We start from the raw sequence: 54152 nt of genomic DNA, 5'->3' as shown, positions 1-54152 counted from the left end.
GAGCCGCAAGTGCTGGAACGCCAGGTGACCGCGAATTTCGACGATGTCGCTGGGATGGACAGGCCGCTGACCGTATTGCGCGGCGGCTTCATGGTCGATGGCAAGGCGCCTTTGCCGACCAAGCCGCCACCGGCGCTCGGCGCGCATATGGACGAGGTTTTTGCCGACTTGCCGTCGCGCGCCAAGGCAAAGGCACGGGCATGAGCGACGTGGAGAAGAAGTCAGGCCGTGAGCGCGGCGAGGAATGGTGGCAGACCGGCATCATCGAGATGAGCCCCGGCGTCATCCGGCTGCGCGGCTATGAAATCCAGGACCTGATCGGCCGCGTCAGCTTCCCGGCTGTCATCTGGCTGATGCTGCGTGGCGAATTGCCCAGCGAAGACCAGGCGGCACTGCTCGGCATTGCGCTGGGCGCGGCGGTCGACCATGGGCCGCAGGCGCCGTCGATCGCCATCGCCCGCATGGCGGCAACCTGTGGTGTCGGCATCAACAGCGCCATGGCCTCGGCCATCAATGTGCTCGGCGACGTGCATGGCGGCGCCGGCGAACAGGCGCTGTCCTTCTACGGGGATATCGCCTTGGCGATCGATGGCGGGACGGCGCTGGGGGAGGCGGTCTCGGCCCGGCTCGACCGGTTCTTCGCTGGGGAAAAGGGTTATGTGCCGGGGCTCGGCCACCGCTTTCACCCGGTCGATCCGCGCGCACCGCGCCTGCTGGAACTGACCCGCGAATTTGCCGCGCGTGGCGTCATCAATGGACGGTTCGCCGACATTGCCGAGGCGATCGAGGCGGAGGTCGCACGCCGCAAGGGGAAAAGGATACCGCTCAACATCGATGGCGCCACGGCCGTCATCTATGGCGAACTCGGCTTCCCACCGCCGCTGACGCGCGGGCTCTTCGTGCTGTCACGCTCCGTCGGCATCCTGGCGCATGCCTGGGAGCAGTCGCAGCAGAGCGAGCGCAACAAGGGACCGCTGCCACGTGAATGGTTGTGGGCCCATACCGGCACGCCGCCGCGGCCGTTTCCGGGGGAAGGCGAGGCTGGTGAGTGAGCCTATGCCTCGCCAGGCGGCATAGGCCCGGGAAGCGTCAAGGTCTTCACCAGCGTCGAAAGATCCGGTTCGTCGATCAACATCGCCGCGTCGGCCGGCGTCAGCCATGCCCGCTGTCGCCGCTTGGCCTCCTGCCAGTTGGCCAGCTCCTCGGTCACCTCAAGCAGGTAGACGATGACATCGACATGGACAAAGCGGTTGGCCAGCCGCTTCCAGTAGGAATAGGTGCCAGCCGGCTGCTTCAGGGTCTTGCCGAGCACGCCGGCTTCTTCCATCGCCTCGATGGTGGCTGCCTTGCGTCCGTTCTTGCCTTTCATCGGCCATCCCTTGGGGACGATGAAGCGCTTGGTCGTTCTCGACGTGACCAGCATCACCTCGATGTCGCCATGCTCGTTCAGCCGAAAGGGTATTGCCGCCACCTGGCGGATTCTTTCCCCTTTCTTGGCCCGGCGCACGGCCTTTTTCTTCGTGGCTGTCATCTGCAATAGTCCAGTCGGTCAGTGCCCATAGCGTGACGCGGCGCCTTTGCAAACCCAAACTGCCGCAGGGGCACCCTCAAGGTTCCCCTATCATGTAAGTCGGCTAAATAAAAGAAGCCCCGCCTGTCAGCGGCAGGTGCTCACGGCGGTTGTGCCGATGATCTGCGTCTGGCAGCCCGGCCTGACCTGCGGCACGACCGGTGGTGGCTGCTGGACGATTACGCGGTCCTGGTCGCGGTACTGCTGTTGCTGCTGCTGGAATTGCTGCCGCTGAATGCGACTCTGCAAGGCCTGCAGATCGTTTTGCTGGATCAGCGTGTTGCTGTTGATCGCAGGATTGGCCACCTGGGCGGAAGCGGGCAGCGCAAAGCCGGCCACAAAAGTCGCGGCCAGCATCGCCGATGCAAGTCTCACCAATAGCCGACGCGCCGACATTGGCGCATTCCCGCGAAAAATCCTGCTCATTCCCGCAATATAGGGTGTTTGTCCGGCGATGCCATGGTTGGTCCATGGGCCGCCTTGAATTCTATCGCGACTCCGCCCTGTCCCGGGCATCCGGCCTGCGGCTGCGGAATCATGGAAAGGCCGGGGTGGGGTTCTCCAGCAAGGAGCGGGAGCTCGAAGGCGGGCAGAGAATCTACCCGGCAACCTCGCATTGCACTTGACGGAAGCGATCGATTCGCCGCTCTATCGGGTCGGCGCTGGCCTGGGGCTGAATGGTGTCAATGGCGTCGGCATGTCCTTCAGGCATAACGGCGCCTTCGGGGAAACGGTCAAACAGAATGCAGTCAGCGCGTCTCTCACAGCCAGTTTCCAGGCTGGCTCGAGACGGAGCCGGGCGGGAGAGGTCTTGATGAGGAAATACGCGTATTTGGTTGCAATGCTGGGTGTGGCCTGCATCGCCGGTATGCCGGCGTTGGCCGCGCAGACCAAGGGCGACAAGGTGGCGGCGCCGCCCGCCGCGGCCGATGCGCCGCAACTGCCGGGTGGGGCATCGGCCTTGTCCGAAACCCATGGCGACTGGACGGTCAATTGCCAGATATCGGGCACGAACAAGGTCTGCAGCCTGTCGCACCAGCAGTTCAACAAGCAAAGCAACCAGCGGCTGCTGGCGATCGAGCTTTCGAGCAAGACCGGCGAAGACGCGACCGGAACTCTAGCCCTGCCGTTTGGGCTGGCGCTCGCCAAGGGCGTCACCTTGAGCATCGACGACCAGAAGCTGGACGGCAGCCTGGCATTCAACACTTGCCAGGTCGTCGGCTGCCTGGTGCCGGTGGCGTTCGACGCCAATGTCACACCACTGCTCAAGAACGGCACCACGCTGAAGATCGACGCCTTCGCGGCGGATACGGGACAAGCGGTGAGTTTTTCCATTCCGCTCAACGGTTTCGGCGGCGCGCTCGCTCGTACGGCGGAGCTTTTGTCGAACTGACGCCGAAGTCGGGGATCTGATGCGCGGCGCCTAACTGGCGCCGCATATCCAATGCGGGTCAAACGACTGTTGTTTTCAGCCGCTCGGCAATGAGGGTGGCGAGCCGCGCGGCCACCTCGTCCTTGGTCATCTCGGGCCATTCCTCAACGCCGGCCTTCGACACGATCCGCACCTTGTTGCGGTCACCACCCATGACGCCTGAAGGGCCGATGCCGCTTTCGTGCGACACATCGTTGGCGACGATCAGATCGGCGCCTTTCTTCGCGAGCTTGGCCTCGGCGTTGCGCAAAAGATCCTGCGTCTCGGCGGCGAAGCCGACGACGAGGCCTGGTCGCTGGCTGTGATGGCCGACGCCGGCAAGGATGTCGGGGTTCTCCACCATGCGCAGCACCGGTGGTCCTTCGCCCGCCACCTTCTTGATCTTTTCGCCGGCCGAATTCTCGGTGCGCCAGTCGGCGACGGCGGCGACGAACACCGCGGCGTCGGCGGGCAGAAGCTGTTCAACCGCATCGCGCATCTCTTGCGCGCGCTCGACATGGATGGTCTTCACACCGGCCGGATCGGCAATGTTTACGGGACCGGAGACAAGGCGCACATCGGCGCCAAGCCTTGCCAATGCGGCGGCGATGGCGTGGCCCTGCTTGCCGGAGGAGCGGTTGGCGATATAGCGCACCGGGTCGATCGGTTCGTGCGTCGGGCCGGAGGTGACGATGATCTTGCGCCCTGCCAGCGGCTTGGGACCTGCATCGAGCAGCGCCTCGACGGCGGCGGCGATCTCCAGCGGCTCGGCCATGCGGCCTTCGCCGGCCTCATTGCTTTCGGCCATCTCGCCCCTCGCCGGGCCGACGAAAGTGACGCCGTCCTTCCCCAAGGTCGCACGATTGCGACGGGTGGCCGGATGCGCCCACATTCTGGGGTTCATCGCCGGCGCCATCAGCACCGGCTTGTCGGTGGCCAGCAGTACAGTGGAAGCCAGATCGTTGGCGTGGCCGTTGGCAAGCTTGGCCATCAAATCGGCGGTGGCGGGCGCGACCACCAGAAGGTCTGCCTCGCGCGACAGCCTGATATGGCCGACATCGTGCTCGTCATTGCGGTCGAACAATTCGGTGAAAACATGGTCGGCCGACAGCGCGCCAACCGACAGAGTGGTGACGAATTCCTGTGCGGCCGCTGTCATCACCACCCGTATTGCCGCACCACGCTCACGCAGCCGGCGGATCAGGTCCAGCGCCTTGTAGGCGGCGATGCCGCCGCCGATGATGAGCAGGATGCGCCTGCCGGAAAGGGTGCCCTGCGGCAGGGTCTTGCCTGCTGGAGAGGCAACCGGCGTGGCCGCGACGTGCATGCTGGTCAGGTCGCGCAAAGTCTTTTCGATCTGGTCGATGCGGCCCGACCCGATCCGACCGTCGACTGCGGCGCGGATCATCACCCTAGCCTGTTCCTCCATGGAGCGGTTGTTTTCCGCCGCCAATCGGCGCAGCAGCTCCTTGACCTCATCGTCAAGGTTGCGGATCGTGATGCTTGCCATGTGATTGCACTTTGCTCATCTTGTCCGATGGCAATGATAGCAATGCAATCATTTTGCCGCAAGTTGCGGGCTCGAGCTTCGATTTCGGGCCTAAAGAATCTTCCAGGCGATATAGACCAGCGTCAGCGCAATCACCCATAGCGCGACGCGACCGGAGCGGCCATAGCGCGCCTCGGCCTTGCCGATGGCACGCGCCGTGGTCTCGTCGAAGCGCAGGCCGTGCTCGGCCATCAGGTCGATCTCGCGCGACAGCCGGTCGGTGCGGGCGGCAAGCTCCGGCGCCTGGCGGGCGAGCGTCAGCAACGCCTTGGCGCCGTCGCGCGCGTCGATCATCATGCCGCGCGGGCCAAGGTTTCCGGCGATCCAGCCGCCGACCACCGGCTCGGCGGTCTTCCACATGTTGAAGGCCGGATCGAGCGTGCGCGCCACGCCCTCGACCACCACCATGGTCTTCTGCAGCAGGATCAGTTCGGGCCTTGTCGCCATGTCGAAGAGTTCCGTCACCTCGAACAGCAGCGTCAGGAGCTTGGCCATGGAAATGGTCTCGGCCGGCTGGCCGTGGATCGGCTCGCCGATGGCGCGGATCGCTTGCGCGAAGGCCGCGACATTGTGCTGGCGCGGCACGTAGCCGGCCTCGAAATGCACTTCGGCGACGCGCAGATAGTCGCGCGTGATGAAGCCGTAGAGGATTTCGGCGAGGAAGCGGCGCTCTTTCTTGCCAAGACGTCCGGCTATGCCGAGATCGACGGCGACGATGGTGCCGTTGGCCTCGACGAACAGGTTTCCCGGATGCATGTCGGCGTGGAAGAAGCCGTCGCGCAGCGTGTGGCGCAGGAACGACTGGATGAGATTGGCGGCGATCGCCTTCAGATCGTGGCCGGCCTCCTCCAGGCCTGCGATGTTGTTCATCTTGACGCCGTCGACCCATTCCATGGTCAGCACGTCACGGCCGGTGCGTTCCCAGTCGACGGATGGCACGCGAAAGCCCGGATCGTCCTTGGTGTTCTCCCCAAGTTCGGAGAGTGCCGCCGCCTCGAGGCGCAAATCCATCTCGATCTTGGTGGTCTGCGCCAGCGTCTCGGTCACCTCGACAGGCCGCAGCCGGCGCGAGGAGGGGATATATTTCTCCTGCAGGTGGGCGGCGAGGAAATAACTCTCGAGATCCTGGAAGAAGCGGCGGCGCACGCCGGGCCGGATGACCTTCACCGCGACCTTGGTGGCAGCGCCGTTATGAATGGCTTCGGCGGCATGGACCTGGGCGATCGAAGCGGCGGCGACGGGGTCGCCGAACTCGGCGTAGAGATCGCCCACCTTGCGCCCAAGCGAGGCTTCGATGGCCGCGACCGCCTCGGCCTTCGGAAAGGTGTGCATCTTGTCCTGCAACATTGCGAGATCGAGCGCCATGTCGTTGCCGACGACGTCGGGCCGCGTCGCCAGGAACTGGCCGAGCTTGACATAGGACGGGCCGAGCCGGACCACCGCCTTGGCCAGCCGGTCGCTGCGCTCATAGGCGAGCGCGCGGCGGCGGGTGAACAGCCGCGCCAGCCGCCACCCGAGTTTCGGTAGGCCGGAGAGTTCCTCGCCCGGCAGGGCGGCGATGACGCCCTCGCGCACCAGCACCCAGCCGGCCCGCGCGAGCCTGAAACCGGCGCCGACGCTGCTCATGGCCGCACCCGGGCCGGTCCTTGCGACCGGCATGAGCCATATCGGGGATGAGAAATGCGGGCCAGAATCAAAGCTTCCAGCCCGAATGAAGCGCGGCAATACCGCCGGAATAATTGCGGAAGGAAACGCGGTCGAAACCGGCGCGGGAAATCATTGCCGCAAAATTCTGCTGGTTGGGGAATTTCGCGATCGATTCAACCAGATAGGAATAGGGCTCGCCGTCGCCGGTGACCATCTTGCCGATCTTGGGGATGGCGTTGAACGACCAGGCTTCATAGGCCTTGTCGAGCAGCGGCATCTCGACCTCGGAAAATTCCAGGCACAGGAACCGGCCGCCGGGCTTCAGCACGCGGAACGCTTCTGCGAGCGCGACATCGATGCGCGGCACGTTGCGGATGCCGAATGCGATGGTGTAGGCGTCGAAGGTGGCGTCAGTGAAGGGCAGTTCCTCGGCATTGGCCTCGACGAAATCGGTGTTGCCGGACAGGCCCTTCTTTTCGGCGCGGTCGCGGCCGACACCGAGCATCGAGCCGTTGATGTCGAGCACGGTGGCGTGGGCGTTGCCATGGCTGGCATCGACGATCCGGAAGGCGATGTCGCCAGTGCCGCCGGCCACGTCCAGGACCTTCCAGCCCTGCCGCTTCGGCGGATTGAGCCAGGTGACCATGGCATCCTTCCACAGCCGGTGCAGGCCGGCCGACATCAGGTCGTTCATCAGGTCGTAGCGATTGGCGACCTTGTGGAAAACATCGTTGACCAAGGACTGCTTTTCGCCTTCCCCCACACGCTTGAAACCATAGGAGGTTTCCATGCCGCCCGCGGCCGTGGTTCTCTCAACTGACATTTTTTTGATCCGTCATAAAACCGGCGGGACCATAGCCGATCGATGCTGTGGGCGCTATTGTTTAAGGCGCGGTGTTCAGCCGCGCTTCCAGGTGGTGGGTTTTCAAGACCTGGACTGACCGACGGGATGTTTGAATGCCTTTGAAAGCGGAACTACACTGCCACATTGAAGGGGCAGCGGCGCCAGAACTCGTCATCCGCCAGGCGCAGAAATACGGCAAGGATACCGCGCCCTATATCCAGAACGGCTCCTTCGTCTGGCACGATTTTACGTCGTTTCTCGCGGCTTACGACTTTTCCGCCGATCTGTTCCGCACCGAAGAGGATTACGCCCGGCTGGCCGACCACTATCTGACCAGCCTTGCACGCGATGGCGCCATCTATTCTGAAGTCTTCACCTCGCCGGACCATGCGACGAAAGCCGGGCTCTCGCCCAAGGCCTATACCGACGCGCTGGGCGAAGGCATGCTGCGCGCCAAGGCCAAGACCGGCATAGAGGGCCGCATGATCGTCACCGGCGTGCGCCATGTCGGCGTGGAATCGATCGAACGGGCGGCACGCTTCGCGGCGCGCTGCGGGAATCCGCTGGTCACCGGCTTCGGCGTTGCCGGCGACGAGCGCATGGGCGAGATGGAGGACTATGTCCGGGCTTTCGAGATCGCCCGCGAGGCCGGGCTCGGCATCACCATCCATGCCGGCGAACTGACAGGCTGGGAGACGGTCCAGGCGGCGCTTGACCATATCCGCCCCTCGCGCATCGGCCACGGCGTGCGCGCTATCGAGAACCCGGACCTTGTCCGCCGCATCGCCGATGAAGGCATCGTTCTGGAGTGCTGCCCCGGCTCCAACATCGCGCTCAAAGTGTTCGACAGTTTTGCCGACCATCCGTTTCCCGCCTTGCAGGCCGCCGGCTGCAAGGTGACGCTCAACTCCGACGACCCGCCCTATTTCTGGACGTCGCTGAAGCGCGAGTATGATCTCGCGGCGGAGCATTTTGCGATGAACGAAAAGGCGCTGGCCGCCGTCACCAAAACCGCCATCGAAGCCGCCTTTGTCGACAGGAAGACCAAGGCGGCACTTCTTGCCCGGCTGAACGGAGCGGCGCGCTGATTTTCTTCCGACAAAGCTGTGGTCGATGGCGGCCAAGCGGTTCCTTGGCCGGTCCATAGTCGCTAGGGTCGTTCCAGCTGCCTGAAGCGCGTCCGCGCGCCGGGCGACACGCATCAGGAGAACATCATGAAGGGCGTCACCGTCGTCGACCACCCGCTTGTCCAGCACAAGCTGACCATCATGCGTAAGAAGGAGACGTCCACGGCCGGTTTCAGGCGGCTGTTGCGCGAGATATCGCTGCTGCTCGGCTACGAGGTCACGCGCAATCTCGAACTGACGACGACAACCATCGAAACGCCGATCGAGACCATGGAAGCGCCGACACTGGAGGGCAAGAAGCTGGTGTTCGCTTCGGTGCTGCGCGCCGGCAACGGTCTGCTGGAAGGCCTGCTCGACCTGGTGCCCGCGGCGCGCGTCGCCCATATCGGCCTCTATCGCGACCACGAGACGCTGGAGGCGGTCGAATATTTCTTCAAGGCGCCAAGCGATCTCGCCGACCGGCTGGTGATTGTCGTCGACCCGATGCTGGCGACCGCCAATTCGGCGATCGCGGCGATCGACAAACTGAAAGGGCGCGGCGCCACAAATATCCGCTTCCTCTGCCTTTTGGCGGCGCCCGAGGGCATCGAGCGCTTCACCAAGGCGCATCCGGACGTTCCAGTCTTCACCGCGTCCATCGACCGCCAGCTCAACGAGAAGGGCTACATCATGCCCGGCCTGGGCGACGCCGGCGACCGCATGTACGGGACGAAGTAGTATCAGGCAAAGTTGCCTGGTACGATTTACCAAGCGTTTACGCAAAGACATGGTTTCGGCGCCCGTTAAAGCGGCGAACACCATCCGGCGATAATGAATCGGCTCTCACAAAGGCCGATCCATGCTGCGCAAGCTTCTCATCCTCAGCGTCTTTGCCGGGACATCGGCATCGATCCCGGTCATCTATCAGTCGAATCCGCAGATATTCGAAAACCTGCTGAAATCGACGGTGACGGCCAGGCCCGAGGTCGAGGCACAACCGCAGGTCAGCCTGGCGTCGGTTCCCGACAAGCCGGCCGCGCCGCTGCCGACCGGCCGCAAGGTCGCCGTCACAGCGGACGGGCGCGGACATTTCTCGACCACCTTCAAACTCAACGGCCGTCAGGTCGACGGCATGATCGACACCGGCGCGACGCTGGTCGCGGTCAATACGTCGACGGCGCGCAGGATCGGGCTGTCGCTCAATCCGTCCGATTTCAGCCATGAGGTCAACACCGCCAACGGTTCGATCAAGGCGGCCGTGGTGATGATCGACCGGCTGCAGATCGGCAGCATCAGCGTCGAAGATGTGCAGGCCATCGTGCTCGACGACCGGGCGCTCAGCACCAACCTGATCGGCATGAGCTTCCTCAACCGGCTCGGCAAATATCAGGCCGAAAACGGTACGTTGCTGCTTGTCCAGTAGTCAACCGCGCGGCAGGATCCGCCGCATGACGGTTTTGTCCGCCGGTGGTTTCGAGGCGCCGATCGCATAAGCCGAAAGCACAGTCGCGGCCGCCGCCTCGGCATCGGAGGGCAAGCGGGCGTGGATCAGTGCCAGTGCGTCTCCGGCACGGACTTCAGCGCCTATGGGCAGCAGCCTGGTGATACCGACGCTGGGATCGATCTTGTCGTCGGGCGTCGTGCGCCCGCCGCCCAGGCCAACCACCGCAAGGCCGATGTCGCGCGTGGCGATGCCGGAGACGAAGCCGTCCGTCGTCGCCCTCACCACCAATTCCGTTGGCGCCACGGCCAGATATTTCTCCGGCTTCTCGATGAAATCCGCCGGGCCGCCGAGCACCGCCACCATGCGCGCGAAGGTGGCGGCGGCGCGGCCGCTGGTGAGCGTCTCTGTGGCGCGCCGCAAGCCGTCCTGGTTGGACGACACCAGTCCCGCCGACTGCAGCATTTCGGCGGCCAGCGCCAGCGTCACATCTTCCAGCCGCCGGTCGCGCAGGCGGCCGGTGAGGAAATCGACGGCGTTGCGCACCTCGACGGCATTGCCGGCGGCCGAGGCCAGCGGCTCGTTCATGCCGGTGATCAGTGCCGAGACCTTCAGTCCGGCGCCGCTGGCGACCTCGACCAGGCTGTTGGCGAGCGCGGTTGCGTCGCGCGACTTCTCCATGAAGGCGCCATTGCCGATCTTGACGTCGAGCACCAGCGAGCCCAGGCCGGCGGCCAGCTTCTTCGACAGGATCGAGGCGGTGATCAGCGGCACCGATTCCACGGTGCCGGTGACGTCACGGATGGCATAGAGCCGGCGGTCGGCCGGCGCCAGATCGGCGGTCTGGCCGATGATGGCGCAGCCGGTTTCCAGCACCGCCTGACGAAACAACGCGATATCGGGCTGGCTGATGTAGCCGGGGATCGCATCCATCTTGTCCAGCGTGCCGCCGGTATGGCCGAGGCCACGGCCCGAAATCATCGGCACATAGGCGCCGCAGGCGGCGACGATCGGCGCCAGCATCAGCGAGACATTGTCGCCGACACCGCCGGTCGAATGCTTGTCGGTCACCGGGCCGGGCAGGTCCGACCAGTCGAGGACATCGCCGGAATCGCGCATGGCCAGCGTCAAGGCCACGGCCTCGTCGCGGTTCATGCCGTTGAAGAACACCGCCATGGCGAAAGCCGCGGCCTGGCCATCGGTGACGGCGCCCGAGGTAACGCCGCCGATGAAGGCAGCGATTTCGCTGGCCGAGAGCCTGTGGCCGTCTCGCTTGTGGCGGATGATTTCCTGCGGAAGCATCAGCTCTCCAGCAGTCCGTCGCGGAACACTCTGTGCAGGACCGTTGCCAGCCGCGACCCGCCGACTGGCGCCATGTCCTTGGTCTCCTGATGCGAAAGCTCGGCCCCGGTCATGCCGGCCGCCAGATTGGTGATGACCGAGCAGGCGGCGACGCGCAGGCCGAGGAAACGGGCGAGAATGACTTCCGGCACGGTCGACATGCCGACGGCGTTGGCGCCCATGATGCGCGCCATGCGGATTTCGGCCGGCGTTTCGAAACACGGGCCGGAAAACCACATATAGACGCCCTTGTGCAGCGCGGTACCGGTCGCCTTGGCGGCGTGCTCGATCGCCTTGCGGATGCCCGCATCGTAGGCTTCGGTCAGGCCGACGAAGCGGCGGTCGCTGGGCTCGCCGATCAGCGGATTGCTGCCGGAGAAATTGATATGGTCGGTGAGCATCATCACCGAGCCCGGCGGCATGTCCGGGTCGACCGAACCGGCGGCGTTGGTGAGGATCAGTTTGGTGATGCCGATGCCGGCGAGCACTTCCAGCACCGGGCGCATCGCTGCCGCGTTGCCATGCTCATAGTAATGGGCGCGGCCGGACAGCATCAGCACCGGCGTGCCGGCAAACAGGCCCGCCACCACTTCGCCGGCATGGCCGCTGACGCCGCTCCTGGGGAAACCGGGCAGGTCGGCATAGGGGACGCGGATCGGGTGCTCGATCCGGTCGACAAGGACGCCGAGGCCAGATCCCAGCACCAGCGCCGTCGACGGCGCCAGGCCGTCCAGCCTTTCGATCAGATGGTCCACGGCCTTTTCGGTCATTGCAGCCCGCTCTTCATTTGAGCCAATTCCTCATTTCAGGATGTCGCCGCGGAAACCATAGGGCAGCATGTCGCCCATGGTCACGGTCTCGGCCACGCCCGTATTGTCGCAGAGGTAGAGTTTCGTGTCCGGTTGGCAGAATTCGGCCAGCCGCTGGCGGCAGCCACCGCAAGGCGAGCATTTGGCCATGCGTTCGGCAAGGACAGCGATTTCGACGATCTTGCCACCGCCGCCCATGATGTAGTGGCCAAGCGCGGTGGTCTCGGCGCACCAGCCCTCGGGATAGGAAGCGACTTCGATGTTGGCGCCGGTGAAGACGCGTCCGTCCTCGGTGCGCAAGGCGGCGCCCACCGGAAATTTCGAGTAGGGCGCATAGGCCTTGGCCATGGCGGTCCTGGCCGCTTCGAACAGATCATGCGACATTTCAGTTGTTCTCTCCGATGATCGTGTCCAAAACCCGGCGCGAGGCACACGCCGGGCCGTCAAACCTTAAAGCGCGTCGCGTCGAAACGGATTCAGGCGACGCGCTTTAACTCTTTGTTTTATGCATGTCGTTCTCCCAAAACCGAGGTCACTTTTGGGCGACATGCATCAGCGTTCCTTGACGTAGGGCACGCCGCCGGCGCGCGGCGGGATGGCCTTGCCGATGAAGCCGGCGAGCAGGATGACGGTGAGGATATAGGGCAGCGCCTGCATGAACTGCACCGGCACCTTGCCGATGATCGGCAGCGGTGATCCCTGCAGGCGGATCGCCGCCGCGTCGAGGAAGCCGAACAGCAGGCAGGCGAACATGGCGTTGACCGGCTTCCATTTGGCGAAGATCAGTGCCGCCAGCGCGATATAGCCCTTGCCGGCGGTCATGTCCTTCACGAAGCCGCCATTCTGCACCATCGACAGATAGGCGCCGGCGACGCCGGTGAGAATGCCGGTGCAGATCAGGGCCCGGTAGCGCAGCCAGGCGACCGAAATGCCCGCGGTGTCGACAGCGGCCGGGTTCTCGCCGACGGCGCGCAATCTGAGGCCAAAGCGGGTGCGGAACAGCACCCACCACGTGAACGGCACCATCAGGAAGGCGAGGTAGACCAGCAGCGAATGGCCCGATATCAGTTCCGCATAGATCGGCCCGATGATCGGCACGTCCCTGACCGCCTCGGCGCCGGGCCAGACAATCGCGTCGAACCGCTCGCCCGGCTGGAGCGCCGGCGTGCGCCCGCCCTGCTGGAACCAGGCCTGACCGAGGATGATGGTCGATCCGGCGGCGATGAAATTGATCGCCACGCCGGAAACGATCTGGTTGCCGCGGTGGGTGATCGAGGCAAAGCCGTGCACCATGGCGAAGGCGACCGAAATCAGGATCGCCATGCCGAGGCCGATAAAGGCCGAATGGAACACGGAAGCAGCGGCGGCGCCGGCGAAGGCGCCGACCAGCATCTTGCCTTCCAGCCCGATGTCGAAGATGCCGGAACGCTCGGAAAAGAGGCCGGCGAGGCAGGCGAGCAACAATGGCACCGACAGGCGGATGGTCGAGTCCAGTATCTGCACGATGGCGATAAAGACATCCATCTCAGGCGCCCTTTCCCTTGACCGCTTCCATGCCCACCGACCTCGGACTGAACGAGGCGAACAGCGCCTGGATGTAAGGCCTGAACATGTGTTCGAGCGCGCCGGCGAACAGGATCACCAGGCCCTGGATGATGACGATCATGTCGCGGCTGATCGCCGGCATTTCGAAGGCAAGTTCGGCGCCGCCCTGATAGAGCATGCCGAACAGGACCGCCGCCAGCACGATGCCGACCGGATGCAGGCGCCCCATCAGCGCCACGGCGATGCCGACGAAGCCGGCGCCGGAGACGAAGTCGATCGCGACATTGTGCTGGTCGCCCATCACCGGATTGAGCGCCATCATGCCGGCCAGCGCGCCCGAGATCATCATCGCGGTGATGATGATGCGGGTTTCCGAAATGCCGGCATAGCGCGCCGCCTTGGGGCTATGGCCATAGGTGCGCATCTCATAGCCGAGCTTGGTGCGCCAGATCAGCAGCCAGACCAGGAAGGCCATGAGCAGCGCCAGCAGGAAGGTGACGTTGAGCGGCGCCGAGCGGATCTTGGCGCCGAACAGTTCGATGATCCAGTTGAGTTTCGGCAGCTCGGCGCCGGCAAGGAAGTTGCGGGTCTGCGGTGCCTGCGACCCCGCCGGCTTCAGCGGTCCGACCAGCAGATAGACCATGATCGAGGCGGCGATGAAGTTAAACATGATGGTGGTGATGACGATGTGCGAGCCGCGCTTGGCCTGCAGATAGGCGGGGATCAGCGCCCACAAAGCACCCACAAGCGCCGAAGCGACGATGGCCATCGGAAATGTCAGCCACCAGGGCAGCACGCTGTCGAACGACAGGCAGACGATGGCGATGCCCAAGCCCGCAATATAGGCCTGTCCCTCGGTACCGATGTTGAACAGGCCGCAATGCGCCGCCACCGCCACCGAAAGCCCGGTGAAGATGAAGGTGGTGGCATAGAAGAGGGTGAAGGCGATGCCGGTCCCCTTGCCGAAGGCGCCCTCGACCAGGATGACGGCGGCGCGGAACGGGTTCTCGCCGACCAGGAGCACGACGAAGCCGGCGACGATGAAGGCCACTGCCAGGTTGATCAGCGGGATCAGCCCATAGTCGGCCCAGGCCGGCAGTTTGGCGTATGGCGTGCTCAAAGTGCTGCCTCCTGGCGCTCGACGCCCGCCATCAGCAGGCCAAGCTCGCCCTCGGTCGCTTCCGGACCGCGCTCCCCGACGATGCGGCCGGCAAACATCACCAGGATGCGGTCGGAGAGCGAGCGGATCTCGTCGAGCTCGACCGAGACCACCAGCACGGCCTTGCCCTGGTCGCGCATGGCGATCAGGCGCTTGTGGATGAATTCGATGGCGCCGACATCGACGCCGCGCGTCGGCTGGCCGACGATCAGCACGCCTGGATCCTGCTCCATCTCCCGCGCCAGAACGATCTTCTGCTGGTTGCCGCCGGAGAAGTTCGCCGTCTTCAGGCGCGGATTGCCGGGCCGGATATCGTATTTCTCGATCTTGTCCTTGGCGTCGGCCATGATGGCATCGACGTTGAGGAATGGCCCTTTGAGATAGCGGGGGTCGTCGTGATAGCCGAGGATGGAATTCTCGTTCTCCTCGAAGGCCAGCACCAGCCCGACATGGTGCCGGTCCTCCGGCACGTGCGCCAGCCCTCGGTCGCGCAATTCGCCGGGATCGGCGGCACCCGTCAGGTCGATCGGCTTGCCGTCGAGCATGACCGAGCCTGAAACGGCATGCCTGATGCCGGAAATCGCCTCGAGAAGTTCGGATTGGCCGTTGCCGGCGACGCCAGCAATGCCGACGATCTCGCCGGCGCGCAGGTCGAAAGAGATGTCGTCGACCATGGTGACGCCGCGCGAATCCTTCACCGTCAGGTTCTTGACCGCGAGCTTGACGGCGCCGGCTTCCGCTTCGCCCTTTTCGACCCTCAGAAGCACCCGGCGCCCGACCATCAGTTCGGCCAGTTCGCCCACCGTCGTCTTGCTGGTTTCGCGCGTCGCCACCATCGTGCCCTGGCGCATGACCGAGACATTGTCGGTGATGGCCATGATCTCGCGCAGCTTGTGGGTGATCAGCACCACCGTCTTACCCTGTTCCTTCAATTGCTTGAGGATGCGGAAGAGGTGGTCGGCCTCGGCCGGCGTCAAGACGCCCGTCGGCTCGTCGAGAATGAGGATCTCGGCGCCGCGATAGAGCGCCTTGAGGATTTCGACGCGCTGCTGCAGGCCGACCGGCAGTTCCTCGATGATGGCGTCGGGGTCGACTTCGAGCCCATACTCCCTTTCGAGGCGGTCGAGTTCGGAGCGTGCCTTGGCGATGCTGCTTTTCAAGAGCGCATCGCTTTCGGCGCCGAGAATGATGTTTTCCAGCACCGAGAAATTGTCGACCAGCATGAAATGCTGGTGCACCATGCCGATGCCGAGCGCGATCGCGTCATTGGGGGTCTTGATCGATGCCGGCTTGCCGCCGACGCGGATTTCGCCGCTGTCGGCCTGGTAGAAGCCGTAGAGGATCGACATCAGCGTCGACTTGCCGGCGCCGTTCTCGCCGACGATACCGTGGATGGTGCCGCGCGCGATCTCCAGATTGATGTCGCGGTTTGCGCGCACGGCGCCAAAACTCTTGTTGATGCCGATCAGTTCGATTGCGGCTTGCGCCATGCAGCCAGTCCCACTCTTATTTTTTTATCGCTTGGTCAAAATGCCTAGCATGACGCCCCGTCCGTGCCAATTGGCCGGAGCAGTATCCACTCTCGGCAAATCCCGGTGCGCTTGTCAATTTCCAACGTGTCCGCAGGCTTCATATTCGCTAATATGGCGACGTCGAAATCGCATCACGACGCAAGGCATTGTGGTGCAAGTTCAGGGACTGCGAATGATCATGCCCGCCGACCGGCTGACGACGCTGGAAATCCGCGCCGCCGAGCAGGAAAGGACCATCGAGGAACTGTCGGGACAGATCGCCGAGCAGTGGACGGTGATCGAGCGCATGCAGCGCAAGCTCGACGCGCTGACCGATCGCTTCCTGGCGCTGGAGGAGCAGGCGGCGCCCGACGTGCCGGTGACCAAGCCGCCGCATTGGTGAGGACGAGGGGAGGGTACAAGCCATGGTCGGTGAAAGGGATCGTATCGCGCGAGCCGGCGACTACGTGCTCGGCCTGATGAACGATACCGATCGCGAACGGGCCGAGCGCGATCTGGAGATAGACCCTGCCTTCCGTGACGCGGTGCTGCAGCTTGCCGAACGCATGCATATTTTCGACCGCGCCGAGAAACCTGCCTTGCCTGCCAATCATTGGGCGCTGGTTACGCAACGCCTCGCCGAATTGCCACAGATGCGCAGCGTTGGGCTCGGCAATGATGCCAAACCGCGAACCGTGATCCGAAGCCTGTCCCGGTCACCATACGGCGTTGGCGTGCATTCACTTGGCGGCCGGCGCGGCGCCGTCATCGCTATCGTGCTGATCGCGGTGTTCGCGCTCGGCTATTTCGTCGGAAAACTATAGGCCAACGCAAAACCGCCGGGTTTTCACCCGGCGGTTCGCAAATCGGTGTCTGCCGATCAATAGGGGCAGGCGTTGTCGGTCGTGTAGTCGTGCACCTGGATCTTGCCGGCGATGATGTCGGCCTTGGCCTTTTCCACGGCAGCCTTCATCTCGTCGGTCACCAGCGCCTTGTTGTTGTCGTCCATGGCGTAGTCGACGCCGCCTTCCTTGAGGCCGAGATTCTCGACGCCACCCTTGAAGGTGCCGTTCTTTCCATCCATGAAGGCGGTGTAGACGGCAACGTCGACGCGCTTCATCATCGAGGTCAGCACCTTGCCGGGCTGCAGGCCGTTCTGGTTGGAATCGACGCCGATGCCGAGCTTGCCGGCATCAGCCGCCGCCTGCAGCACGCCGACGCCGGTGCCGCCGGCCGCGGCGTAGACCACGTCGGAGCCCTGGTCGATCTGCGTCTTGGCGATTTCGCCGCCCTTGGCCGGATCGTTCCAGGCAGCCGGCGTGTCGCCGGTCATGTTCTGGATGACGTCGGTCGCGCCGGCCGACTTGGCACCGCCGACATAGCCGCATTCGAACTTGCGGATGAGCGGGATGTCCATGCCGCCGATGAAGGAGACCTTCTTCGACTTCGATGCCATCGCGGCCATGATGCCGACGAGGTAGGAGCCTTCATTCTCCTTGAACACCAGCGAGCGGACATTGGGCAGGTCGACGGCGTCGTCGATGATGGCGAAGTTGAGATCGGGATATTCGGCCGCGACCTTCTTCAGCGCATCCTCCCAGGCGAAGCCGGCCATGACGATCGGGTTGTGGCCGTCCTCGGCGAAGCGGCGCAGCGCCTGCTCGCGCTGCGAGGCGTTGGACACTTCGAACTCGACATAGGGCGTGCCGGTCTCGGTCTTGAACTTCTCGGCGCCATGGAAGGCAGCCTCGTTGAAGGATTTGTCGAACTTGCCGCCCAGATCATAGAGGATGGCCGGCTGGACATCCGCGGCGAAAGCCGGAAGAACCATTGCGGTTGCGGCCAGGAGGCCGAGAACGATACGTTTCATGTGATCCACACCCTGTCGGTTATTTTTTCCGTTACGCCCCGCCTGCCTGCCCGGTTCTGCGGCAGGCATGCGACGTCAGCCAGGAGTGTATTCCCCTCCCGCTCGGCGGCAATCTGGCACGGCCCGAAACAAAATTCACGCGGAATTTTGACCTTTTGGAAAAGCGTGCCAGGGGCAGCCCGCGCCGCAGCTCGATCTTTGCCGAGCGGCCTTTGCCGATCAGTTGGCGGCGAATTGGCCGGTGCGCCGCTGGCGCCTGTAGCCGATGGCGTAGAGCAGGAAGGCCAGCACCGCGAACACGGCAAATCCCGGCTGGTCGAGCACCCGAGCGATGACGCCATCCCACAAAAGCGGACTGGCCTTGGCGCGGACAAAGGTTTCGAAGGCCGCCCGCGTGTCCGGCGAGACCGCCAGCCAGCTGGCGTTGAGCGGGGTCAGCACAAGCGCCGAAGCCGCCACCGTGCGCGTCGTGTCGATCACCGCCATGATGACGGAGACCGACAGCGCGACCATCGCGGCAAGGCGGAAAATGAAGCGAAACATCCAGGTTCTCCCCCGGCCGATCCTGGTGCTTTCCCAAGGAATCTCCGGCACGTGTCCCGAAACGAGAAATAGAATTTGTCTGGCCCGCCCGCAACCGCGATACGCGAATTTGAAGGCCCGCGCTTCTCCGTCCCTATGCCACAGGCTTGCGCCTGCGCCGATGGACGAGCCAGATGGCGAGAATGCCGCCGGCAATGGCGCCGACCACCAGCCCGGCCAGGCCGATGAAGGCGGCGAAATAGCCGCAGCCGCCCTCGAAGCAGCTCACCTCGGCGACATCGGCGATCACCGAGCCGGCGAAGAAGCCGACCAGGGCACCGATGATGGCGCCGAGAATGATGCCGAGCAAGGCGGCAATGATGGAAACGAAGACCGGCGGCGCTTCGGTTTGCTGCCTGGCGTAGGCGGTCCCGGCGCCGGAACCGGGGCGCAGCAGGTAGATGCAAAGCAGGCCGATGCCGATCTCGATGGCGGTGATGCCGAGGCTCCTGGCGGAGAAGACGAATTCCGGCACGGTCAGCACATAGGCCTGTCTCGCCAGCACCCAGACGATGGTGGCGATCTGCCAGATGGTGAAATGGTGGGGGAAACGCACTGAACGGCCAAAGGCGAGGCCGAGCAGATAAAGCCCCCACAGGATGGTGATGACATTGGCGACGAGCCCGCCAACGAGGAAATAGAAGATCTTGTCGGGCAGGCCGGAATTGCCGACCAGCCACCATGCCGACGCCAGGCCATAGACCGACCACACCATGACGAAGATGAGCCAGCCCACCGGGACGTAAAAAAGGTCGCCGCCCGGGCGGCCCGCCGGCGCCTGCCCTTTGTCCGGTTGTTCGCTGCTCGATGTCATGTCCGGACTATGCCCCCGCAAAGCCTCTGCCTCACTCGACAGGCGGCCGGCGGCGAAGTCAAGCGCGGCGGCTCTTGCGGCCTTGCCTGTGCACATCATTCGGCGCCGGCGCCCCCGGAAACCGGTGCGGCGACCGCATCGCGAACCGCCATGTGGCCGGCAAAGCGAATAGAGTGCCGTTATGGCTTGGCATTCGGCGCGGGATCGACTAGATGAGCCCCGCGCCTGTTGCTTCGACGGCTCAGGTGCCGGGGAAGGATGTCCGCTGGTTGGGCGGCGTCCATGGCGCGGACACTCCGCGCCGCGCCCCCAAGGAGATGCATCTCCCCAACCCGCGCGGCGAAACCGGCTGGCGCGAAGGCAAGGACGGAGAGGTGGCCGAGTGGTTGAAGGCGCACGCCTGGAAAGTGTGTTTACGGGAGACCGTAACGCGGGTTCGAATCCCGCTCTCTCCGCCAGCGTTCCAATCGCTGATTGATCTCGGTGTCAGCCACAAGCGATCCAAGGGTCTGCGACCTAGAGGGTACCCCCAAGGCCTTAAGGGGAACGATCCGCTACGTTATGAGTTAGCACTTCATGATGTACACCCTGGAGCATAACGGGCGCGGTGCGATGGCCGATCTCATGATCTTGGAACTGGCCAAGGCCAGACAGCGAGTCAAGCGGGCGGAGGTCACCCTCAGGCGCGCCAAGGAAATGCTGGACGAAGATTGCGGGGTGGGAATCAATATTGCGCTCTGCGGCAGGATAAGAGCCGCTCAGCGGCGTGTCATCGAGGCCAGAGAGCGCCTGACGAAGATCGATCCACTCGCGAACTCCAATTCTACATGATTTGGTCTACATGATTTGGGATTCGTTCGGCTCAGGAGTAGCGCCGTGTGCGCCACGGTCGGCGCAGTCACTGAGATTGTGATCTTCTCCATACTGGTTGTCGTCACCGTCTTCCGCCTCCACAATTCCCGCTCCAGCACCGCAGTAACCATGCCGAAGTAAGCGCGGCGACCAGTAAGCGCTGCGCATTGTGCACGGCCTTTTGCTCGACAAGTCTTCGCAGGGCCAATGATTGTTCGGTTGGCGGATGGTGGCGAGCGCTTGTGCCGGCTCCGGGCAAGGTTGCATAGTCCAACAACGCGACTCAGCGCGCTGTGCGCATCGGCTCGGAGCAATCGTGGTTGGACTTTATGACATCTGGCCCGCTTTTGTGGTCGTCGCGCTGCTTTGGCCGCTTGCGGGCATGCCGCTGTTTCAGCGGGTAGGTTTCGGATCGAACTCCTCCAGGGTGCGGGCAATAGACGGAATGCGAGGCTATCTGGCGCTTGCCGTCGTGCTTCACCACGCCGTCATCTACCATGAAATGCTGGTGACCGGCGCATGGAAGTATCCGCCATCGGCTTTCTATGGCCCGCTGGGACAGGTGGGCGTATCCTTGTTCTTCATCATCTCGGCCTATCTGTTCTGGGGGAAACTGCTGTCGGCAAAGTCCCCCGTGGATTTTCCGACGCTGTTGCTCAAGCGGGCTTTCAGGATCGGGCCTCTCTATGTTGTGGCCGTCGGCACGGCGATGGCTTTGGAGGTCGCCGATGGCGCGATCGACTATTCGGCCTTCGCGACTTACGAGCGGGCATTTTTCAATCTGCTGTTCGGTGTCTTCGGCTACGTTCCGCTTTCGAGTTCCCGCATCTGCGTATTGGCCTGCGTAACCTGGACCTTGCCCTATGAATGGCTGTTCTATTTCAGCCTGCCGATCGCGGCGATATTCAGCCGGCATCCGGTGGCCCGCATAGGCTTGCCAGTCGTTCTCCTGGCTTTTTCAATTCTCATGTCAGTGAACGGAGGCAGCCCCGCCTACGGCTATCTGGGACTTTTCGCGGGCGGAATGTTGTGCGCAACGCTTGAAGCACACGGCCTGCTGGTGAAATGGCATCGGCACGCCTTGTCCGCCGTCGCCCTGGCGATGCTGGTGGGTATCTTCGTCATCTATAAGACCGCCTATGCGCCGGGGCCGATGCTGCTGTGTATTGCCACCTTCTTCCTGGTCGTGACGGGCGCTGATTTCTTCGGTCTGCTGACGGCCTCCCGCTCAGTGCGGCTGGGTGAGATCAGCTTTGGCATCTATCTCTTGCAAGGGCTTGCCTTCGTCTCGACATTCTCCATCGCGCCCCTGCGGGCCTTCGCCATGGACAACGCCGCCCAATATTGGCTCGTGATGTTGATTGCGATGGTGCTTCTGGTCCTCATGGCGCTGGTCGCGCATCTTGTGGTCGAAAAGCCGGGCGTCTCGCTGGGAAACCGTCTTGCGGCAGTTCTTCGCCTGTCGACGCAGCGCGAGGTGCGTGAGACGACAGCCGCTGACGCAGGGCAGCCCTGGCGCATCCGGGACGTTTCACAAGACAGTCTGCAGGCCGCGCATAACGCCCAGGAGCGATGATTCCCTGGCCATTTGACCGCCCAGCCTGATTGGCCTGGGCTGGCGTGAACGATGGGTTGTGCGGGCATGGCGATCAGAGCACGACCGCCGCATTTCATATGAAAGCTCCCGGCCTGGAACCTCTTGGCCCGCAGCGCGTTTCACGGCGTCCCGTCCGTGGACCAGCCCGGATATTTCTCCTGGCGCTGCTTATAATCAGGAGCCTGCTTCATGCACGACAAGCTGTTTCATTCACCGGTCGCAGTGACCGTGGGCCTCGGCTTCAAGCGCGAGATTGCCTCGCTGGCCGAAATGCACGATTTCCTGACCGATTGGACGACCTCGCGCCGTGGTCCCCTTTACCGCAATGCCGTCGAGGCGTGTGGCCTTGCGCTGGAAGGCTGTATCACCAGGGACGAGGCGCGCCATGCGCTGGTCGAATTCGCACAAGCAACCGGCATCCTCTGGCCCGAGATCGAGCCGGTCATCGTGGCGCGCGCCGTCGCGCGCGGCTATGGCGGCTACGCCGCCTGAGTTTGAGGCCACCTCCCGGCGTGACGACTAACGCCGCCACCACCGAAAGCCCGGCTTGGCCTTCCCGAGCCGGGCTTCGCTTTATTGCAAGACGATCACAAGGATCGCCTTTGTCCACCAATGATGTTTGCCCAGCGGTGTAGGCGATCAACCTTTCGAATGCGCGCGCCGACGCGTCGGCTTGGGCCTCGTCGGATCGGGCTCTTGCGATGACTGCGCTGCGAGGCGCAGCTCTCTCAGCCTGGCTGTTTTTTCCTCGCGGGCCGCCCGCTCGGCATCGATCACGATCTGCGATTCACGCTTGGCGCGCTCATCGCGCTGGGTGTCGACTTTTGCACGGACCATGTGCTGCTAACTCCATTACGAGCCGGCGTTGGTTTGGAACAAATCGCCGCCTCCACCATCTTCCGGCCCCGCATGGTGCAGCGTTGCCGCAGGGGCGGCGATTACAAATGATGGTTGGAAAACTTTTGTCATCGATGTTCCGGGATAGAGAGATGTCAGTCACACCAGCCTGATGAGACAACGAGCGATGCCTCGAATACCTGGTGTCCGTCCTCGTCGCGTACCTTGACGGTGATGGCGGTATGGTCGTTTTCGATGATCTCGTCGCGGACGATGTCGGGCAGAATACGGATCGCTTCGCGCCTTAGGCGTTCGCGCGTCTCGAAGACCTGGCCGTCATCATCGACCGTCAGACCGTCGCCATTGTAGAGGTCAAGATAATATCGAGGCATGATGGGCTGAACCTCAGACTGATGAAATGGCGAGATGTTCAACCGACAATTCGCGGACCAGCCAGTTGTTCCATCAGAGGCGGCATTTGCGGTGGAACAAGCAGCCCTAACAAATGTTAATGCCTGTCAGCGGCGAAAGGCTTAGTGCAGCCGAAGCCGCCTTTGCTTCCGACAGAACAAGATGGCGATCGGCTGCCGAAGCCCTTTCGCCGGAGATTGCGGTGCTTGAATCCCTCTATCTGAACCTGGGGCAGCATGACGCGCTGTCAGACGCCGAGAAGGCGCTGCTAGCCGGCGCCATGACCTTCGAGAGGCATTTCGCCACCGGCCAGGACATCGTCGCATCGGGGTCGCGGCCGACCTATTCGACGCTGATCCTCGACGGGCTGGCGGCGCGCTACAAGGTGCTGGAGAATGGCGGCCGGCAGTTCACCTCTTTGCAGGTGTCCGGCGATTTCGTCGATCTCCACGCTTTCCTGCTCAAGACCATGGATCACGGCATCGTCGCTCTGTCGCCCTGTCATGTCATGTTCGCGGACCATAGCCGGCTTCGCACGATCACCGAGCAGGCGCCGCACCTGACCCGGCTGTTGTGGCTGGACACGCTGGTCGACGGCGCCATCCACCGCGAGTGGATCGTCGCCATGGGGCGGCGCTCCAAGACCTCGCATCTGGCCCACCTCGTCTGTGAGCTCTTCGTGCGGCTGCAGGTGGTGCAGCGGACCAACGGCATGAGCTTTCACCTGCCGCTCTCGCAGGCTGAACTGGCCGATGTGCTCGGCCTGTCGGTGGTGCACATGAACCGGGTTATCGGCGCCTTGCGCAAGGTCGGAGTCGTCAACTGGGCAAACCACACCGTGACCATCCTGGATTGGCACCGGCTGCAGGAAATCGCCGAGTTCGATCCCACCTATCTCAGCATGATGCGGGAGCCGCGCTAAGGTATATCGATATTCAGTTGAGGTCGGGCTGCAAACGATAGCTTTCTGCGCTTCCAGTGCTCACGTACTTAAGTACGCTCCGCTCCGGTTCTCGAAAGCCATCGTTTTCGCCGCGACCTGACCTGAATCTCGACACACCTTGGGCCGATCAGTGCGCCCTCCGATCTTGCAGATTTATGCTGCTTCGGCTGCTACGTTGACCGCCGACTCCGCGATCTTGGTCAGGGCCTCGTCCGTGGCCTTCTCTTCCTTCAGCGTTGCTTCGAGAAGCGTCACGGCTTCGTTCAGGCCGAGTTCGCCGGCCCACGTCCTCAGCGTGCCATAGCGTGAGATCTCGTAGTGCTCGACCGCCTGCGCGGCGGCCAGCAGACCGGCATCGAGCGCGGGAGATCCCTTGTACTCGTCCATGATCTCGGCGCCCTCTTCGGTGATACCCATGATGGCCGCACAGGTCTTGCCGACCGGCTTCTTGCCTATCACGCCGAAGACTTTCTCCAGTCTCGCGACGTGGCCCTCGGTCTCGGTGCGGTGCTTTTCGAAGGCGGCCTTCAGCTCGGCGCTTTGCGCGGCCTTGGCCATTTTCGGCAGTGTCGCCAATATCTTCTTTTCGGCGAAATAGATGTCCTTCAGCGTGTCATGAAACAGGTCGTCGAGCATTTTCTGCTTTGCCATCGTCATATCCTCTGATGCGTGAACCCTCAAGCCGACAATCTCCCGCAGGATGATTCGTTCCATCCACGCCGCATAGCGCGGTCGAGCGGTCCAACCCGACAAATCCTCATCGGGACGCCATCTCCCCCGACCCCGACGGGCCGGCAAAAACCTTTATAAAATTCCTATTTCTTTCCGCCCCGCGCCGTCTCGAACCTTTATGGCGATCGGGTCCATATTCCGCATGAGAAAAACGTCGGACGCCGCCAATCGGAATGCGGCGCGCCGTTTTCACGTAATTGCAGGTCTGCTCCGGCAGATGCCGATTAGAAAAATCAAGCAAGGAACAAGCACAATGGACATCATTGTTCTCGGGATAGGGGTTTTGTTTTTTGCCCTATCCTTGGCCTACGTCAAAGCCTGCGACAGAATTTGAGCTGAAGGATCGAGCCATGCTTTTCGATTACATCCTCGGCGGCGGCGTGACCTTGTTCCTGCTCGCCTACCTCACATACGCCCTCGTTCGTCCAGAACGCTTCTGAAGGCACGGAAAGCCACAGCCATGACACTGAACGGTTGGATACAGATCCTTGTCTTCTGCGGGATCATCGTTTTGCTGACGAAGCCGCTTGGCTTCTACATGCACCGCGTCTTCAACGGCGATCGCACGCTGCTTTCACCGATCTTCGGCCCGCTCGAGCGCGGGCTCTACCGCATTTGCGGCACCAGCGAACGCGAGGAACAGCACTGGACCGCCTATGCGGTGGCTTTGCTGCTCTTCAACCTTGCCGGGTTCCTGGTGCTTTATGGCCTGCAGCGCCTGCAGGGCAGTCTGCCCTACAATCCCGCCGGCATGGGCGCGGTCGACCCGGCGCTCGCCTTCAACACCGCCGCCAGTTTCGTGACGAACACCAACTGGCAGAACTACGGCGGCGAAAGCACGATGTCCTATCTCCTGCAGATGGCCGGGCTGACTGTCCAGAATTTCGTTTCGGCGGCCACCGGCATTGCCATCGCCATCGCACTGATCCGCGGCTTTGCCCGCGCCTCGGGCAAATCGATCGGCAATTTCTGGGTCGATATGACCCGCTGCACGCTCTACGTGCTCCTGCCGCTCTGCATCGTGCTCACCCTGGTCTATGTCTGGCTCGGCATACCGCAGACGATTGGGCCTTACGTCGACGCCACCACGCTGGAAGGCGCCAAGCAGACCATCGCGCTTGGCCCGGTCGCCTCGCAGGTCGCCATCAAGATGCTTGGCACCAATGGCGGCGGCTTCTTCAATGCCAATGCCGCGCATCCGTTCGAAAATCCCGACGCCATCTCGAACCTGATCCAGATGGTGACGATCTTCGCGCTGGGTGCTGCGCTGACCAACGTCTTCGGCCGCATGGTCGGAAACCAGCGCCAGGGCTGGGCGATCCTGGCGTCGATGGGCGTGCTGTTCATCGCCGGCGTCGCCGTCTGCTACTGGGCGGAGGCCGTGGGCAATCCGCTGGTCCATGCGCTGGGCATCGACGGCGGCAATATGGAAGGCAAGGAAACTCGCTTCGGCATCGCCCTGTCGGCGCTGTTCGCGGTCATCACGACGGCCGCTTCCTGTGGTGCCGTCAACGCCATGCATGACAGTTTCACCGCGCTCGGCGGCATGATCCCGCTCATCAACATGCAGCTTGGCGAGGTCATCGTCGGCGGCGTCGGCGCCGGCTTCTACGGCATCCTGATGTTCATCGTCGTTGCCGTCTTCGTCGCCGGCCTGATGGTTGGCCGCACGCCCGAATATCTCGGCAAGAAGATCGAGGCCAAGGAGGTCAAGATGGCGATGCTGGCCATCCTGTGCCTGCCGCTCGCCATGCTGATCTTCACGGCGATCGCCGTTGTCCTGCCGAGCGCCGTGGCCTCGATGGCCAATGGCGGTCCGCACGGCTTCTCCGAGGTGCTCTATGCCTACACTTCGGCGGCGGCGAACAACGGTTCAGCCTTTGGCGGCCTCAGCGGCAACACGCCCTGGTACAACATCACCATCGGCATCGGCATGTTGATGGGCCGCTTCCTGGTCATCATCCCGGCGCTCGCCATCGCTGGCTCGCTGGCGGCGAAGAAGACCGTTCCGGCTTCGGCCGGCACCTTCCCAACCGATGGGCCGCTGTTCGTCGGGCTGCTGATCGGCGTCATCGTCATCGTCGGCGGTCTCACCTTCTTCCCGGCGCTCGCCGTCGGGCCGATCATCGAGCACCTGGCGATGATCCATGGGCAAACCTTCTGAGGCGACCATGCCCTTGTTCAGCAGCAAGCGTCGCAAGACCCGGCCGCCGGCCGGCAGCGAGGGGGAGGCAAAGCCTCCTCCCTTCCCGACCGTGTCTACGTTCCTGGGCATTGCGGCCGTCATGATCGTGATCTGGCTGCTGGTCTATGGCCCACCCTTTTCGGCATCCAATCACCCGGTGCCGCCCAACAACACTGAAGCCGGAGCTTCAAAATGAGCCAGTTAAAATCAACCGCGATCATGGATGCCCGCATCCTGTGGCCCGCCATTGGCGGTGCCTTCCGCAAACTCGACCCGCGCACGCTGGCCCGCAACCCGGTGATGTTCGTTGTCGCCATCGTCTCGGCGCTGACGACGGTGCTGTTCGTCAGGGACCTCATCACCGGCGGCGGCGACCTGCGCTTCACATTGCAGATCATCATCTGGCTGTGGTTCACGGTGCTGTTCGCCAATTTCGCCGAGGCCGTCGCCGAGGGGCGCGGCAAGGCGCAGGCGGATTCGCTGCGCAAGGCGCGCACCGAGACCCAGGCCAAGCTCCTGGCCGGCGAGGACAGGAGCAAGTTCAAGCTGGTGCCCGGCACCAGCCTGAAGGTCGGCGACATCGTCCTGGTCGAAGCCGGCGACATCATCCCGTCCGACGGCGAGGTGGTGGAGGGTGTGGCCTCGGTCAACGAGGCGGCCATAACAGGCGAATCCGCGCCGGTGATCCGCGAATCCGGCGGCGACCGCTCGGCGGTGACCGGCGGCACGCAGGTGCTGTCCGACTGGATCCGCGTGCGCATCACCGCCGCCGCCGGCCACACTTTCCTCGACCGCATGATCTCCCTGGTCGAAGGCGCCGAGCGCCAGAAGACGCCGAACGAGATCGCGCTCAACATCCTGCTGGTCGGCATGACGCTGATCTTCGTGCTGGCCACGGCCACCATCCCGAGCTTTGCGTCCTATTCCGGCGGCTACATCTCGGTGACCGTGCTCGTCGCCCTGTTCGTCACCCTGATCCCGACCACCATCGGCGCGCTGCTGTCGGCCATCGGCATCGCCGGCATGGACCGCCTGGTGCGCTTCAATGTGCTGGCCATGTCGGGCCGTGCCGTCGAGGCCGCCGGTGACGTCGACACGCTGCTGCTCGACAAGACCGGCACGATCACGCTCGGCAACCGCCAGGCGACCGAGTTCCGCCCGGTCAAGGGCGTCACCGAACAGGAACTGGCCGACGCGGCCCAGCTCGCTTCGCTCGCCGACGAAACGCCGGAGGGCCGTTCGATCGTCGTGCTGGCCAAGGAGAAATACGGCATCCGTGCCCGCGACATGGCGACATTGCACGCCACCTTCGTACCCTTCACCGCGCAGACCCGCATGAGCGGCGTCGACATTGACGGTTCCTCGGTGCGCAAGGGCGCGGTCGATTCCGTGCTCGCCCATGTCAACCAGACGACCGTGGCCAGCCACGCGACACGGCCGAACAGCGACTCGGTTCGGGATCTGCAGGCGATCGCCGACGAGGTCGCCAAGTCCGGCGGCACGCCGCTGGCGGTGGAGCGCGACGGGCGGCTGCTCGGCATCGTCCACCTCAAGGACATCGTCAAGGGCGGCATCCGCGAGCGTTTTGCCGAGCTGCGCAAGATGGGCATCCGCACGGTGATGATCACCGGCGACAATCCGATGACGGCGGCGGCCATCGCGGCGGAAGCCGGCGTCGACGATTTCCTGGCCCAGGCCACGCCCGAGGACAAGCTCAAGCTGATCCGCGACGAGCAGGCCAAGGGCAAGCTGGTCGCCATGTGCGGCGACGGCACCAACGATGCGCCGGCGCTCGCGCAGGCCGATGTCGGCGTCGCCATGAACACCGGCACGGTCGCCGCGCGCGAAGCCGGCAACATGGTCGATCTCGACAGCGACCCGACCAAGCTCATCGAGATCGTCGAGATCGGCAAGGCGCTGCTGATGACGCGCGGCTCGCTGACCACCTTCTCGATCGCCAACGACGTGGCCAAGTATTTCGCCATCATCCCGGCCATGTTCGCCGTCTTCTACGTCGCGCCGGGCCAGACCACCGGTCCGCTGCAGGCGCTCAACATCATGCATCTGGCGACGCCGCAGAGCGCCATCCTGTCGGCCATCATCTTCAACGCGCTCATCATCATCGCGCTGATCCCGCTGTCGCTGCGCGGCGTCAAATACCGGGCGATCGGCGCCGGTGCGCTGCTCAGCCGCAACCTTCTCGTCTACGGCCTGGGTGGCATCATCGTGCCGTTCGTCGGCATCAAGATAATCGACATGGCCGTCACGGCCCTTGGCCTTGCATAAGGATCATTCCGATGCTCAAGCAAATCAGACCCGCGATCGTCATGATCGTCTTCTTCACCGTGCTGACCGGCCTGGTCTATCCGCTGGGCATGACCGGCATAGCGCAGGCGCTGTTCCCGCGTCAGGCCAATGGCAGCCTGATCGAGAAGGACGGCAAGGTCATCGGCTCCGAGTTGATCGGCCAGGCCTTCGCCAGCGACAAGTATTTCCACGGCCGGCCTTCGGCGGCGGGCAATGGTTACGACGCCGCGGCCTCCGGCGGCAGCAATCTCGGCCCGACCAACCTCAAGCTGATCGACCGCATCAAAGGCGACGCCGAGAAGCTGAAGGCGGAGAATCCGAACCAGCCTGTGCCGATGGACCTGGTGACGACGTCGGGCAGCGGCCTTGATCCGCAGATCAGCCCGGAAGCCGCCTATTTCCAGGTTCCGCGCGTCGCCAGGGCAAGGGGCATCGACGAAGCCAAGGTCAAGGCGCTTGTCGACGGCCAGGTCGAGAGCAGGGAACTCGGCTTCATGGGAGAGCCTGTTGTCAACGTGCTGGCGCTCAACCTGGCGCTGGACGCCGCCAAATAGGTGATGGCGAGGGCCGGGGATCGACAGCATCCCCGGACCTCTCCATGATCGATCCTGATGCCGGACGACAGAAGCAACGAAAACCGACCTTCCCCCGACGCGCTGCTCGAGCATGCCGAGCGGGAGGGACGCGGCCGTCTGCGGATATTCCTCGGCGCCGCCCCCGGTGTCGGCAAGACGTACGAAATGCTGATGTCGGGCCGAGCCAGGCTGGCCGACGGCATCGATGTGGTGATCGGCGTTGTCGAGACGCATGGCCGCCGGGAAACCCAGGCGCTGGTCGAGGGCTACGAAGTCATCCCCCGCCGCAAGGTCGACTACAAAGGACGCGCCCTCGACGAGATGGACATCGACGCCATCCTCGCCCGGCGCCCCGCATTGGTTCTCGTCGACGAACTTGCCCACACCAACGCGCCCGGCAGCCGCCATCCCAAGCGCTATCTCGACGTCCAGGAGATCCTGGCGCGCGGCATCGACGTCTACACGACGCTCAACATCCAGCATGTCGAAAGCTTGAACGACGTCGTCGCGCAGATCACGCGGGTCAGGGTGCGCGAGACGGTTCCCGATTCCATCATCGACCAGGCCGACGATGTCGAGATCATCGACCTGACGCCCGACGACCTGATCAAGCGGCTGGAAGAGGGAAAGGTCTATTTCCCCAACACGGCGCAGCGCGCCATCGAGAACTATTTCTCGTCGGGCAATCTGACGGCGCTGCGCGAACTGGCGCTGCGCCGCACCGCCCAGCGGGTCGACGAGCAATTGCTCAATCACATGCAGTCGCATGCCATCCAGGGCCCGTGGGCGGCCGGAGAGAGAGTGCTCGTCTGCGTCGACGCGCGTCCGGGCGGTGCGGCCCGCATCCGCTACGCGCGCAGGCTGGCCGACCGGCTTCGCGCGCCATGGACGGCGCTGCATGTCGATACGCCGCGCTCGGCCGGCATGTCCGAGGAAGACAAGGACCGGCTCGCCACGCTGATGCGCCTTGCCGAGCAGCTCGGCGCCGAGGTGACGACCATTCCCGGCCAGAATGTCGCGCAGGACATCGTGCGCCATGCAACGGCGAACAATTTCACCCATATCGTGGTCGGCCGGCCGACCCGGTCGCGCTGGCGCGAACTGATCGAGGGCTCGCTCACCTATGATTTGATCCGCAATGCCGGCGATATCAGCGTCCACGTCATTTCGGGGACCGAGCGGGATGCCGAGGCGACCTCCAGAAGGGTCAAGGCAGCGGCCGAGCAGAAGCAATTCCAGATCTGGCCCTACCTGCTCGCCACCACCTATGTCGCGGGTTCATTGGCCGTCAGCGCCGTCCTCGACCAGTTTCTCGACGTCCGCAATCTGGCGATCGTCTTCCTCCTAGCGGTGCTGACATCGGCGGTGGCCGGCGGTCTTTGGCCGGCGCTCTATGCATGCTTCCTCAGCGCCCTTGCCTTCAACTATTTCTTCCTCGAGCCGCGCTACACGCTGACGATCCGGGATCCCGAGAGCATCGTGGCGCTCGCCGTCTTCCTTGCCGTGGCGGTGATCGCCAGCAATCTCGCCGCGCGCATGCAGCGCCAGGCCGTCGCCGCCCGCTCGCGGGCACGGGCCACCGAGGATATCTACCTCTTCTCCAAGAAGCTCGCCGGCGCCGGCACACTCGACGACGTGCTGTGGGCCACCGCCTTCCAGATCGCCTCGATGCTGAAGCTGCGCGTCGTGCTGCTGCTGCCCGAAGACGGCACCATCACCGTCAAGGCAGGCTATCCGCCGGACGACACGCTGGCCGAGGCCGACATCGCTGCAGCCCGCTGGGCCTGGGAACACAACCGCGCCGCCGGGCGCGGCGCCGACACGCTGCCTGGCGCCAAGCGTCTTTATCTGCCTTTGCGGACCGGGCGCACCGCGATCGGTGTCGTCGGCCTCGACAATGACAAGCAGGGCCCGCTGCTGACGCCCGAGCAGCAGCGCCTGCTCGACGCGCTGGCCGACCAGGCGGCGGTGGCGATCGAACGCATCCAATTGGTCGCCGATGTCGACCGCGCCAAGCTCGCGGCCGAAGCCGACCGGCTGCGCTCTGCCCTGCTGACCTCGATTTCGCATGATCTGAAAACGCCGCTCTCGGCGATCATGGGAGCGGCCGGCACGCTCAAGGAATTCGCGCCGGATCTGCCCGAGCAGGACCGTGCGGAGCTGCTGTCGACGGTGATCGACGAATCGGAACGGCTGAACCGCTTCATCGCCAATCTGCTCGACATGACCAAGATCGAGTCCGGGGCAATGGAGCCGAACTATGCCTTGCACTATGTCGGCGATATTGTCGGCACGGCGCTCAACCGCGCCCGCAAGATCACCAGCGAACACAAGATCGAGGTCGATATTCCGCCCGAATTGCCGATGCTGAAGCTCGATCCCGTGCTGTTCGAGCAGGTTCTGTTCAACCTTCTCGACAATGCGTCGAAATATTCGCCGTCCGGCTCGACGATCCGCGTGCAGGGATGGGCCGACAATGGATCCGTCATCGTGCAGATCATGGATGAAGGGCCGGGCATTCCGGCGCATGATTTGGAACGTGTGTTCGACACGTTTTACCGGGTGCGCAAGGGCGATCAGGTGCGCGCCGGCACGGGCCTTGGCCTGTCGATCTGCCGCGGTTTTGTCGAATCGATGGGCGGCACCATCTCGGCCGCCAACCGGACCGACCGCCCAGGGGCCGCGTTCACCATCAGGATGCCGGTGCCGACTGAAGCGCCCGATGTCGGCAATCGCGGCGAGACCAGCTTGGATCGGCCTGCATGACAAATTCGAATGTCAGGATACTGGTCGTCGATGACGAGCCGCCGATCCGCAAGCTGCTTCGTGTCGGCCTCGGCAGCCAGGGCTATGCGATCAGCGAGGCGCCGAACGCCAAGGTGGCGATCGAGCTGATGGACCAGGAAAAGCCGGATTTGGTGCTGCTCGACCTCGGCCTGCCGGGCATGGGCGGCCATGAGCTCCTGCGCAAATGGCGTGACGAGGGTCTCGACATTCCCGTCGTCATCCTCTCCAGCCGCACCGACGAGGCCGGCATCGTCAATGCGCTCGAACTCGGCGCCGACGATTATGTCACCAAGCCGTTCGGCATGAACGAACTGGTGGCGCGCATCCGCGTCGCGTTGCGGCACAAGTTCCAGCAGCAGGGCGAGAAGCCTGTCTTCCAGAGCGGCGATCTCAGCGTCGACCTGGTCAAGCGCATCGTCAAGGTCGAGGGCAAGGAGATAAAACTCTCGCCGAAGGAATACGACATATTGCGCATCCTGGTGCAGCATGCCGGCAAGGTGCTGACCCACCATTTCATCCTGAAGCAGATCTGGGATGATTCGACCGACGTGCAGTATCTCCGGGTCTATGTCAGGCAGCTCCGGCAGAAGATCGAGAAGATCCCCGATCAGCCGCGCTACATCACCACCGAGACTGGTGTCGGCTATCGGCTGCGTGTTGATTGACACAGCTCAAATTGAACCTGTGTCAGCCGATGGCTTCCAGCGGCCGGTTTGCGGCCGCCGACGTTCGCAAGGCGGCGAGACAGCCGAGGATGCCAAGCGGGACGAAGGCAAGGAACAGCCAGCTCGCGACATTGGCCGCGGCGTCGTGGTTCAAGCCTTGCGAAAAGCCGCTGGCATTGGCGACGATGCCGGCAAGGGCCGCCCCCACGGCGTAGCCGATGCGCTGCATGGTCGGCACCGCGGCGGAAGCAATGGTCTGCTCGTCAACCGGGGCGGAGGCGACGATGACGCGGGTCAGGAACGGCCAGGCAATGCCGAAGCCGCCGCCCTGCAACAAGGCGCAAATAAGGATCAGCGGGATGGAGCCCAGGGGTATCGTATAGGCAAAGCCGGCGATGCCCGCCGCGATCATCAGCGCGCCGGTGACAATGATCAGCCGTTCACGCTGCTGCGGCGCGTTGGCGACGAGGATCGACAGGATCGACCAGGCGATCGATTCGGCGGCGATGATGTAGCCGGTGGTCAAAAGCGGAATGTCGTGCAGGCTGGTCAAAAGCAGCGGCCCATAGACGCCGAAGGAGCAGGTCGCGACGGAAAAGGCGGCGACCATGGTCATGCCGGCACCGACCGGCGTGCGCCACGAAAACAGCCGCGCCGGGAACAGCCGCGAGCGCGGCTTCAGCGCGTCGATGGTGAAGAACAGCGCGAGCCCGGCGAGGCCCAGAACGATCAGCAGCGAAGAGCGCAGCAGGGCGATGTCGACGCCGGCCGAGGCGATCAGCACCACGGCGACGGCAAGGCAGGCAAGGGCGGCGAAGGGGAAAGGCGGGGCCTTACCGGCGCTCGTGCTGGGTTTCTTCGCCTCCGGCGTGTTCAGCACCAGGAAGCTTGCCAGCGCCATGGCGGTGCCGCCGAGGGTGAAGACACCGAAGGCCCAGCGCCACGACAGGAATTCGGTCATGATCGCGCCCAGCAAAGGGCCGCTGAACGCCGCGACACCCCAGATCGCCGACATGATGCCGAAGAGCTGCGGCCAGATGGCCCGCGAAAACAGCCGCTCGACCGAAACGAAGGCCAGCGATACCAGCGCGCCGCCGCCCAGCCCCTCGATCAGCCGGCCGGCGAGGAACAACTGCATGGAAGGCGAGGTGGCGCAGATCAGCGCTCCTGCGGCGTAAAGCAGGGCCGCGACCACCATATTGGTGCGCAGCGCCACATAGCTCACCAGCCGCCCGGCGGCGGCACCGGCGACGATGGCGCCGAGCTCGTAGATCGCCAATGACCAGCCGACGAGTTGCACCCCGGCCAGTTCGCCGACCATGGCCGGCATGACGGTTGCCACCATCGTCTCGTTGGTGGCGTGCAGCAGGATGCCGAGGCTGATGAAGCAGAAGCGCGCCAGGTCGCCGCTCGCCCACAATGCGGGCCAGTCGACCCTGTTTGTGCTGATTTCAGTCATGTCTACCCTTTTGCATATCTCGATGCCAGCGCACGGCACCAGAAGCCAGCAAGGCTTTCCGGCAGGACCATACGCATCAGGACTGCGCGCCTCATAGACGCGCTGTCCCCGTCTGGGCAGGCTTGTAGGACCTCAACCGCGGTTGAGCTCAAGCGGTTCGTTTCGGTGGACCATCGCAACGGTCGAGATTGGCCGAAGCCTCTCAACTTCGTCATCCCTGGGCGAAGCAGGAGCAAAGCTCCGTCGCGGAGAGCCTGGGATCCATTCCGTGACCTTGGTCGTGGAGTGCAGCGGTGCAGAATTCTGGACTGTGGCGGCGCGCAGTCCCCGGCATGGATCCCTTGGTGAGCGAGCACCTTCGTCTTGCGATCAATTCTCGGTGCTGCGCAGCTGGAACTGGCTGACGCCGATGGCGAGATTGATGCCGGTCTGCGTCTGCAGGCTGAGCGGCTGGAGGGTGAAGGCCTGCGAGGAGCCGCCGACCAGGAGATTGGCGCCTGCGCCGACGACCGCCGTCACCTCGGCGCTGGCGCCGATATAGTCGCCTGCCAGCGCACCCGGCGCGTAGATGTTCTTCAGTGGCGTCAGCACCAGCCAGCCCATCACCGCCTGTTTTGTCGTGCCGATGTCGAGGCCGTATTTGTTGACGGCGCCGAAATAGGCCTCCGGCGCGAAGCTCTTGTCGGTCGGGGTGAACGTGCAGCTCAGATCCTTGGTCGAGCCGAGGATGAAGCCGGTGCCGCCGCCTATGGCGCATTCAAGGGTACCGAGTTCGATGCCTCGGTCCTGCGCCTGCGTCTGTGTCGCGCCGAGCACGAGTGCGATCACGGCAGCGGCGATGGCTGTCTTCGGCATGGCGGTCCCCCCCAAAATCAAAACGGCGCGGAACCATCCTATATGGTTCCGCGCCGCAAGGTAGAGAGGAGCGCGTGGCTCCGTTCGATCACTTGAGCGAATGGATCAGCTGAAGCGAGGTCACGGCCACGGCGAGGTTGACGCCGGTCTGCGCCTGGACGCTGAGTGGCTCCAGCATGAAGGCGCCGTCGAAGCCGCCGACCAGCAGGTTGGCGCCACCGCCGGTGACGACGCTCGCCTCGGCGTTGACGCCATAATAGCTGCCGGCAAGGTCGCCCGCATCGCGGTCACGGGTCGCGGCAAGAACCGCCCAGACAAGCTGGCCCTGATGCGTCTGGCCCAGATCGACACCGATCTTGGAGATGACGCCGGTGTAAATCTCCGACGGGCCGTGGTGGTAGGGACGGAAGACGCAGGACACGCCCTTGTTGGAGGCGACAATGTAGGCGGTGCCGCCGTCGATGGTGCAGTCGAGCGTGCCGAGCTGCAGCTTTCCGGCGCTGGCCGGAGCGGCAGCGAACACGGTCGTTGCAAGGGCAGCGGCGCAGACGAGTTTCTTGATCATGGGAGGGTCCTTTCGCAAATCGCTTGGAATAACGGCTTGAGTGACCAGACCGTTCCGCCGAAAACTTGGCGCGAACAAGGCAAGGATTGACGGCTTAATGCGGGGGTTAACGCGCGGTTGCCGGATCGGCGGCGATCTTCAGCCCTGCGTGTCCTTTCGGACACGCAGACGTCCCCACAATGCTTAGCCGGATCTGCTAAAGCCGATATCAGCTGACGCGGGCGAGGCCGTCCTTGGCCGGCTGGTAGCTGGGGTTGAGGCGGACGGCTTCCTTATAGGATTTCGCCGCCTTTGCCTTGTCGCCGCGCCGCTCGTAGATGAGCGCCTGGTTGGCCCAGGCCTCGGCGTTCTGGCCGTCGAGCTTGATGGCCATGTTGAAGTCGGAGAAGGCGTTGTCCTCGTCGCCCGTCGCCAGATAGGAAAGGCCCCGGCCGTTATAGGGCTCGGCCGCATCCGGTGCCAGCGAGATGGCGGTCGAGAAATCCTCGATGGCGAATTTGTGCTGGCCCTGGCTTTGGTAGATCAGGCCGCGATTGTGGTAGGCGCGGGCGTCCGTCGTGTCGAGCTGGATCGCCTTCTGGAAGTCGTTGAAGGCGTCCTGGGTGCGGCCCGCTTTGCGGTAGAGATTGCCGCGGCCGATATAGGCGGCGTCATAATTGCCGTTGATCTGGATCGACTTGTTGTAGTCGTCGAGCGCGGCCGCCTGATTGCCGAGGAAGCGCTGGATGAGCGCGCGGTTGGAATAGGCCTGGTAGAAATTCGGATTGAGCTGGATGGCCTGGTTGAAGTCCTTGAGCGCCGCCTGATACTGGCCGCCGCGGCCATAGGCCGAGCCGCGCACATTGTAGCCTTCGGGATCCTGCGGATTGCGCTGGATGACCGCCGACAGCGAGGAGATGTTCTCGCTCGACCCCTGCGCCTTGTCGATGTTGTTGAACTCGCCGGTCGGGCCCGACGTCTGGCAGCCGGCCAGCACCAATCCGGAAAGCAGGGCTGCCGTCAGGGCGAAACCACGCAATGCGGTCCCGCGCTCCACGCTCATTGCGTTCATGTCTGCCCTGTCCTCACTTCAAGCCGCGTCGCTCAGGTCCGGATCCCCCCTCCGGGCCGGGTCACAATCAAAATAAAAAGGTGGCGGCGATTCCGCATCGCGCCACCTTGGTATCCTTCGAAAAGGACGAAATATTGGCGATAATCAGCGCGGCGGACGCGCTGCGCCAGCAGCACCACCGGCAGCCACCGGACGCGGCGTCATCGGCAGCAGGCCTTCGCGCTGGGCGCGCTTGCGGGCCAGCTTGCGAGCGCGGCGCACGGCCTCGGCCTTTTCGCGGGCGCGCTTCTCGGACGGCTTCTCGTAGTGACCGCGCATCTTCATTTCGCGGAAAATGCCTTCGCGCTGCATCTTCTTCTTGAGCGCGCGAAGCGCCTGATCAACGTTATTGTCGCGGACGAGTACCTGCACGGGCAATCCTGTCTTTCGGGTTTGATATCAACAGGCAAGTAGCCATAGCCACTAGCCTCCGCGGCGGTCGACACCACGAATTGTGGCGGCTGATAGCAGAATCAGGCCGCGCTGTCCACAGTCGAAATGCAGGACGACAGCCAAATTGCCACGGTCGCCCCGAGATAGGGCTCCAACTACGCCGTGGCCAGGTGCAGCCGCTCGAAATCCTCGAAGAATTCGCCGTAGTCACAAGTGATCTCTTCGCCGGCGGCGATGTCGCGTGTCGCTGTCGCGCCACCATATTGCGAAAAATCTGTGTTCGGCGTCGCCGAATGGTTCATGAAGCGGCCATTGTCGACCTCATAGACCATGAAGCCCGGCCGATCCGGGCTCGGATAGGCATAGCGGTCGAGCAATTCCTTCAGAGGCTGGGGTGCGGCCTCGTATTTGTCCATCGGGATCAGCCGGTCGAAATCCGGATCAAGCCGCCAGATCGAGGCGCCCTTCCGGATCGGCTCGGCGGCGAACATGCCGACGCCCTCGATTGCGCTGGCGGCCACATAGGTTCGGATCAGCATCATGGTTTCGGGACCCGTTTCAACATGAAACGGAATCGCCAAATCGCGCGGAAAAAGCAAGACCGGCTGCCTGCGTCAAAGCGGCGAACCGGCCTGTTCGCCGCAAAAAAACCTTCACGTCCGGTTGATCGAGACCCCGCCGTCGGCAAACAGCGCGGTTCCCGTGGTGAAGCTCGAAGCATCGGAGGCGAGGTAAAGCGCCGAGCGGGCAATCTCTTCCGGCTGCGCCATGCGTTTCAACGCATGGATGCCTTCGACGAAAGCGCGGGCTTCGGGCGTCGTTGTCGTCGCGCCCGGTGTGTCGGTGCCGCCCGGCAGCAATGCGTTGACGCGCAGGCCTTTCGGGCCGTATTCGGCGGCCAGAACCTGTGTCAGGCCGATCAGGCCGGCCTTGGCGGCGGCGTAGGCGGCCATGCCCGGCATGCCTGCGGTGTAGCCGACAAAGCTCGAGGTGAAGATCAGCGAGCCGCCGCCGCGCTCCAGCATGGCCGGTATCTGATACTTCGCGCCGAGAAAGGCGCTGGTCAGATTGATGTCCATCGTCTCGTGCCATGCCGCCGGCATCATGTCGGGCAGGGGCGCCATCAAGCCGACGGCGCCGGCATTGTTGAAGGCGATGTCGAGGCCGCCGAAGCTTTCGACTGCCAGATCGACAAGCGCCTTCGCATAGGCTTCGTCCCTGACGTCGCCGGCAAGCGCGATGGCCGTGCCGTCCGCGCCCGATATGTCGGCGACAAGCGTATCGAGCTCGGCCTGACGACGGGCCGCGACGACAAGCTTTGCACCTTCGTCGGCGAAGAGTTTTGCCGTGGCGCGGCCGATGCCGGAACTGGCGCCGGTGACGATGGCGATCTTGTTGGCGAGTGCGAGCATTTTGGGCATCCTGTTTTTCGCGCCGGTCTCGCCGGCAATCGGGATGCTTGGTCGCAGATGGGGCGGGTCGGAGCCACCCGATACCTGCGAAGGAGCGCCGTCCTGAGCTATTGCTTCAGCAGCCAGCCCAGCCGGTCGAGCGAAAATGCGTAGCTGATGGCGATGAGCAGGGCGACGACGATGCCCGTGGTCGTGCGACCCGCGCCATAGAATCCGGCAGCACCGCCGAACAGGATGACGAGTTCGAGCGCCAGCCGCACCGTGCCTGGCACCGGCACCGGTGCGCGACCCGACCGGCTTGGGTCGTTGAGCACCGCGAAAGTACCCCACAGCACGGCCGCAACGAGCGGCAAGGCGAACGCGAGGACCCAGCGCCACCATCCCTGGGAAAGGTGCCAGCCGGCAATGCCGAGGCCGAGCAGGGCGGCAAGCTCCAGCAGGAAGCGCAATGTCAGATTCCACCAGGCATTGCCCATTTTCGTCCTCCAGAATCGCGCGACGGACAATGTGGCTGAATGCACCCACGGCAGCCAGCCCGCACGGGTCTTTTTCGTCGTGGCGCAAAACGGCAAGCGCCGTCGCAAACAGCGCAAGGGTGGAAGCGCTGTTTCGCTAGTGATACACCTCGCGCGCCGGGCCGAACAAAAGCCCGGCTGCAATCCGCGAGATCTGTTGGCGCGAGGCTGGGACGTTGAAAAAATATTCGGTATTCGCCATCGCCCGCGAGGCCATGCGTGGCCACAAGGGCTGGGAGGAACAATGGTCCTCGCCTGAGCCCAAGAAGGAATACGACGTCATCATCGTCGGCGCCGGCGGCCATGGGTTGGCCACCGCCTACTATCTTGCCACGGTGCATGGCATCACCAATGTCGCGGTGCTGGAAAAGGGCTGGCTGGGTGGCGGCAACACCGGCCGCAACACCACCATCATCCGCTCCAATTACCTCTATGACGAGAGCGCCGGCATTTACGACCATGCGCTGAAGCTGTGGGACGGGCTCTCCCAGGAGCTCAACTACAACGTCATGTATTCGGCGCGCGGCGTCATGATGCTGGCGCACAATGTGCACGACATCCAGGTGCTGAAACGCCATGTCCACGCCAACCGGCTGAACGGCATCGACAATGAATGGCTGTCGCCGGAGCAGGCGAAGGAATTCTGCCCGCCGCTCAACATCTCCAGGGATGCGCGCTATCCGGTCGTCGGTGCCGCGCTGCAGCGGCGCGGCGGCACGGCGCGCCATGACGCGGTCGCCTGGGGCTATGCACGCGGCGCTTCGGCGCGCGGCGTCCACATCATCCAGAATTGCGAGGTCACCGGCGTCAAGCGCGCCGCCAACGGCGCGGTCATGGGCGTCGACACGACGCGCGGCTTCATCGGTGCCAAGAAGGTCGGCGTGGTTGCCGCCGGCCATTCCTCGGTCATCATGAACATGGCCGGCGTGCGCATGCCGCTGGAAAGCTATCCGCTGCAGGCGCTGGTGTCGGAGCCGGTCAAGCCGGTCGTGCCTTGCGTGGTGATGTCGAACACGGTGCACGCCTATATCTCGCAGTCCGACAAGGGCGAGCTGGTGATCGGCGCCGGCACCGACCAGTATGTCTCCTATTCGCAGACCGGCGGCCTGCACATATTGCAGCATACGCTGGACGCCATCTGCGAGATGTTCCCGATCTTCACGCGCATGAAGATGCTGCGCTCCTGGGGCGGCATCGTCGACGTGACGCCCGACCGCTCACCGATCCTGGCCAAGACGCCGGTGCCGGGACTCTACGTCAATTGCGGCTGGGGCACGGGCGGCTTCAAGGCGACGCCTGGTTCGGGCCACGTCTTTGCCCACACCATCGCCAGGGACGATCCGCATCCGATCAACGCGCCCTTCACCATCGAGCGCTTCCGCACCGGCCGCCTCATCGACGAGGCGGCGGCGGCGGCGGTGGCGCACTGATGATGATGGCCGAGATGGCTGTCGCCATGCCGCTGATGCTGGCGGGGGAACAAGGCATGTTCCATTTGCCCTCGGCGGACGAAGTCCGCACGCAACCGATCAGCCGCGCCGGAAACGAGGCCAACTGGCCGTTTTCCGTTGACGACGGCATATTGGCTTGCGTGTGGAGCGGCGGCCAGAAGGTGGTGATGTTCGTGGAGAACAGACCTTCCGATCTGGACGAGGACGATCCATTCGACCCACGCCGCGTGATCGTCACGACCGATCCGATGCAACTCACCATCGGCAACATGGCGTATCGCGACCTGTTTCGTCCGGCCGCAAGTGTCGAGGAGCGTATCCGGCTCGTCGCGCCGTTTGCGGCTATGGGCCAGAAGCTTTGCGACCAACCCCCCGGCGCCCGCGTCGGCCACGGCGAATTGTAGGAACAAACAGAATGCTTCTCATCCGCTGCCCCTATTGCGAGGAAGAGCGCCCGGAACTCGAATTCCGCAACGCCGGCGAGGCGCATATTGCGCGCTCGGCCAACATGGCGGGCGAGAGCGACGACGATTTCGAGAAGTTCTTCTTCATCCGCTCGAACCCCAAGGGCATCATCTATGAGCGCTGGCGGCACATGCATGGCTGTGCGCGCTTCTTCAACGCTGTGCGCGACACCGTCACCGACAAGTTCGTCATGACCTACAAGGCCGGCGAACCCAAACCCGCCAAGCTCCCGGGAGTTGCCAAATGAGCGGCGCGTTCCGCATTCCGAGAGCCGGTCGCCTCAGCCAGGCCAAGACCGCGCGGTTCAGCTTCGACGGCCAGTCCTATACCGGCATCGAGGGCGACACGCTGGCCTCCGCACTGCTTGCCAATGGCGTGCATCTGGTCGGCCGCTCGTTCAAGTACCACCGGCCGCGCGGCTTCCTGTCGGCCGGCGCGGAAGAACCCAATGCGCTGGTGCAGATCGTGCGTGACGACGCGCGCAAGACGCCGAATGTGCGCGCCACCGTGCAGGAGCTCTATGACGGGCTCGCCGCCAATTCGCAGAACCGCTGGCCGTCGCTGTCCTTCGACGTCGGCGCGGTCAACGACCTGGCATCACCGCTGTTTTCGGCCGGCTTCTACTACAAGACCTTCATGTGGCCGAAGGCGGCCTGGAAAAGCCTTTACGAGCCGAAGATCCGCGAAGCGGCCGGCCTTGGCGTCTCGCCCGACAAGCCCGATCCCGACCATTATTCGTCGCGCTACGCGCATTGCGACGTGCTGGTGCTGGGCGGTGGTGCGGCCGGCCTCGCGGCGGCCTTAGCGGCAGCGGAAACCGGCGTGCGCGTCATCCTCGCCGACGAGCAGGCCGAATTCGGCGGCAGCCTGCGTTTCGAGACAGGGGCGAAAATCGACGGCCAAGACGGTTTCGTCTGGGCGCAAGCGGCGATCGCTAAGCTCACAGCCATGGATAATGTCCGTGTGCTCTCGCGCACCACGGCCTTCGGCTATTACGCGCAGAATTTCGTCGGGCTGGTCGAGCGCGTCAGCGACCATTTGAAGGCTCCCGGCCACGAGTTGCCGCGCGAGCGGCTTTGGCAAGTACGCGCCAAGCGCGTGGTGCTGGCGTCTGGCGCCATCGAGCGCCACATGGTGTTCGCCAACAACGACCGGCCGGGCATCATGCTGGCGGGCGCGGCGCGTACCTTCCTCAACCACTATGGCGTGGCGGTCGGCAGGAATGTCGGCGTCTACACCGCCAATGATTCAGCCTATGCGGCGGCGATCGACCTGAAGAAGGCCGGCGTCAACATCGCGGCGATCGTCGATCTGCGCGACAACCCGACGGGACCGGTGATCGACGAGGCGCGGGCGCTCGGCATCGAGATCAATTTCGGCCGCGCGGTGATCCGTGCCGGCGGCAAATTGCGCGTGTCCTCGATGACCGTGCAGCCGAAGAATGGCGGCGGCGAGCGCACCATTTCCGTCGATGCGATCCTGATGTCGGCCGGCTGGACCCCGTCGGTGCATCTGTTCTCACAGTCACGCGGCAAGGTCGCCTTCAACGACGAAACCAAGCGTTTCGTGCCGGGCACCTATGCACAGGATTGCGTTTCGGTCGGCGCCTGCAACGGCACCGACGGCTTGTCGGCCACGGTGGACGAAGCCTATGCGGCTGGCGCCATGGCAGCCAAGGATTCCGGCGCGAAGACCGCCAAGGGCACAAAGCCTAAGGTCGACGCCTCCGAAAGCTGGTCGCGCGGTATGCTGGGCGCGGCGCCTGGCGCCGGGCCGGACACGACGGTGAAGGCCTTCGTCGATTTCCAGAACGACGTTACCGCCAAGGACATCCGCCAGGCGGTGCATGAAGGCATGCGCTCGATCGAGCACGTCAAGCGCTTCACCACCAACGGCATGGCGACCGACCAGGGCAAGACCTCCAACATGCACGGCCTGGCGATCGCGGCGGAGACGCTCGGAAAGCCGATCCCGGAAGTCGGCCTGACCACGTTCCGCGCGCCCTACACGCCGGTCACCTTCGGGGCGATCGTCAGCCATGCGCGCGGCCCGCTGTTCGACCCGACGCGCAAGACGGCGATCCATCCGTGGGCGGAGGCCCAAGGTGCCGTGTTCGAGGATGTTGGCCAGTGGAAGCGCGCCTGGTATTTCCCCAGGGCCGGCGAAGACATGCACGCGGCGGTCGACCGCGAATGCGTCGCGGTGCGCAAGACCGCCGGCCTGTTCGATGCCTCGACGCTCGGCAAGATCGAGGTGGTCGGGCCGGATGCGGCCAAGTTCATGGAGCTGCTCTACACCAATCCGTGGGAGAAGCTGGAGCCCGGCCGTTGCCGCTATGGCATCATGCTGCGTGAGGACGGCTTCATCTATGATGACGGCGTCGTCGGCCGTCTGGCGCCGGACCGTTTCCATGTAACGACGACGACCGGCGGCGCGCCGCGTGTCATGAACCATATGGAAGACTATCTCCAGACGGAGTTTCCGCATCTCAATGTCTGGCTGACCTCGATCACCGAACAGTGGGCGGTCATCGCGGTGCAGGGGCCGAAATCGCGCGACATCATCGCACCGCTTGTCGAAGGCATCGACATGTCGGATGAGGCGCTGCCGCACATGTCGGTGCGCGAAGGCAAGATCTGCGGCGTGCCGACAAGGCTGTTCCGCATGTCGTTCACCGGTGAGCGCGGCTTCGAGGTCAACGTGCCGGCCGATTACGGCCAGGCCGTCTGGGAAGCACTGTGGGCCGAAGGCCAGAAGCATGGCGCCACCGCCTACGGCACTGAAACCATGCACGTGCTGCGCGCCGAAAAGGGCTACATCATCGTCGGCCAGGACACGGACGGCACGGTGACGCCGAACGATGCCGGTCTCGACTGGGCGGTCGGCAAGAAGAAGACCGATTTCGTCGGCATCCGCGGCATGGCACGGCCGGACCTGGTCGCCAAGGGCCGCAAGCAATTGGTCGGTCTCAAGACCAAGGACCCGAAGGTGGTGCTGGAGGAAGGCGCGCAGATCGTCGAGGATCCGAAGCAGGCAATCCCGATGAAGATGATCGGCCACGTGACGTCCAGCTACTGGTCGCAGAATTGCGGCCGTTCGATCGCGCTGGCGCTGGTTGCCGGCGGCCGCGACCGGATGGGCGACACCCTCTATGTGCCAATGCCGAACGGGGTGATCGAAGTGGAGGTTACCGGCATGGTGTTCTTTGACGAGACGGGAGGCCGCCTCAATGGCTAAGGCTGCTGCAAAGAAGACGGCTGCGGCCGCATCGCCTTCAGTCGACCGCCGTCCGGCATTGGCTGGACGCACTACGACGGCGACCGGCGTAAAGGTTGAAGTGCTGCCGCCAGCCGAGCGCATCTCGCTGCGCGCGCCGGAGGCTTCGGTCGCGGCGCTGTCGAAGGCGCTTGGCCTGACCTTGCCGAAGAAGCCGAAGACTTCCGCGTCGAAGGGCGGGCGCACCGCTCTGTGGCTCGGCCCCGACGAGTGGCTCGTCATCGACGAGGGCGGAAACGATCCACTCGCCGATTGTGCGACGGTCGCCGCGCTTCATTCGGCGGTCGGCATTTCACACCGTAACATCGCGATCTCCGTCACCGGTCCGGCGGCCGAAGCCGCGATCAATTCGGGCTGCCCGCAGGACCTGTCGCTCGACGCCTTCCCGGCGGGCGCGGCTTCGCGCACCATCCTCGGCAAGGCCGAGATCGTGCTGTTGCGCACGTCGAACGACGCCTTCCGGGTCGAGTGCTGGCGTTCGTTCTCGGACTATGTCTTTACTTTCCTGTCCGAGGGAGCCCGCGACGCGGCTGGCTGACCCGGAACGTTTTGCCGCCCGCGTTCGTTGTGCGGCAACAGGTCGAGGGAGAAGTGTCGATGCCGTCGAAGTCCGCGCCGAAGTTGCCACTCAAGAAGACGTCGGCCGTCCGCTCGCTTGAGCACGAGCAGCACGAAGCGTCGAGCGCGGAAGAGGAACTCGAGGAGGGCCTCGAGGACACGTTCCCGGCCAGCGATCCGGTGTCCATCACCAGTTCGGCGATCCCCGGCGCGCCCGCCAAGCCGGGCAAGGCCAAGACCGTTCCTGGTCGAAAATCCCGCAAGCCCTGATTTTCCGCAATTTTGGCCGAAGGCATCTTTCCAAGGTATCGCCAGTTGGGATATTCAAAGCGCTTTGGAGGAGGAAAAATGCCGATAAAAGCTGTTGTCTGGGGCGAGAACGTCCATGAACAGACCAATGCCGCCGTCCGCGACCTCTATCCCTTGACCATGCATGGCACGATCGCCGCGGCACTCAACCAGGACAAGGGCATCGAGGCGACGACCGCCACCTTGCAGGAACCCGAGCACGGGCTGAGCGAGAAGCGCCTGGCCGCCACCGACGTGCTTTTGTGGTGGGGCCATGCCGCGCATGGCGAGGTCAAGGACGAGATCGTCGAGCGCGTGCAGAAGCGGATCTGGGAAGGCATGGGGCTGATCGTGCTGCATTCCGGCCATTACTCGAAGATATTCAAGCGGCTGATGGGCACGCCCTGTTCGCTGAAATGGCGCGAGGCGGGTGAGCGCGAGCGGGTCTGGGCGATCAACCGCGGCCACCCGATCGCGCAAGGCATCGGCGAATGCCTGGAGATCGGCGAGACGGAAATGTATGGCGAACCCTTCGCCGTGCCGGAGCCGCTGGAGACGGTGTTCGTCTCCTGGTACGAGGGCGGCGAGGTGTTCCGTTCCGGGCTGACCTACCAGCGTGGCGCGGGCCGCATCTTCTATTTCTCGCCCGGCCACGAGACCTATCCGATCTATCACAATGAGGGCGTGCAGCAGGTGCTGCGCAATGCCGTGCACTGGGCGCACAATCCGGCGCCCGCATGGTCCGGCATCACCAATGCGCCGAACGTGCCGACGGACAAGGCCAAGGAGAAGATCGTGCAGAAGGGCCTGCGCCTGCATGCCGATGGCGACAAGGGTTTGAGTTGATGGGGGACCTGATCTGATGCATCGCCTGCTCTTGCTCGGCACCGGCTGGATCGCCGGACATCATGTCGAAGAGTTCGCAAAGGTTCCTGGCTGCAGCATTGTCGCCTGTGTCGATCAGCTGCCTGGCCGCGCGGCGGCGTTTGCCGCTGCCAACGAGATCGGCGCTTCTTTCGAGAGCCTTGAAGCGGCGATCGCCTGGGGCGATTTCGACGCCGCCATCAACGCCACTCCGGACGGTGTGCACAAGGCGACGACGCTGGCGCTGCTTGCCGCGGGAAAACATGTCTTTTGCGAAAAGCCGCTCGCGCCGAACCATGCCGATGCGCTTGCCATGACCGAAGCGGCCGAGGCCGCCGGCCTCGTCAACATGGTCAATCTCACCTACCGCAATTCACCGGCGATCCAGGAAGCACGGCGTCTGGTGTTGGCGGGCGCGATCGGCGAATTGCGCCATGTCGAGGCGAGCTACAAGCAGAGCTGGCTGGTCAGCAAATCCTGGGGCGACTGGCGCCTCGAGGACAAATGGCTGTGGCGGCTGTCGACCCGGCACGGGTCGACCGGGGTTCTGGGCGATGTCGGCATCCACATCCTGGACTTCGCCACCTATGGCGCGGGCCAGGATATTGTCAGCCTGCACGCCGATCTGGTGACGTTTCCAAAGGCCGAGGGCAACCGGATCGGCGACTATGTGCTGGACGCCAATGACAGCGTGGCGATGACGGCACGGCTGGCATCCGGCGCACTGGCGACGATCATGGCGAGCCGCTACACAACCGGCCATGGCAATGACCTGTCGCTGGCGCTGCATGGCACCAAGGGAGCGCTCAAGGTCGAGACCGATGGCAAGGCAGCGCGGCTGTCGGCGTGCCTGGGAGAGGACGTCGATGTTCAGCTCTGGCGCGAGCTGGCCCTGCCGGATGTCAAGCGCAACGCCCGGCGGTTTGTCGACGCGCTGGATGCCGGGCAGAATGGTGCCCCGTCCTTCCGGCGCGCCGCCGACATGCAGAAGCTGATCGACGCTGCCTTTGAGAGTTCGGCGAGCAGGCTGCCGATCTCGGTCGGCTGACATCCGGCCATCGCAGCGGTTGGCAGCCTTGGTTCAAAGCGATCAGCCAGGATTGCCGTCGCGCCAGGCGGTCTGTCCCATCAACCGGTTCATGGTCGACAGATACTCGTCTTCCGAGGTCGACCAACGCAACCTCGCCATTTCCTCGGTGTCCGGACCGGCGAGATAGCGCAGGCGGTTTGACGGGTCGGTCGCCGCCGCATGGATTGTCGCAACGACCTGTTCTTCATCCGCATCCGGGAGCGGGTAGTTCATCATCGACCGCATCATGTGGTCGAAGTAGGGCTTGTATTCTGCCGGCACGGAAACGGCCTGTGACGCCTCCATGGTGTTGGCGGTGAAACTGGTGGTGCGCATGGCGCCGGGTTCGACCAGCTTGACCAGGATGTTCTGCGATTCAAGTTCGTAGGACAGCGATTCCGACAGGCCTTCGACGGCATGCTTGGTCGCGGTGTACAGCGCCAGCAGTGGTACGGCCGCCAGCCCGACGCCGGAGGTGATGTTGACGATCGTGCCGCCGCCATGATCACGCAGATGCGGGATGACGGCCTGCATGACATTCATCACCCCGAAAACATTGGTCTCGAAAATGCCGCGGATCGTCTCCTTCGCGGTCGCCTCGAAGATCGAAACGACGCTGATGCCGGCATTGTTGACGACGGTGTCGATATGCCCAAATCGCGCGATCCCGGCGGCAATGGCGCTCTCTATGCTGGCTGGGTTGGTGACGTCGAGAGGCAAGACAAGCATTTGCTCGGGATAGCCGGCGGCGAGGCTCTGGTCCGGCTTGCGCATCGTGGCGATGACGTTCCAGCCTTGGGCCGCGAAGTGCCTCGCCGTGGTCTTGCCCAGTCCGGAGGAACAGCCGGTGATGAGGACGGTCTTGGTCATTCACATAACTCCTTGAGGTTATGCGGGTGATCTAGGTAAAACGTTTGGGCTGATCTATAATGGAAAATGCCAGTTAAATTACGGATCGTCTCATTTGGACCCCTTGACCGATATCATCGCCCTGTTGCGCCCAAGGACGCTGCTGCTTGGCAATCTCGCAGCAACCGGTGAGTGGGGCATCCGCTCGCCATACCAGACCGACCCCACCTTCTATCTGGTGACCGAAGGTGAATGCTGGTTCGAGCCAGACTATGCCGAGGCGGTGCGGCTGTGCGCGGGGGATTACCTCCTGGCCGCGCAGCCGTCTTCGGTGTGCTTCGTCAGCCACCCCGGCGCCAAGCTCGTCCTGTCCGACACCGAGTTCAAGCAACGCAATACGGTCAACAATGAGCTCAGGGTCGGCACACTAGCGGAAGGCCCGACGACGCGCATCGTTGGCGGCCTGATCCTGTGCGACCCGGCCAATGCCGATCTGCTGTTCGGTCTGCTGCCACGCTTCACCCATATACGGGCGGCGGAGGAAGTCGGGGAAAGGCTGGGAAACCTGATGCGCATCATCGTCGATGAGACAAACGCTGCACGGCCGGCCAGGGACATGGTGCTGTCGAGGCTGATCGAGGTGATGCTGATCGAAACGCTGCGGCGGGATGGCGCTCGGCGCGCGTTACAGCCTCAGGGACTGCTTGGCGGCCTTGCGGATCCGAAGCTGGCGAGGGCGCTCGCCCACATCCATGCGGATGTCGGCAGAGCGTGGACGGTCGCCGAACTCGCCAGAAGTGCCGGTATGTCACGCTCGCGCTTTGCGCGGCGGTTCACCGATATCGTCGGGGCGGCACCGGTCGAATATCTGCTGGCGTGGCGCATGGCGCTGGCCAAGGATGCCTTGCTGCATAGCCACAAACCGCTCAGCCAGATCGCCGCCGATGTTGGCTATCAATCGGCTAGTGCCTTCAGCACCGCCTTCAGCGGCAAGGTTGGCTGCGCACCAACTCAATATCAGGCGCAGAACCTAGGGGTAGCTATCTCGTCCATGCCCGGGGAACCCCCGGCCGGGTATGCGATCGATCTTAGAACGCGCTTGGCAGGATCCAGGGATTGATGCTGATGCCAAGGCGCGGGCCCTTGCCTTCAGCGATATTTTCCGCGGTACCCTTCTTCTCGACCGAGCCGGTCGAGGCGCAATCCAGCTTCGCATTGGTCTTGGTGTCGACGCAGGTCGCGGCCGGCAGGTGCTTGACCGGCTGGGTGGTGCCGGCGGCGAAGGCCGAACCGGAAAGTGCCACCACGGCGGCGAGGGCGAGGAGTGTCTTTTTCATCGTCAGTCTCCGTTTTCGACGGTTGAATTTCTTCCGTACATGTACGGTGTTACGTACAAATACGACTGCCGATCGCGAAGTTCAAGTCAAGATCGTACGTGTACGATAAATTTTTTGTTAACCAAGAATTTGCCCTCGGTTTGGTCCGAAAGGGTGGCGAGGAAGCGTGGAAACGAAGGAGATGTCGTTCAGCAGTTGACCAGTGTATCGGTCAATGGCGGTACGTTCTGGGTGCTCAGTGCGGCCAGTTGGAAATCGCACATGCGTTTCACGAATGCCTGCGGGTCGCCGAAGGGGTAGAAGGGAAAGGTGATCAGCAGCGAGATCGTGCCGTGGCCGACCGCCCACAACATGGTGGCGATGGCGCGCGGATCGCCTTGCAATTTTCCGGCGGCGACGCAGGCTTCGACCCGCGTGATCAGCACCTTCATAGCCGGGTTGGCCTCGTGCATTTCTTGAAAACTCCGACCTTCCGGCGGTCTGGTCTTTTCGGTCATGAAAACGGTGCGGTATTCATTGGGATTGCCGAGGCCGAAGGCGGCATATTCGGTCATCACCGCCTGCAAGGCCTCGACCGGATCGTCGGACGGATGCTCCTCGATGCGGCGGGCAAGCGTTTCGAAAGCGTCCTCGGCCAGCGCGAACAGAATGTCCTGCTTGTCGGCGAAATAGGAATAGACCGACATCGGCGCGTAGCCGACCCGCTTGGCCAGTTTGCGGATGGTCAGGCCCTCATAGCCTTCTTCCTGAACGAGCTTATGCGCGGCCGCGACCAGCTCGGAACGCAGTTCGGCCTTCTGTTTCTCGCGGCGTTTCTGCACGCTCAGCGGCAAATCCGGTGCCTTTCGGTCGTGTCTGGGGTTGGTTGTATCTGGCTAAATTATATACGCTGTACGGAAACGGACAAGGGCACGGGAAGTTCCCAAACGGCATGGCTCAGATGGCGCCGACGCCGCCGTCTATGGCCAGCGCATGGCCGGTCATGAAGGAGTTGTCCGGGTCGGCGGCGAACAGGATGGCGGCGGTGATTTCATCGACTTCCGCCACGCGTTTCATCGGCACGCCGCGTGTCAGTTCGGCCAGCGCCTCTACCTCCGGCATACCGGAGGCGCGCACGAAACTGTCCACCATTGCCGTCCTGGTGTGGGCCGGGCAGATGGCGTTGATGCGCACACCCTTGGTCGCATATTCGGCGGCCGCCGATTTGGTCAGCCCGACGACGCCATGCTTGGCGGCGGCATAGACCGAGAGTTTCGGCGCGCCGACCAGTCCGGCAACCGAGGCGATGTTGACGATGGCGCCGCCCCTGGCTGTCGCCTTGAACTGCCGCTCCATCTGCGGGATCTGGTGCTTCATGGCATAGAAGACGCCAAGCAGGTCGATCTCAAGCACACGGCGGGCCTCGTCCGACGGAACCTGCGGCAGGCGCACGAAACTCTGGACGATGCCGGCATTGTTGACGGCGACATCCAGCCTGCCGAATCTTTCGACCGCAAGCCGGACCAGATCCTCGGACAGTTTTTCGTCGGCCACGTTGCCGGCCAGGATCGCCGTCTCGGTGGGCAAGGTTGCGGCGAGATCGGCGAGCGCCTTCTCGTCGATGTCCGACAGCACCAGCCGCGCGCCCTCGGTGGCAAAGCCTTTCGCGGCACCCTGGCCGAGGCCGCCGGCGGCACCTGTGATCAGCACCGTTGCTCCGTCAAAGCGGCCCATAATTGCTCCCGTCATGTCTGCTTGTCGATCAGTCTGGCGGCGAGATGCGACAGCAGCTTCACCGCCTCGCCATAGGTCCTGGCCTTTTCGGGATTGGAGGCATTGCCGTCCAGCGCGCGCTTGTAGACACCCTGGCAGATCGCCGCCAACCGGAAGAAGGAGAAGGCGAGGAAGAAGGTCCAGTTGCCGATGCCGCCGAGCCCGCGCCGCCGGCAATAGGCAGCGATATAGTCTTCCTCGGAAGGCAGGCCGAGCGCGGCGCGGTCGACGCCGCCGAGGCCGCGAAAGCCGGAAGCATGCGGCAGGCGCCATTGCATGCATTGATAGGCGATGTCGGCGACGGGGTGGCCTGATGTCGACAGTTCCCAGTCGAGCACCGCGATGACCCTTGGCCGGTCCGGCGCGAAGATCAGATTGTCCAGCCGGTAGTCGCCATGCACCAGCGATACCAGGCCGTCATCCGCGGGCAGGTGCGTTTCCAGCCAGGCGATCAGTCGGTCCATGTCGGCAATTATGCCGGTTTCGGAGGCGCGGTACTGGCTGGTCCAGCGTGCCAGCTGCCGTTCGAAATAATTGCCCGGCCGGCCGAAATCGGAAAGACCCACCGCGTCGACATCGACATCGTGCAGGGCCGCGAGCGTGCCGTTCATGGCGTCGTAGATGGCGGCGCGTTCATCGTTGTCACGTGCCTCGGGCAATGCCGGATCCCAGAAGATACGGCCGTCGAGGAAATCCATGACATAGAACATGCGGCCGATCGGCGAGTCCTCGGCCGACAGATGCAGCATTTCGGGCACTGGCACGGCGGTGCCGGCAAGCGCCTTCATCACGCGGAATTCGCGGTCGACCTGATGCGCCGACTTCAGCAACTGCCCCGGCGGCTTGGCGCGCAGCACATAGCGGCCGCTTGCCGCCGTGATGAGATAGGTCGGGTTGGACTGGCCGGATTTGAATTTTTCGATTGTAGCAAGCCCGGAAAAGCCGGGGATTTCCGCCTCGAGGTAAGGCGCAAGCGCTGCCTGGTCGAGCGCGTTGGGGTCGTTCATGCGGTCTCGGGCTGGCGTTCGATCAGCGTCAGCGTCAGCCAGCGGGCGGTCAGAGCCGGTTTCTTCGAGCCCTCGATCTCGATCGTCACGTCGTGCGCCGTCTGCACCCAGCCCGAGGGTCTCACCTTGACATCGGCCAGCACGAAGCGGGTGCGGATGCGCGCGCCGGTCTTCACCGGCGCCAGGAAGCGCAGCGAATCGAAGCCGTGATTGACGCCCATCTTGCCGTTTTCCAGCGGCGGCATGGTCTCGAAGGTCATTGCCGACAGCAGCGACAGCGACAGGAAACCATGCGCGATGGTGCCGCCGAAGGGCGTCTCGCGCTTGGCCCGCTCGGGATCGCAATGGATGAACTGGTGATCGTCGGTGGCGTCGGCGAACTGGTCGATCATCCGCTGCGTCACCACTCGCCACGGCGAAACGCCAACCTCCTTGCCGACACTGGCCAGAAGCACATCGAGACTGATCGGTTCCACGCTCATGTCCTCCAGTTCACCTCCGGCTTCTATGGCCGGAAAATGTCATTCCTTGAACAAGGTCAATCCATGCTGCACCGACTGCCCGCCGTCGATCGGCAGGATGGCGCCGGTGACATAGCTGCCTGCACGGCTGCACAAATAGAGCGTTGCGCCGGCAATGTCATCCGGTGCGCCGATACGGCCGATCGGAACATGGCCGCCGACATGTCTGGCCTGCTCATCTGTACCGGTGGCAAAGGCCGTCATGCGGCTTTGGAAAGGGCCGGGGGCAAAGGCGTTGACGGTGATGCGGCGGGCGGCGAATTCGAGTGCGAGCGTACGCGTCAGATGATGCACCGCGGCCTTGGACGCCGTGTAGGAATAAGCGTCGTCGGCCAACGGCTGCGTCCCCATCACCGAACCCAGGTTGATCACCCGGGCCGGATCGGCGTCGCTGGCGGCGGCTTCGAGCAGAGGCAGCAATTCGCGGGTCAGGTGGAAGACGGCGGTGACATTGACGCCGAACACCTTGGCCCATGCCGAATAGGGAAAACTCTCCAGCGGCGCGCCCCAGGAAACGCCGGCATTGTTGATCAGGATATCGAGTTTGGCGGTCCGCGCCTTGACCTCGGCGACGAGTGCGGCGATGCCGGCCTCGCTGGAGACGTCGCCGGCGAAGCCCTCGGCCCGGCCGGGGGCGCCGAGCCCGTTCAACGCATTGGCAACCTGGATGCAATCCTCGCCCTTGCGCGAAGCGATCATGACGCTGGCACCGGCCTTGACCAGCGCCGTCGCCGCCATGCGGCCGATACCGGTCGCCGCGCCCGTCACCAGCGCGGTCTTGCCGGCCACCGAAAACAGCTCGTCGAGATAGGCCATTCCAGTCCTCCACGCTTTGCCCTGGGCAAAGAGTTCGCGTTGACAAGGCTATCCGAAGTACGGTCATCCTTGCCACGGGTAAATTGCCGGGCCTCTATGAAGGGTTAGCGACCGATGACGGAGATGAATCTCGGCATGACCGAGCGGCTGAAGCCGATCCACGCGCGCGTCGCGGCCATGGTGCGCGACGAGATCATGCCGCTCGACAAGGAATTCTTGGGCGAGGTGGGCAAGGCGGGCGACCGCTGGGTCTACAGCCCACGCCAGAGCGAAATCCTCGAAGGATTGAAGAAGACCGCCAGGGAGCGCGGTCTGTGGAATTTCTGGCTGACAGGCTCGGAACGAGGCTACGGCCTGTCCACCGTCGAATACGCTTATCTGGCGGAGGAGATGGGCAAGGCGCATCTCGGCGCCGAAACCTTCAATTGCTCGGCGCCGGACACCGGCAATATGGAGGTGCTGGAGCGCTACGGCTCGGCCGACCACAAGAAGGCGTGGCTCGAGCCGCTTTTGGATGGAA

At 63.8% G+C, this 54152-nt stretch carries 61 protein-coding genes and 1 tRNA gene (2 of these 62 cut by a window edge); 30 read left to right on the top strand and 32 right to left on the bottom strand.

Translation table 11 applies throughout. The annotated features are described in order from the left end of the window. Together QQK95_RS29130 and QQK95_RS29125 are read left to right on the top strand one after the other, a co-directional pair. Positions 1-204, top strand: the 3' portion of a protein-coding gene (locus QQK95_RS29130; protein WP_284277848.1) for a CaiB/BaiF CoA transferase family protein. Its footprint begins 981 nt before the window's first position; 204 of the gene's 1185 nt are visible here — the last part of the coding sequence; its start codon lies beyond the left edge, outside the window; the stop codon is at positions 202-204. Beyond that, the gene (locus QQK95_RS29125; RefSeq protein WP_284277847.1) at positions 201-1052 is read left to right on the top strand and encodes a citryl-CoA lyase; all 852 of its coding nucleotides are present in this window, start codon (positions 201-203) and stop codon (positions 1050-1052) included. The genes QQK95_RS29130 and QQK95_RS29125 overlap by 4 nt, the downstream gene beginning before the upstream one ends. 2 nt (positions 1053-1054) lie before the next feature. Here QQK95_RS29125 and QQK95_RS29120 read toward each other — a convergent pair whose 3' ends face one another. Both QQK95_RS29120 and QQK95_RS29115 read right to left on the bottom strand, forming a co-directional pair. Beyond that, positions 1055-1531 carry an NUDIX hydrolase gene (locus tag QQK95_RS29120; RefSeq protein WP_284277845.1) on the bottom strand — a complete coding sequence of 159 codons (477 nt, stop codon included), beginning with the start codon at positions 1529-1531 and terminating at the stop codon, positions 1055-1057. 126 nt (positions 1532-1657) lie between these two features. Beyond that, complete coding sequence (locus QQK95_RS29115; RefSeq protein ID WP_284277844.1) at positions 1658-1966, bottom strand: hypothetical protein; 309 nt, start codon at positions 1964-1966, stop codon at positions 1658-1660. A 418-nt stretch (positions 1967-2384) separates the two neighbouring features. Between QQK95_RS29115 and QQK95_RS29110 the strand changes: the two genes are divergently transcribed. Continuing rightward, positions 2385-2963 (top strand): invasion associated locus B family protein, encoded by a 579-nt coding sequence (locus tag QQK95_RS29110; protein ID WP_284277843.1) that lies wholly within the window; start codon positions 2385-2387, stop codon positions 2961-2963. A 58-nt stretch (positions 2964-3021) separates the two neighbouring features. On the opposite strand, the gene coaBC is transcribed toward QQK95_RS29110, so the two are convergent. The 3 genes from coaBC to ubiE all read right to left on the bottom strand — a co-directional run bounded on the left by coaBC (position 3022) and on the right by ubiE (position 7000). Then, positions 3022-4491, bottom strand: coding sequence for a bifunctional phosphopantothenoylcysteine decarboxylase/phosphopantothenate--cysteine ligase CoaBC (coaBC, locus tag QQK95_RS29105; protein WP_284277842.1), 1470 nt, complete (start codon positions 4489-4491; stop codon positions 3022-3024). A gap of 90 nt (positions 4492-4581) precedes the next feature. Beyond that, a complete protein-coding gene (gene ubiB / locus QQK95_RS29100) occupies positions 4582-6156 on the bottom strand; it encodes a 2-polyprenylphenol 6-hydroxylase (RefSeq protein ID WP_284277841.1) in 1575 nt (524 codons plus the stop codon). Between the two features lie 67 nt (positions 6157-6223). Beyond that, positions 6224-7000, bottom strand: coding sequence for a bifunctional demethylmenaquinone methyltransferase/2-methoxy-6-polyprenyl-1,4-benzoquinol methylase UbiE (gene ubiE / locus QQK95_RS29095; protein ID WP_019861163.1), 777 nt, complete (start codon positions 6998-7000; stop codon positions 6224-6226). Between the two features lie 134 nt (positions 7001-7134). On the opposite strand from ubiE, the gene QQK95_RS29090 reads away from it, so the two are divergent. The 3 genes from QQK95_RS29090 (at position 7135) to QQK95_RS29080 (ending at position 9550) form a co-directional block, all read left to right on the top strand. Beyond that, on the top strand, positions 7135-8109 hold the full coding sequence (locus QQK95_RS29090; protein WP_019861162.1) for an adenosine deaminase: 975 nt from the start codon (positions 7135-7137) through the stop codon (positions 8107-8109). A 126-nt stretch (positions 8110-8235) separates the two neighbouring features. Further along, on the top strand, positions 8236-8865 hold the full coding sequence (gene upp, locus QQK95_RS29085; protein ID WP_010911460.1) for a uracil phosphoribosyltransferase: 630 nt from the start codon (positions 8236-8238) through the stop codon (positions 8863-8865). Between the two features lie 121 nt (positions 8866-8986). Beyond that, positions 8987-9550: a TIGR02281 family clan AA aspartic protease gene (locus tag QQK95_RS29080; protein ID WP_019861161.1), complete on the top strand. Its 564-nt coding sequence runs from the start codon at positions 8987-8989 to the stop codon at positions 9548-9550. Here the strand turns inward: QQK95_RS29080 and deoA are convergent, their stop codons facing one another. From deoA to QQK95_RS29050, 6 genes are all read right to left on the bottom strand, one after another. Beyond that, positions 9551-10870 carry a thymidine phosphorylase gene (gene deoA / locus QQK95_RS29075; RefSeq protein ID WP_284277838.1) on the bottom strand — a complete coding sequence of 440 codons (1320 nt, stop codon included), beginning with the start codon at positions 10868-10870 and terminating at the stop codon, positions 9551-9553. It lies immediately after the preceding gene. Beyond that, on the bottom strand, positions 10870-11679 hold the full coding sequence (locus tag QQK95_RS29070) for a purine-nucleoside phosphorylase (protein ID WP_284277837.1): 810 nt from the start codon (positions 11677-11679) through the stop codon (positions 10870-10872). The genes deoA and QQK95_RS29070 overlap by 1 nt, the downstream gene beginning before the upstream one ends. 30 nt (positions 11680-11709) lie before the next feature. After that, complete coding sequence (gene cdd / locus QQK95_RS29065; protein WP_010911456.1) at positions 11710-12102, bottom strand: cytidine deaminase; 393 nt, start codon at positions 12100-12102, stop codon at positions 11710-11712. Positions 12103-12270: 168 nt separating this feature from the next. After that, entirely contained in the window at positions 12271-13242 is a 972-nt protein-coding gene (locus tag QQK95_RS29060) for an ABC transporter permease (protein ID WP_010911455.1), read from the bottom strand. 1 nt (position 13243) lies between these two features. After that, a complete protein-coding gene (locus QQK95_RS29055) occupies positions 13244-14383 on the bottom strand; it encodes an ABC transporter permease (RefSeq protein ID WP_019861158.1) in 1140 nt (379 codons plus the stop codon). Continuing rightward, a complete protein-coding gene (locus QQK95_RS29050; RefSeq protein ID WP_284277836.1) occupies positions 14380-15912 on the bottom strand; it encodes an ABC transporter ATP-binding protein in 1533 nt (510 codons plus the stop codon). Before QQK95_RS29050 ends, QQK95_RS29055 begins: the two co-directional genes overlap by 4 nt. 217 nt (positions 15913-16129) lie before the next feature. On the opposite strand from QQK95_RS29050, the gene QQK95_RS29045 reads away from it, so the two are divergent. Beyond that, positions 16130-16336 (top strand): SlyX family protein, encoded by a 207-nt coding sequence (locus QQK95_RS29045; RefSeq protein ID WP_169627215.1) that lies wholly within the window; start codon positions 16130-16132, stop codon positions 16334-16336. Between the two features lie 22 nt (positions 16337-16358). Continuing rightward, complete coding sequence (locus tag QQK95_RS29040) at positions 16359-16757, top strand: hypothetical protein (RefSeq protein ID WP_284277835.1); 399 nt, start codon at positions 16359-16361, stop codon at positions 16755-16757. 56 nt (positions 16758-16813) lie between these two features. On the opposite strand, the gene QQK95_RS29035 is transcribed toward QQK95_RS29040, so the two are convergent. The 3 genes from QQK95_RS29035 to QQK95_RS29025 all read right to left on the bottom strand — a co-directional run bounded on the left by QQK95_RS29035 (position 16814) and on the right by QQK95_RS29025 (position 19199). Then, a complete protein-coding gene (locus QQK95_RS29035; RefSeq protein WP_010911449.1) occupies positions 16814-17803 on the bottom strand; it encodes a BMP family lipoprotein in 990 nt (329 codons plus the stop codon). Positions 17804-18022: 219 nt separating this feature from the next. Then, positions 18023-18346 (bottom strand): hypothetical protein, encoded by a 324-nt coding sequence (locus tag QQK95_RS29030; RefSeq protein WP_038649588.1) that lies wholly within the window; start codon positions 18344-18346, stop codon positions 18023-18025. 133 nt (positions 18347-18479) lie between these two features. Continuing rightward, positions 18480-19199, bottom strand: a complete 720-nt coding sequence (locus tag QQK95_RS29025; protein WP_284277834.1) for a hypothetical protein — start codon at positions 19197-19199, stop codon at positions 18480-18482. 368 nt (positions 19200-19567) lie between these two features. Between QQK95_RS29025 and QQK95_RS29020 the strand changes: the two genes are divergently transcribed. From QQK95_RS29020 to QQK95_RS29005, 4 genes are all read left to right on the top strand, one after another. Continuing rightward, positions 19568-19657 (top strand) — tRNA-Ser (locus QQK95_RS29020). 118 nt (positions 19658-19775) lie between these two features. Continuing rightward, entirely contained in the window at positions 19776-20030 is a 255-nt protein-coding gene (locus QQK95_RS29015; RefSeq protein WP_038649551.1) for a hypothetical protein, read from the top strand. A gap of 337 nt (positions 20031-20367) precedes the next feature. Further along, entirely contained in the window at positions 20368-21627 is a 1260-nt protein-coding gene (locus QQK95_RS29010; protein WP_284277833.1) for an acyltransferase family protein, read from the top strand. Between the two features lie 210 nt (positions 21628-21837). Further along, positions 21838-22140 (top strand): DUF982 domain-containing protein, encoded by a 303-nt coding sequence (locus tag QQK95_RS29005; RefSeq protein WP_038649545.1) that lies wholly within the window; start codon positions 21838-21840, stop codon positions 22138-22140. Positions 22141-22287: 147 nt separating this feature from the next. On the opposite strand, the gene QQK95_RS29000 is transcribed toward QQK95_RS29005, so the two are convergent. Both QQK95_RS29000 and QQK95_RS28995 read right to left on the bottom strand, forming a co-directional pair. Further along, a complete protein-coding gene (locus QQK95_RS29000; protein ID WP_038649543.1) occupies positions 22288-22485 on the bottom strand; it encodes a hypothetical protein in 198 nt (65 codons plus the stop codon). 155 nt (positions 22486-22640) lie between these two features. After that, positions 22641-22877, bottom strand: coding sequence for a DUF6894 family protein (locus QQK95_RS28995; RefSeq protein ID WP_019861147.1), 237 nt, complete (start codon positions 22875-22877; stop codon positions 22641-22643). Between the two features lie 221 nt (positions 22878-23098). Here QQK95_RS28995 and QQK95_RS28990 point away from each other — a divergent pair, with 221 nt between their 5' ends. Further along, positions 23099-23818 carry a Crp/Fnr family transcriptional regulator gene (locus tag QQK95_RS28990; RefSeq protein WP_027047391.1) on the top strand — a complete coding sequence of 240 codons (720 nt, stop codon included), beginning with the start codon at positions 23099-23101 and terminating at the stop codon, positions 23816-23818. Between the two features lie 174 nt (positions 23819-23992). On the opposite strand, the gene QQK95_RS28985 is transcribed toward QQK95_RS28990, so the two are convergent. After that, the gene (locus QQK95_RS28985; protein ID WP_027047390.1) at positions 23993-24490 is read right to left on the bottom strand and encodes a YciE/YciF ferroxidase family protein; all 498 of its coding nucleotides are present in this window, start codon (positions 24488-24490) and stop codon (positions 23993-23995) included. Positions 24491-24921: 431 nt separating this feature from the next. Between QQK95_RS28985 and kdpF the strand changes: the two genes are divergently transcribed. From kdpF to QQK95_RS28950, 7 genes are read left to right on the top strand one after another with little or no spacing between them, the layout of a single operon-like run. Next, positions 24922-25011, top strand: coding sequence for a K(+)-transporting ATPase subunit F (gene kdpF, locus QQK95_RS28980; RefSeq protein WP_019861144.1), 90 nt, complete (start codon positions 24922-24924; stop codon positions 25009-25011). Between the two features lie 20 nt (positions 25012-25031). Continuing rightward, entirely contained in the window at positions 25032-26735 is a 1704-nt protein-coding gene (gene kdpA, locus QQK95_RS28975; RefSeq protein WP_202361680.1) for a potassium-transporting ATPase subunit KdpA, read from the top strand. Continuing rightward, entirely contained in the window at positions 26719-26952 is a 234-nt protein-coding gene (locus QQK95_RS28970; protein WP_081295879.1) for a hypothetical protein, read from the top strand. Before kdpA ends, QQK95_RS28970 begins: the two co-directional genes overlap by 17 nt. After that, positions 26949-29042, top strand: coding sequence for a potassium-transporting ATPase subunit KdpB (gene kdpB, locus QQK95_RS28965; RefSeq protein ID WP_019861141.1), 2094 nt, complete (start codon positions 26949-26951; stop codon positions 29040-29042). The genes QQK95_RS28970 and kdpB overlap by 4 nt, the downstream gene beginning before the upstream one ends. An 11-nt stretch (positions 29043-29053) precedes the next feature. Beyond that, positions 29054-29617 (top strand): potassium-transporting ATPase subunit KdpC, encoded by a 564-nt coding sequence (kdpC, locus tag QQK95_RS28960; protein ID WP_202361682.1) that lies wholly within the window; start codon positions 29054-29056, stop codon positions 29615-29617. A gap of 57 nt (positions 29618-29674) precedes the next feature. Next, a complete protein-coding gene (locus QQK95_RS28955; protein WP_069093112.1) occupies positions 29675-32404 on the top strand; it encodes a sensor histidine kinase in 2730 nt (909 codons plus the stop codon). Further along, on the top strand, positions 32401-33090 hold the full coding sequence (locus tag QQK95_RS28950) for a response regulator transcription factor (RefSeq protein ID WP_284277826.1): 690 nt from the start codon (positions 32401-32403) through the stop codon (positions 33088-33090). The genes QQK95_RS28955 and QQK95_RS28950 overlap by 4 nt, the downstream gene beginning before the upstream one ends. A 22-nt stretch (positions 33091-33112) precedes the next feature. Here QQK95_RS28950 and QQK95_RS28945 read toward each other — a convergent pair whose 3' ends face one another. From QQK95_RS28945 to QQK95_RS28910, 8 genes are all read right to left on the bottom strand, one after another. Beyond that, positions 33113-34549, bottom strand: coding sequence for an MFS transporter (locus QQK95_RS28945; RefSeq protein ID WP_284277825.1), 1437 nt, complete (start codon positions 34547-34549; stop codon positions 33113-33115). A gap of 369 nt (positions 34550-34918) precedes the next feature. Next, complete coding sequence (locus QQK95_RS28940; RefSeq protein WP_284277824.1) at positions 34919-35404, bottom strand: DUF992 domain-containing protein; 486 nt, start codon at positions 35402-35404, stop codon at positions 34919-34921. Between the two features lie 88 nt (positions 35405-35492). Beyond that, the gene (locus QQK95_RS28935; protein WP_019861134.1) at positions 35493-35969 is read right to left on the bottom strand and encodes a DUF992 domain-containing protein; all 477 of its coding nucleotides are present in this window, start codon (positions 35967-35969) and stop codon (positions 35493-35495) included. A gap of 208 nt (positions 35970-36177) precedes the next feature. Next, a complete protein-coding gene (locus tag QQK95_RS28930; RefSeq protein WP_019861133.1) occupies positions 36178-37020 on the bottom strand; it encodes a tetratricopeptide repeat protein in 843 nt (280 codons plus the stop codon). Positions 37021-37164: 144 nt separating this feature from the next. Beyond that, on the bottom strand, positions 37165-37431 hold the full coding sequence (gene rpsU / locus QQK95_RS28925; protein WP_010911429.1) for a 30S ribosomal protein S21: 267 nt from the start codon (positions 37429-37431) through the stop codon (positions 37165-37167). Positions 37432-37607: 176 nt separating this feature from the next. Then, entirely contained in the window at positions 37608-37994 is a 387-nt protein-coding gene (locus QQK95_RS28920) for an SET domain-containing protein (RefSeq protein WP_064981678.1), read from the bottom strand. A gap of 111 nt (positions 37995-38105) precedes the next feature. Continuing rightward, entirely contained in the window at positions 38106-38864 is a 759-nt protein-coding gene (locus QQK95_RS28915; RefSeq protein ID WP_027047388.1) for an SDR family oxidoreductase, read from the bottom strand. 107 nt (positions 38865-38971) lie between these two features. Further along, positions 38972-39340, bottom strand: a complete 369-nt coding sequence (locus QQK95_RS28910) for a YrdB family protein (protein ID WP_064980848.1) — start codon at positions 39338-39340, stop codon at positions 38972-38974. A 215-nt stretch (positions 39341-39555) separates the two neighbouring features. Here QQK95_RS28910 and QQK95_RS28905 point away from each other — a divergent pair, with 215 nt between their 5' ends. From QQK95_RS28905 to QQK95_RS28870, 8 genes are all read left to right on the top strand, one after another. Further along, positions 39556-40809 carry a sarcosine oxidase subunit beta gene (locus QQK95_RS28905; protein ID WP_032931625.1) on the top strand — a complete coding sequence of 418 codons (1254 nt, stop codon included), beginning with the start codon at positions 39556-39558 and terminating at the stop codon, positions 40807-40809. 2 nt (positions 40810-40811) lie between these two features. Continuing rightward, positions 40812-41234 (top strand): hypothetical protein, encoded by a 423-nt coding sequence (locus QQK95_RS28900; RefSeq protein ID WP_064981676.1) that lies wholly within the window; start codon positions 40812-40814, stop codon positions 41232-41234. An 11-nt stretch (positions 41235-41245) separates the two neighbouring features. Then, on the top strand, positions 41246-41542 hold the full coding sequence (locus tag QQK95_RS28895; RefSeq protein ID WP_019861127.1) for a sarcosine oxidase subunit delta: 297 nt from the start codon (positions 41246-41248) through the stop codon (positions 41540-41542). Then, complete coding sequence (locus tag QQK95_RS28890; RefSeq protein WP_064980847.1) at positions 41539-44532, top strand: sarcosine oxidase subunit alpha; 2994 nt, start codon at positions 41539-41541, stop codon at positions 44530-44532. Before QQK95_RS28895 ends, QQK95_RS28890 begins: the two co-directional genes overlap by 4 nt. Beyond that, positions 44525-45109: a sarcosine oxidase subunit gamma gene (locus QQK95_RS28885; RefSeq protein ID WP_019861125.1), complete on the top strand. Its 585-nt coding sequence runs from the start codon at positions 44525-44527 to the stop codon at positions 45107-45109. The genes QQK95_RS28890 and QQK95_RS28885 overlap by 8 nt, the downstream gene beginning before the upstream one ends. A gap of 59 nt (positions 45110-45168) precedes the next feature. Beyond that, positions 45169-45399: a hypothetical protein gene (locus QQK95_RS28880; protein ID WP_080511854.1), complete on the top strand. Its 231-nt coding sequence runs from the start codon at positions 45169-45171 to the stop codon at positions 45397-45399. Between the two features lie 78 nt (positions 45400-45477). Next, complete coding sequence (locus QQK95_RS28875; protein ID WP_019861121.1) at positions 45478-46263, top strand: ThuA domain-containing protein; 786 nt, start codon at positions 45478-45480, stop codon at positions 46261-46263. 16 nt (positions 46264-46279) lie between these two features. Then, on the top strand, positions 46280-47329 hold the full coding sequence (locus QQK95_RS28870) for a Gfo/Idh/MocA family protein (RefSeq protein ID WP_284277820.1): 1050 nt from the start codon (positions 46280-46282) through the stop codon (positions 47327-47329). Positions 47330-47371: 42 nt separating this feature from the next. On the opposite strand, the gene QQK95_RS28865 is transcribed toward QQK95_RS28870, so the two are convergent. Further along, entirely contained in the window at positions 47372-48220 is an 849-nt protein-coding gene (locus QQK95_RS28865) for an SDR family oxidoreductase (RefSeq protein WP_069093106.1), read from the bottom strand. 103 nt (positions 48221-48323) lie between these two features. Between QQK95_RS28865 and QQK95_RS28860 the strand changes: the two genes are divergently transcribed. Continuing rightward, on the top strand, positions 48324-49319 hold the full coding sequence (locus QQK95_RS28860; RefSeq protein WP_284277819.1) for an AraC family transcriptional regulator: 996 nt from the start codon (positions 48324-48326) through the stop codon (positions 49317-49319). On the opposite strand, the gene QQK95_RS28855 is transcribed toward QQK95_RS28860, so the two are convergent. The 6 genes from QQK95_RS28855 to QQK95_RS28830 form a co-directional block, all read right to left on the bottom strand. Next, positions 49288-49536 carry a DUF680 domain-containing protein gene (locus QQK95_RS28855; RefSeq protein WP_284277818.1) on the bottom strand — a complete coding sequence of 83 codons (249 nt, stop codon included), beginning with the start codon at positions 49534-49536 and terminating at the stop codon, positions 49288-49290. The two genes, QQK95_RS28860 and QQK95_RS28855, sit on opposite strands and share 32 nt — an antisense overlap. A gap of 188 nt (positions 49537-49724) precedes the next feature. Beyond that, complete coding sequence (locus QQK95_RS28850) at positions 49725-50369, bottom strand: TetR/AcrR family transcriptional regulator (RefSeq protein ID WP_019861116.1); 645 nt, start codon at positions 50367-50369, stop codon at positions 49725-49727. A gap of 103 nt (positions 50370-50472) precedes the next feature. Next, positions 50473-51249 carry an SDR family NAD(P)-dependent oxidoreductase gene (locus QQK95_RS28845; protein ID WP_284277817.1) on the bottom strand — a complete coding sequence of 259 codons (777 nt, stop codon included), beginning with the start codon at positions 51247-51249 and terminating at the stop codon, positions 50473-50475. An 11-nt stretch (positions 51250-51260) separates the two neighbouring features. After that, the gene (locus tag QQK95_RS28840; RefSeq protein WP_284277816.1) at positions 51261-52295 is read right to left on the bottom strand and encodes a phosphotransferase; all 1035 of its coding nucleotides are present in this window, start codon (positions 52293-52295) and stop codon (positions 51261-51263) included. Next, positions 52292-52777 (bottom strand): MaoC family dehydratase, encoded by a 486-nt coding sequence (locus QQK95_RS28835; protein ID WP_019861112.1) that lies wholly within the window; start codon positions 52775-52777, stop codon positions 52292-52294. Before QQK95_RS28835 ends, QQK95_RS28840 begins: the two co-directional genes overlap by 4 nt. Before the next feature lie 39 nt (positions 52778-52816). Next, positions 52817-53632, bottom strand: coding sequence for an SDR family oxidoreductase (locus QQK95_RS28830; protein WP_038649512.1), 816 nt, complete (start codon positions 53630-53632; stop codon positions 52817-52819). A 114-nt stretch (positions 53633-53746) separates the two neighbouring features. Between QQK95_RS28830 and QQK95_RS28825 the strand changes: the two genes are divergently transcribed. After that, positions 53747-54152 carry the beginning of an acyl-CoA dehydrogenase family protein gene (locus tag QQK95_RS28825; protein ID WP_284277814.1) on the top strand. Its footprint extends 836 nt past the window's final position, so 406 of the gene's 1242 nt are visible here — the first part of the coding sequence; its start codon is at positions 53747-53749; the stop codon falls past the right edge of the window.

Source organism: Mesorhizobium huakuii (assembly GCF_030160235.1).
Classification (GTDB): domain Bacteria; phylum Pseudomonadota; class Alphaproteobacteria; order Rhizobiales; family Rhizobiaceae; genus Mesorhizobium; species Mesorhizobium huakuii.
This window is presented reverse-complemented; position numbering and strand designations above follow the sequence as displayed.

Bases quoted from the DNA above. Each gene is read 5' to 3' on its own strand.
- QQK95_RS28915 (WP_027047388.1), bottom strand. From the start codon at position 38,864: ATGCTCGCACTCGCCAACAAGATCGCCATCGTCACCGGCGCCAGTTCC.
- QQK95_RS28875 (WP_019861121.1), top strand. From the start codon at position 45,478: ATGCCGATAAAAGCTGTTGTCTGGGGCGAGAACGTCCATGAACAGACC.
- QQK95_RS28870 (WP_284277820.1), top strand. From the start codon at position 46,280: ATGCATCGCCTGCTCTTGCTCGGCACCGGCTGGATCGCCGGACATCAT.
- QQK95_RS28830 (WP_038649512.1), bottom strand. From the start codon at position 53,632: ATGGCCTATCTCGACGAGCTGTTTTCGGTGGCCGGCAAGACCGCGCTG.
- QQK95_RS28840 (WP_284277816.1), bottom strand. From the start codon at position 52,295: ATGAACGACCCCAACGCGCTCGACCAGGCAGCGCTTGCGCCTTACCTC.
- QQK95_RS28920 (WP_064981678.1), bottom strand. From the start codon at position 37,994: ATGATGCTGATCCGAACCTATGTGGCCGCCAGCGCAATCGAGGGCGTC.
- QQK95_RS28865 (WP_069093106.1), bottom strand. From the start codon at position 48,220: ATGACCAAGACCGTCCTCATCACCGGCTGTTCCTCCGGACTGGGCAAG.
- QQK95_RS28995 (WP_019861147.1), bottom strand. From the start codon at position 22,877: ATGCCTCGATATTATCTTGACCTCTACAATGGCGACGGTCTGACGGTC.
- QQK95_RS29050 (WP_284277836.1), bottom strand. From the start codon at position 15,912: ATGGCGCAAGCCGCAATCGAACTGATCGGCATCAACAAGAGTTTTGGC.
- kdpA (WP_202361680.1), top strand. From the start codon at position 25,032: ATGACACTGAACGGTTGGATACAGATCCTTGTCTTCTGCGGGATCATC.
- QQK95_RS28945 (WP_284277825.1), bottom strand. From the start codon at position 34,549: ATGACTGAAATCAGCACAAACAGGGTCGACTGGCCCGCATTGTGGGCG.
- QQK95_RS28930 (WP_019861133.1), bottom strand. From the start codon at position 37,020: ATGAACGCAATGAGCGTGGAGCGCGGGACCGCATTGCGTGGTTTCGCC.
- upp (WP_010911460.1), top strand. From the start codon at position 8,236: ATGAAGGGCGTCACCGTCGTCGACCACCCGCTTGTCCAGCACAAGCTG.
- QQK95_RS28955 (WP_069093112.1), top strand. From the start codon at position 29,675: ATGCCGGACGACAGAAGCAACGAAAACCGACCTTCCCCCGACGCGCTG.
- QQK95_RS28835 (WP_019861112.1), bottom strand. From the start codon at position 52,777: ATGAGCGTGGAACCGATCAGTCTCGATGTGCTTCTGGCCAGTGTCGGC.
- QQK95_RS28895 (WP_019861127.1), top strand. From the start codon at position 41,246: ATGCTTCTCATCCGCTGCCCCTATTGCGAGGAAGAGCGCCCGGAACTC.
- kdpF (WP_019861144.1), top strand. From the start codon at position 24,922: ATGCTTTTCGATTACATCCTCGGCGGCGGCGTGACCTTGTTCCTGCTC.
- QQK95_RS29110 (WP_284277843.1), top strand. From the start codon at position 2,385: ATGAGGAAATACGCGTATTTGGTTGCAATGCTGGGTGTGGCCTGCATC.
- QQK95_RS29025 (WP_284277834.1), bottom strand. From the start codon at position 19,199: ATGACATCGAGCAGCGAACAACCGGACAAAGGGCAGGCGCCGGCGGGC.
- QQK95_RS29040 (WP_284277835.1), top strand. From the start codon at position 16,359: ATGGTCGGTGAAAGGGATCGTATCGCGCGAGCCGGCGACTACGTGCTC.
- ubiB (WP_284277841.1), bottom strand. From the start codon at position 6,156: ATGAGCAGCGTCGGCGCCGGTTTCAGGCTCGCGCGGGCCGGCTGGGTG.
- QQK95_RS28900 (WP_064981676.1), top strand. From the start codon at position 40,812: ATGATGGCCGAGATGGCTGTCGCCATGCCGCTGATGCTGGCGGGGGAA.
- QQK95_RS29035 (WP_010911449.1), bottom strand. From the start codon at position 17,803: ATGAAACGTATCGTTCTCGGCCTCCTGGCCGCAACCGCAATGGTTCTT.
- QQK95_RS28910 (WP_064980848.1), bottom strand. From the start codon at position 39,340: ATGGGCAATGCCTGGTGGAATCTGACATTGCGCTTCCTGCTGGAGCTT.
- QQK95_RS29115 (WP_284277844.1), bottom strand. From the start codon at position 1,966: ATGTCGGCGCGTCGGCTATTGGTGAGACTTGCATCGGCGATGCTGGCC.
- QQK95_RS29015 (WP_038649551.1), top strand. From the start codon at position 19,776: ATGATGTACACCCTGGAGCATAACGGGCGCGGTGCGATGGCCGATCTC.
- QQK95_RS28940 (WP_284277824.1), bottom strand. From the start codon at position 35,404: ATGCCGAAGACAGCCATCGCCGCTGCCGTGATCGCACTCGTGCTCGGC.
- QQK95_RS29090 (WP_019861162.1), top strand. From the start codon at position 7,135: ATGCCTTTGAAAGCGGAACTACACTGCCACATTGAAGGGGCAGCGGCG.
- QQK95_RS28985 (WP_027047390.1), bottom strand. From the start codon at position 24,490: ATGGCAAAGCAGAAAATGCTCGACGACCTGTTTCATGACACGCTGAAG.
- QQK95_RS29030 (WP_038649588.1), bottom strand. From the start codon at position 18,346: ATGTTTCGCTTCATTTTCCGCCTTGCCGCGATGGTCGCGCTGTCGGTC.
- QQK95_RS28935 (WP_019861134.1), bottom strand. From the start codon at position 35,969: ATGATCAAGAAACTCGTCTGCGCCGCTGCCCTTGCAACGACCGTGTTC.
- coaBC (WP_284277842.1), bottom strand. From the start codon at position 4,491: ATGGCAAGCATCACGATCCGCAACCTTGACGATGAGGTCAAGGAGCTG.
- QQK95_RS28855 (WP_284277818.1), bottom strand. From the start codon at position 49,536: ATGAAAAAGACACTCCTCGCCCTCGCCGCCGTGGTGGCACTTTCCGGT.
- kdpC (WP_202361682.1), top strand. From the start codon at position 29,054: ATGCTCAAGCAAATCAGACCCGCGATCGTCATGATCGTCTTCTTCACC.
- QQK95_RS28845 (WP_284277817.1), bottom strand. From the start codon at position 51,249: ATGGGCCGCTTTGACGGAGCAACGGTGCTGATCACAGGTGCCGCCGGC.
- cdd (WP_010911456.1), bottom strand. From the start codon at position 12,102: ATGTCGCATGATCTGTTCGAAGCGGCCAGGACCGCCATGGCCAAGGCC.
- QQK95_RS29060 (WP_010911455.1), bottom strand. From the start codon at position 13,242: ATGGATGTCTTTATCGCCATCGTGCAGATACTGGACTCGACCATCCGC.
- QQK95_RS28890 (WP_064980847.1), top strand. From the start codon at position 41,539: ATGAGCGGCGCGTTCCGCATTCCGAGAGCCGGTCGCCTCAGCCAGGCC.
- QQK95_RS29070 (WP_284277837.1), bottom strand. From the start codon at position 11,679: ATGACCGAAAAGGCCGTGGACCATCTGATCGAAAGGCTGGACGGCCTG.
- QQK95_RS29005 (WP_038649545.1), top strand. From the start codon at position 21,838: ATGCACGACAAGCTGTTTCATTCACCGGTCGCAGTGACCGTGGGCCTC.
- QQK95_RS29000 (WP_038649543.1), bottom strand. From the start codon at position 22,485: ATGGTCCGTGCAAAAGTCGACACCCAGCGCGATGAGCGCGCCAAGCGT.
- deoA (WP_284277838.1), bottom strand. From the start codon at position 10,870: ATGCTTCCGCAGGAAATCATCCGCCACAAGCGAGACGGCCACAGGCTC.
- QQK95_RS28880 (WP_080511854.1), top strand. From the start codon at position 45,169: ATGCCGTCGAAGTCCGCGCCGAAGTTGCCACTCAAGAAGACGTCGGCC.
- QQK95_RS28885 (WP_019861125.1), top strand. From the start codon at position 44,525: ATGGCTAAGGCTGCTGCAAAGAAGACGGCTGCGGCCGCATCGCCTTCA.
- QQK95_RS28950 (WP_284277826.1), top strand. From the start codon at position 32,401: ATGACAAATTCGAATGTCAGGATACTGGTCGTCGATGACGAGCCGCCG.
- QQK95_RS28970 (WP_081295879.1), top strand. From the start codon at position 26,719: ATGGGCAAACCTTCTGAGGCGACCATGCCCTTGTTCAGCAGCAAGCGT.
- QQK95_RS29125 (WP_284277847.1), top strand. From the start codon at position 201: ATGAGCGACGTGGAGAAGAAGTCAGGCCGTGAGCGCGGCGAGGAATGG.
- kdpB (WP_019861141.1), top strand. From the start codon at position 26,949: ATGAGCCAGTTAAAATCAACCGCGATCATGGATGCCCGCATCCTGTGG.
- QQK95_RS29120 (WP_284277845.1), bottom strand. From the start codon at position 1,531: ATGACAGCCACGAAGAAAAAGGCCGTGCGCCGGGCCAAGAAAGGGGAA.
- QQK95_RS29080 (WP_019861161.1), top strand. From the start codon at position 8,987: ATGCTGCGCAAGCTTCTCATCCTCAGCGTCTTTGCCGGGACATCGGCA.
- ubiE (WP_019861163.1), bottom strand. From the start codon at position 7,000: ATGTCAGTTGAGAGAACCACGGCCGCGGGCGGCATGGAAACCTCCTAT.